55 protein-coding genes and 1 pseudogene (1 of these 56 only partly in view) are annotated in these 56,256 nt (G+C 57.7%); 25 read left to right on the top strand and 31 right to left on the bottom strand.

Annotation, left to right across the window (positions count from 1 at the left end):
* The 4 genes from F451_RS0100275 to F451_RS26980 all read left to right on the top strand — a co-directional run.
* A protein-coding gene (locus tag F451_RS0100275; protein ID WP_083928291.1) for a glycosyltransferase family 2 protein crosses the window boundary here: on the top strand, window positions 1–330 show its final stretch. Its footprint begins 582 nt before the window's first position; 330 of the gene's 912 nt are visible here — the last part of the coding sequence; its start codon lies beyond the left edge, outside the window; the stop codon is at window positions 328–330.
* A gap of 129 nt (window positions 331–459) precedes the next feature.
* On the top strand, window positions 460–1,632 hold the full coding sequence (locus tag F451_RS26985) for a TDP-N-acetylfucosamine:lipid II N-acetylfucosaminyltransferase family protein (protein ID WP_083928290.1): 1,173 nt from the start codon (window positions 460–462) through the stop codon (window positions 1,630–1,632).
* Window positions 1,629–2,738, top strand: a complete 1,110-nt coding sequence (locus F451_RS0100270) for a DegT/DnrJ/EryC1/StrS family aminotransferase (RefSeq protein ID WP_020679335.1) — start codon at window positions 1,629–1,631, stop codon at window positions 2,736–2,738. Before F451_RS26985 ends, F451_RS0100270 begins: the two co-directional genes overlap by 4 nt.
* 4 nt (window positions 2,739–2,742) lie before the next feature.
* Entirely contained in the window at window positions 2,743–3,324 is a 582-nt protein-coding gene (locus F451_RS26980) for an acyltransferase (RefSeq protein WP_083928289.1), read from the top strand.
* Window positions 3,325–3,714: 390 nt separating this feature from the next.
* Here the strand turns inward: F451_RS26980 and F451_RS0100265 are convergent, their stop codons facing one another.
* Window positions 3,715–4,617, bottom strand: a complete 903-nt coding sequence (locus F451_RS0100265) for a GT-D fold domain-containing glycosyltransferase (protein WP_020679334.1) — start codon at window positions 4,615–4,617, stop codon at window positions 3,715–3,717.
* A 625-nt stretch (window positions 4,618–5,242) separates the two neighbouring features.
* On the opposite strand from F451_RS0100265, the gene msbA reads away from it, so the two are divergent.
* The gene (gene msbA / locus F451_RS0100260; protein ID WP_020679333.1) at window positions 5,243–7,003 is read left to right on the top strand and encodes a lipid A export permease/ATP-binding protein MsbA; all 1,761 of its coding nucleotides are present in this window, start codon (window positions 5,243–5,245) and stop codon (window positions 7,001–7,003) included.
* Between the two features lie 117 nt (window positions 7,004–7,120).
* Here the strand turns inward: msbA and F451_RS0100255 are convergent, their stop codons facing one another.
* The 6 genes from F451_RS0100255 to lpxL all read right to left on the bottom strand — a co-directional run bounded on the left by F451_RS0100255 (window position 7,121) and on the right by lpxL (window position 12,999).
* Complete coding sequence (locus F451_RS0100255) at window positions 7,121–8,290, bottom strand: nucleotide sugar dehydrogenase (RefSeq protein WP_020679332.1); 1,170 nt, start codon at window positions 8,288–8,290, stop codon at window positions 7,121–7,123.
* Between the two features lie 257 nt (window positions 8,291–8,547).
* Window positions 8,548–9,429, bottom strand: coding sequence for a dTDP-4-dehydrorhamnose reductase (rfbD, locus tag F451_RS0100250; protein ID WP_020679331.1), 882 nt, complete (start codon window positions 9,427–9,429; stop codon window positions 8,548–8,550).
* Window positions 9,430–9,431: 2 nt separating this feature from the next.
* Window positions 9,432–9,974 (bottom strand): dTDP-4-dehydrorhamnose 3,5-epimerase, encoded by a 543-nt coding sequence (rfbC, locus tag F451_RS0100245; protein WP_020679330.1) that lies wholly within the window; start codon window positions 9,972–9,974, stop codon window positions 9,432–9,434.
* On the bottom strand, window positions 9,971–10,849 hold the full coding sequence (rfbA, locus tag F451_RS0100240; RefSeq protein ID WP_020679329.1) for a glucose-1-phosphate thymidylyltransferase RfbA: 879 nt from the start codon (window positions 10,847–10,849) through the stop codon (window positions 9,971–9,973). Before rfbA ends, rfbC begins: the two co-directional genes overlap by 4 nt.
* Before the next feature lie 67 nt (window positions 10,850–10,916).
* Window positions 10,917–11,987 (bottom strand): dTDP-glucose 4,6-dehydratase, encoded by a 1,071-nt coding sequence (rfbB, locus tag F451_RS0100235; RefSeq protein ID WP_026291386.1) that lies wholly within the window; start codon window positions 11,985–11,987, stop codon window positions 10,917–10,919.
* A 79-nt stretch (window positions 11,988–12,066) separates the two neighbouring features.
* Window positions 12,067–12,999 (bottom strand): LpxL/LpxP family Kdo(2)-lipid IV(A) lauroyl/palmitoleoyl acyltransferase, encoded by a 933-nt coding sequence (gene lpxL / locus F451_RS0100230; RefSeq protein WP_026291385.1) that lies wholly within the window; start codon window positions 12,997–12,999, stop codon window positions 12,067–12,069.
* Window positions 13,000–13,187: 188 nt separating this feature from the next.
* Between lpxL and F451_RS0100225 the strand changes: the two genes are divergently transcribed.
* Both F451_RS0100225 and waaA read left to right on the top strand, forming a co-directional pair.
* Window positions 13,188–13,385, top strand: a complete 198-nt coding sequence (locus tag F451_RS0100225; protein ID WP_020679326.1) for a hypothetical protein — start codon at window positions 13,188–13,190, stop codon at window positions 13,383–13,385.
* A 3-nt stretch (window positions 13,386–13,388) separates the two neighbouring features.
* On the top strand, window positions 13,389–14,648 hold the full coding sequence (gene waaA, locus F451_RS0100220; protein ID WP_020679325.1) for a lipid IV(A) 3-deoxy-D-manno-octulosonic acid transferase: 1,260 nt from the start codon (window positions 13,389–13,391) through the stop codon (window positions 14,646–14,648).
* A 64-nt stretch (window positions 14,649–14,712) separates the two neighbouring features.
* On the opposite strand, the gene cyaY is transcribed toward waaA, so the two are convergent.
* A complete protein-coding gene (cyaY, locus tag F451_RS0100215) occupies window positions 14,713–15,036 on the bottom strand; it encodes an iron donor protein CyaY (protein ID WP_020679324.1) in 324 nt (107 codons plus the stop codon).
* A gap of 6 nt (window positions 15,037–15,042) precedes the next feature.
* Between cyaY and lptM the strand changes: the two genes are divergently transcribed.
* The 6 genes from lptM to F451_RS0100190 are packed head-to-tail and all read left to right on the top strand — an operon-like array spanning window position 15,043 to window position 19,718.
* Complete coding sequence (gene lptM, locus F451_RS28730; protein WP_420835270.1) at window positions 15,043–15,297, top strand: LPS translocon maturation chaperone LptM; 255 nt, start codon at window positions 15,043–15,045, stop codon at window positions 15,295–15,297.
* A 14-nt stretch (window positions 15,298–15,311) separates the two neighbouring features.
* On the top strand, window positions 15,312–16,571 hold the full coding sequence (lysA, locus tag F451_RS0100210; RefSeq protein ID WP_020679323.1) for a diaminopimelate decarboxylase: 1,260 nt from the start codon (window positions 15,312–15,314) through the stop codon (window positions 16,569–16,571).
* Window positions 16,572–16,584: 13 nt separating this feature from the next.
* Window positions 16,585–17,415 (top strand): diaminopimelate epimerase, encoded by an 831-nt coding sequence (gene dapF / locus F451_RS0100205; RefSeq protein WP_020679322.1) that lies wholly within the window; start codon window positions 16,585–16,587, stop codon window positions 17,413–17,415.
* Complete coding sequence (locus F451_RS0100200; RefSeq protein ID WP_020679321.1) at window positions 17,412–18,098, top strand: DUF484 family protein; 687 nt, start codon at window positions 17,412–17,414, stop codon at window positions 18,096–18,098. The genes dapF and F451_RS0100200 overlap by 4 nt, the downstream gene beginning before the upstream one ends.
* Window positions 18,098–19,000 carry a tyrosine recombinase XerC gene (gene xerC, locus F451_RS0100195; RefSeq protein ID WP_020679320.1) on the top strand — a complete coding sequence of 301 codons (903 nt, stop codon included), beginning with the start codon at window positions 18,098–18,100 and terminating at the stop codon, window positions 18,998–19,000. The genes F451_RS0100200 and xerC overlap by 1 nt, the downstream gene beginning before the upstream one ends.
* Entirely contained in the window at window positions 18,993–19,718 is a 726-nt protein-coding gene (locus F451_RS0100190; protein WP_020679319.1) for an HAD family hydrolase, read from the top strand. The genes xerC and F451_RS0100190 overlap by 8 nt, the downstream gene beginning before the upstream one ends.
* Before the next feature lie 10 nt (window positions 19,719–19,728).
* On the opposite strand, the gene hemW is transcribed toward F451_RS0100190, so the two are convergent.
* The 9 genes from hemW to F451_RS0100145 all read right to left on the bottom strand — a co-directional run bounded on the left by hemW (window position 19,729) and on the right by F451_RS0100145 (window position 26,332).
* The gene (gene hemW / locus F451_RS0100185; protein ID WP_020679318.1) at window positions 19,729–20,865 is read right to left on the bottom strand and encodes a radical SAM family heme chaperone HemW; all 1,137 of its coding nucleotides are present in this window, start codon (window positions 20,863–20,865) and stop codon (window positions 19,729–19,731) included.
* Between the two features lie 65 nt (window positions 20,866–20,930).
* Window positions 20,931–21,545: an RdgB/HAM1 family non-canonical purine NTP pyrophosphatase gene (rdgB, locus tag F451_RS0100180; RefSeq protein ID WP_020679317.1), complete on the bottom strand. Its 615-nt coding sequence runs from the start codon at window positions 21,543–21,545 to the stop codon at window positions 20,931–20,933.
* A complete protein-coding gene (locus F451_RS0100175; protein ID WP_020679316.1) occupies window positions 21,542–22,003 on the bottom strand; it encodes a DUF4426 domain-containing protein in 462 nt (153 codons plus the stop codon). The genes rdgB and F451_RS0100175 overlap by 4 nt, the downstream gene beginning before the upstream one ends.
* A 13-nt stretch (window positions 22,004–22,016) precedes the next feature.
* Window positions 22,017–22,607 (bottom strand): methionine biosynthesis protein MetW, encoded by a 591-nt coding sequence (gene metW / locus F451_RS0100170; RefSeq protein WP_020679315.1) that lies wholly within the window; start codon window positions 22,605–22,607, stop codon window positions 22,017–22,019.
* A 1-nt stretch (window position 22,608) separates the two neighbouring features.
* Window positions 22,609–23,775 carry a homoserine O-succinyltransferase MetX gene (gene metX, locus F451_RS0100165; protein WP_020679314.1) on the bottom strand — a complete coding sequence of 389 codons (1,167 nt, stop codon included), beginning with the start codon at window positions 23,773–23,775 and terminating at the stop codon, window positions 22,609–22,611.
* Between the two features lie 81 nt (window positions 23,776–23,856).
* A complete protein-coding gene (locus tag F451_RS0100160) occupies window positions 23,857–24,168 on the bottom strand; it encodes a DUF167 family protein (RefSeq protein ID WP_020679313.1) in 312 nt (103 codons plus the stop codon).
* A 1-nt stretch (window position 24,169) separates the two neighbouring features.
* A complete protein-coding gene (locus F451_RS0100155; protein ID WP_020679312.1) occupies window positions 24,170–24,712 on the bottom strand; it encodes a YggT family protein in 543 nt (180 codons plus the stop codon).
* A gap of 85 nt (window positions 24,713–24,797) precedes the next feature.
* Window positions 24,798–25,622 carry a pyrroline-5-carboxylate reductase gene (proC, locus tag F451_RS0100150; RefSeq protein WP_020679311.1) on the bottom strand — a complete coding sequence of 275 codons (825 nt, stop codon included), beginning with the start codon at window positions 25,620–25,622 and terminating at the stop codon, window positions 24,798–24,800.
* Complete coding sequence (locus F451_RS0100145; protein WP_020679310.1) at window positions 25,619–26,332, bottom strand: YggS family pyridoxal phosphate-dependent enzyme; 714 nt, start codon at window positions 26,330–26,332, stop codon at window positions 25,619–25,621. Before F451_RS0100145 ends, proC begins: the two co-directional genes overlap by 4 nt.
* A gap of 93 nt (window positions 26,333–26,425) precedes the next feature.
* On the opposite strand from F451_RS0100145, the gene F451_RS0100140 reads away from it, so the two are divergent.
* The 4 genes and pseudogenes from F451_RS0100140 to F451_RS28270 form a co-directional block, all read left to right on the top strand.
* Entirely contained in the window at window positions 26,426–27,460 is a 1,035-nt protein-coding gene (locus tag F451_RS0100140) for a type IV pilus twitching motility protein PilT (protein ID WP_020679309.1), read from the top strand.
* A gap of 27 nt (window positions 27,461–27,487) precedes the next feature.
* Complete coding sequence (locus tag F451_RS0100135) at window positions 27,488–28,654, top strand: PilT/PilU family type 4a pilus ATPase (RefSeq protein ID WP_020679308.1); 1,167 nt, start codon at window positions 27,488–27,490, stop codon at window positions 28,652–28,654.
* A gap of 231 nt (window positions 28,655–28,885) precedes the next feature.
* Window positions 28,886–30,136: an MFS transporter gene (locus F451_RS0100130; RefSeq protein WP_083928288.1), complete on the top strand. Its 1,251-nt coding sequence runs from the start codon at window positions 28,886–28,888 to the stop codon at window positions 30,134–30,136.
* 329 nt (window positions 30,137–30,465) lie between these two features.
* Window positions 30,466–30,756: pseudogene (locus tag F451_RS28270) on the top strand (2-amino-4-hydroxy-6-hydroxymethyldihydropteridine diphosphokinase); the annotation flags it as partial.
* A gap of 111 nt (window positions 30,757–30,867) precedes the next feature.
* Here the strand turns inward: F451_RS28270 and F451_RS26975 are convergent.
* From F451_RS26975 to F451_RS0100060, 11 genes are all read right to left on the bottom strand, one after another.
* The gene (locus F451_RS26975; protein ID WP_169434400.1) at window positions 30,868–31,581 is read right to left on the bottom strand and encodes an SDR family NAD(P)-dependent oxidoreductase; all 714 of its coding nucleotides are present in this window, start codon (window positions 31,579–31,581) and stop codon (window positions 30,868–30,870) included.
* A gap of 57 nt (window positions 31,582–31,638) precedes the next feature.
* Window positions 31,639–33,600 carry a putative bifunctional diguanylate cyclase/phosphodiesterase gene (locus F451_RS24370; protein ID WP_020679303.1) on the bottom strand — a complete coding sequence of 654 codons (1,962 nt, stop codon included), beginning with the start codon at window positions 33,598–33,600 and terminating at the stop codon, window positions 31,639–31,641.
* 29 nt (window positions 33,601–33,629) lie between these two features.
* A complete protein-coding gene (locus F451_RS0100100) occupies window positions 33,630–34,136 on the bottom strand; it encodes a putative pterin-binding protein (RefSeq protein ID WP_020679302.1) in 507 nt (168 codons plus the stop codon).
* 303 nt (window positions 34,137–34,439) lie between these two features.
* Complete coding sequence (locus tag F451_RS0100095; protein WP_020679301.1) at window positions 34,440–35,711, bottom strand: dihydroorotase; 1,272 nt, start codon at window positions 35,709–35,711, stop codon at window positions 34,440–34,442.
* A gap of 32 nt (window positions 35,712–35,743) precedes the next feature.
* Window positions 35,744–36,742, bottom strand: coding sequence for an aspartate carbamoyltransferase catalytic subunit (locus F451_RS0100090; protein ID WP_020679300.1), 999 nt, complete (start codon window positions 36,740–36,742; stop codon window positions 35,744–35,746).
* A gap of 14 nt (window positions 36,743–36,756) precedes the next feature.
* The gene (pyrR, locus tag F451_RS0100085; protein WP_020679299.1) at window positions 36,757–37,266 is read right to left on the bottom strand and encodes a bifunctional pyr operon transcriptional regulator/uracil phosphoribosyltransferase PyrR; all 510 of its coding nucleotides are present in this window, start codon (window positions 37,264–37,266) and stop codon (window positions 36,757–36,759) included.
* Window positions 37,247–37,723, bottom strand: a complete 477-nt coding sequence (gene ruvX / locus F451_RS0100080; protein WP_020679298.1) for a Holliday junction resolvase RuvX — start codon at window positions 37,721–37,723, stop codon at window positions 37,247–37,249. Before ruvX ends, pyrR begins: the two co-directional genes overlap by 20 nt.
* Before the next feature lie 183 nt (window positions 37,724–37,906).
* Window positions 37,907–38,476, bottom strand: a complete 570-nt coding sequence (locus F451_RS0100075; RefSeq protein ID WP_020679297.1) for a YqgE/AlgH family protein — start codon at window positions 38,474–38,476, stop codon at window positions 37,907–37,909.
* A 32-nt stretch (window positions 38,477–38,508) separates the two neighbouring features.
* A complete protein-coding gene (locus F451_RS0100070; RefSeq protein WP_026291382.1) occupies window positions 38,509–39,486 on the bottom strand; it encodes an energy transducer TonB in 978 nt (325 codons plus the stop codon).
* 8 nt (window positions 39,487–39,494) lie between these two features.
* Window positions 39,495–40,445: a glutathione synthase gene (gshB, locus tag F451_RS0100065; protein WP_020679295.1), complete on the bottom strand. Its 951-nt coding sequence runs from the start codon at window positions 40,443–40,445 to the stop codon at window positions 39,495–39,497.
* Window positions 40,446–40,525: 80 nt separating this feature from the next.
* Window positions 40,526–41,260, bottom strand: a complete 735-nt coding sequence (locus tag F451_RS0100060; RefSeq protein ID WP_020679294.1) for a 16S rRNA (uracil(1498)-N(3))-methyltransferase — start codon at window positions 41,258–41,260, stop codon at window positions 40,526–40,528.
* A 402-nt stretch (window positions 41,261–41,662) separates the two neighbouring features.
* On the opposite strand from F451_RS0100060, the gene F451_RS0100055 reads away from it, so the two are divergent.
* From F451_RS0100055 to F451_RS0100040, 4 genes are all read left to right on the top strand, one after another.
* Complete coding sequence (locus F451_RS0100055) at window positions 41,663–43,219, top strand: ABC transporter ATP-binding protein (protein WP_020679293.1); 1,557 nt, start codon at window positions 41,663–41,665, stop codon at window positions 43,217–43,219.
* Window positions 43,206–44,306 carry an ABC transporter permease gene (locus F451_RS0100050; protein ID WP_026291381.1) on the top strand — a complete coding sequence of 367 codons (1,101 nt, stop codon included), beginning with the start codon at window positions 43,206–43,208 and terminating at the stop codon, window positions 44,304–44,306. Before F451_RS0100055 ends, F451_RS0100050 begins: the two co-directional genes overlap by 14 nt.
* Before the next feature lie 5 nt (window positions 44,307–44,311).
* A complete protein-coding gene (locus F451_RS0100045; protein WP_020679291.1) occupies window positions 44,312–45,238 on the top strand; it encodes an ABC transporter permease in 927 nt (308 codons plus the stop codon).
* Window positions 45,239–45,388: 150 nt separating this feature from the next.
* Window positions 45,389–46,474 carry a BMP family ABC transporter substrate-binding protein gene (locus F451_RS0100040; RefSeq protein WP_020679290.1) on the top strand — a complete coding sequence of 362 codons (1,086 nt, stop codon included), beginning with the start codon at window positions 45,389–45,391 and terminating at the stop codon, window positions 46,472–46,474.
* Between the two features lie 102 nt (window positions 46,475–46,576).
* Here F451_RS0100040 and metK read toward each other — a convergent pair whose 3' ends face one another.
* Window positions 46,577–47,767: a methionine adenosyltransferase gene (metK, locus tag F451_RS0100035; RefSeq protein WP_020679289.1), complete on the bottom strand. Its 1,191-nt coding sequence runs from the start codon at window positions 47,765–47,767 to the stop codon at window positions 46,577–46,579.
* Between the two features lie 293 nt (window positions 47,768–48,060).
* Here metK and tkt point away from each other — a divergent pair, with 293 nt between their 5' ends.
* The 4 genes from tkt to fba all read left to right on the top strand — a co-directional run bounded on the left by tkt (window position 48,061) and on the right by fba (window position 53,539).
* Complete coding sequence (tkt, locus tag F451_RS0100030) at window positions 48,061–50,055, top strand: transketolase (RefSeq protein WP_026291380.1); 1,995 nt, start codon at window positions 48,061–48,063, stop codon at window positions 50,053–50,055.
* 49 nt (window positions 50,056–50,104) lie between these two features.
* The gene (locus F451_RS0100025; RefSeq protein ID WP_020679287.1) at window positions 50,105–51,124 is read left to right on the top strand and encodes a type I glyceraldehyde-3-phosphate dehydrogenase; all 1,020 of its coding nucleotides are present in this window, start codon (window positions 50,105–50,107) and stop codon (window positions 51,122–51,124) included.
* 54 nt (window positions 51,125–51,178) lie between these two features.
* Entirely contained in the window at window positions 51,179–52,345 is a 1,167-nt protein-coding gene (locus F451_RS0100020) for a phosphoglycerate kinase (protein ID WP_026291379.1), read from the top strand.
* Between the two features lie 129 nt (window positions 52,346–52,474).
* Complete coding sequence (gene fba, locus F451_RS0100015; protein ID WP_020679285.1) at window positions 52,475–53,539, top strand: class II fructose-bisphosphate aldolase; 1,065 nt, start codon at window positions 52,475–52,477, stop codon at window positions 53,537–53,539.
* Window positions 53,540–53,623: 84 nt separating this feature from the next.
* On the opposite strand, the gene F451_RS0100010 is transcribed toward fba, so the two are convergent.
* Window positions 53,624–55,102 carry a mannitol dehydrogenase family protein gene (locus F451_RS0100010; protein WP_020679284.1) on the bottom strand — a complete coding sequence of 493 codons (1,479 nt, stop codon included), beginning with the start codon at window positions 55,100–55,102 and terminating at the stop codon, window positions 53,624–53,626.
* 152 nt (window positions 55,103–55,254) lie between these two features.
* Window positions 55,255–56,256, bottom strand: a 1,002-nt coding sequence (locus F451_RS0100005; protein ID WP_020679283.1) for an ABC transporter ATP-binding protein, incomplete at its 5' end; no start/stop codon positions are given.

Below are 56,256 nucleotides of genomic sequence, written 5' to 3'. Positions count from 1 at the left end.
CGTGGCCTGAAAATCTATCATACGAATACGGCGAAAGTTACGGAGACAGTCCCTCTCAGCAGAACCCGGCTGTCCTGGTTGTCGAAACGAAAATTTCGAGCAGGATTGACCGATGCATGGCGTAAAATTAGCAAGGGACGGTCACGTATTGGTGTCATGTCGTCGGCACTTGCTCAATCCGTTTTGTTTTTGTTTAAGACAATACTCTATTGTTTACTATTCATGCCTCTGAAAAGAAATGAAAGCTACCTGCGAGTCGCTAAGTCACTTGGGGTTTTCATGGGATGTCTTGGCGTTAAGATCGATAGTTACCAGAAAATAGATTTTTAGTATTGATATTTTTATTCTTCTGTTGTTGTGTTTTTCTCATGTTTTTTTGTTTTTTTGTTTTTTTGTTTTTTTGTTTTTTTGTTTTTTTGTTTTGTGTTGATGTGACATTTTAATGAGGTCTGGGATTTGATGATACGTATACTTCATATAATAAAAGACGAGAAATTTATTGATTCGGCTTACGCTGCTTTTGAAAGTGCTGCTCCCGGGATAAATGATTATGTTGTGTTGGGTGAGAGTCGGTCTTTAAGTTATATCAAGACGTTTCTGCCTGAATTTAGCGGGAAAAAGCCATATCTAAATAGTTTGTTTGTCGATAGAGTGAATAGATATGAGGCAGTGGTTATTCATGGTTTGACTCGTGGAGCATGTGAAATAGTTTCTAGAATAAAATCAAATACGAAAATTCTTTGGATTGGTATGGGGTTCGATTATTATGATTTGATATACAAAGATCATCGCTCAATGATCAAAAATGATACTCGTATGATATATAAAAAAGATTATAAAAATTCGGTTTTTAAAAAGGTTAAAGGTTTTATATACAAGGTTTTTTTCGATGTTGGAACTGATAAAATAGATGTTCTTAAAAGAATAAATTATTTTGCGCCGGTATTGCCTTCAGAGTTTGGAAAGGTTAAGTCCATAAATACAGATTTTAATTTTGATTACTTGGATTGGAACTATGGTGTAGTTGCTCCATTGGTAGACGGCGACGTAGGTTGTTATGACTATTGCGGAAATAATATTATTGTCGGAAATAGTGCAACACCAACTAACAATCATATCGAGGCATTTGAGTTAATAAATAATGAGTTTTTAGGTGATAGAATTGTATATTGTCCATTGAGTTATGGTGACTCAAAATATGCACAAGTTGTGCTTGAATATGGGAGGAAAATCTTTGGTGAAAGATTTGTAGGATTAACTGACTTTATGTCATTGGATAAGTACGTTGAGATTCTTGCGAATTGTTCTGTTGTTATTATGAATCATATAAGGCAACAAGCAGGAGCTAACATCCTGATGTCAGTGTATCTTGGCTCGAGAGTCATTCTTGACTCAAGGAATCCTTTTTATGACTATTTAAGGACGATGGGAGTTGTTTTAAATAGCGTGGACGATCTGAAAATCAACCCTAGATTGATAGATGTTCCGTTAACGCCTGAAGAAAAATATAAAAATAAGAAATTGATAAAGAGTGACAGAAGTTGGGAGGCTGTAATGTTCCGAACTAGATGTGTATTGAACGTTCTGTCAGGTCAAAAGACTTATGGTTGTAAACATGGATCCGAGTTATGACGACTAAGAAAATTTACGTTACACAGCCTTACCTTCCTCCGTTGGAAGAGTTTATCCCTTATCTGGAAGATATCTGGAGTAGTAAATTATTGACTAATGGTGGTCCCATGCACGCTCGACTGGAACGCGAGTTGTGTGACTATCTAGACGTGCCCGAAATTGCTTTATTCAATAATGGTACTATTGCACTTCTGACAGCTTTACAAGCTTTACGTATTACTGGGGAGGTGATAACGACTCCATACTCCTTCGTCGCTACTGCTCACTCGCTTTTATGGAATGGTATAAAACCAGTTTTTGTCGATATAGATCCACAAACTCTTAATCTTGATCCAAGCAAGATCGAAGCGGCGATTACACCACAGACGACCGCCATAATGCCCGTACACTGTTATGGATATCCATGCGATATTGAGTTGATACAAAAGATTGCGGATAATTATAATTTGCGAGTTATTTACGATGCAGCTCATGCGTTTGGTGTTCGCGACAGTAATGGAAGCATTCTACGGCATGGTGATTTGAGCGCGATTAGCTTCCACGCAACGAAAGTTTTCAATACATTCGAAGGTGGAGCAATAATCTGTCCAGACCCCAAAACTAAACAGAGAATCAATAATCTAAAAAACTTTGGTATTGTTGACGAAGTCACTGTCGTCGCGCCAGGTATTAATGGAAAAATGAGCGAAGTCAACGCTGCATTTGGCTTGCTACAGCTTCAGCATATCGATACTGTAATTAAGCTTCGCAGTAAGGTTGATAAAACATATCGCGAAAAGCTAAAGGGTGTTTCTGGTATTTCTTTAATTCATAATGCTAGTCAGGAAATTTCAAACCACGCCTACTTTCCAATTTTGGTCGAGTCAAACTATCCTCTCAGTAGGGATGAGTTATATGATAAATTAAAACGCAGTGATATCTATGCACGACGCTATTTTTACCCTTTGATTAGCGATTTACCCATGTATAGAGGTTTGGCTTCTGCTAAGCCAGCCAACCTACCTGTAGCGACGTTAGTTTCGAAAAAAATTCTTTGTCTTCCTATATACCCGACTTTATCGATTGAAGACGTTGAAATTATAGTAGATATAATTAGTAGAGGTTGAAAGAATGGGGTTTTTGACATGTAAGCAAATAAAATGCTTGGGCTTTAAAAGAATAGGCAGGAACGTCAAGCTTTCTGAAAAAGCTTCTTTTTATAATTGTTCAAATATTACTATTGGGGATAATGTAAGGATAGATGACTATTGTGTGCTATCAGCGGGAGCTGGCGGTATTGATATCGGGAGTTATGTTCATATAGCCGTTTATAGTCTTTTGATAGGCGGCAGTAAAATATCTTTAGAAGATTTTAGTGGTTTGTCTTCCAGGGTTTCCGTATATAGTAGTAGTGATGACTATAGTGGTGGCTATATGACAAATCCAACTATTTCTGAGGATTATACCAATGTTTATAGCGAAGATGTATATATCGGAAAACATGTGATTATTGGATCTGGAACAGTTGTTTTGCCTGGTGTTACTCTTGAGGATGGGGTAGCGGTTGGTGCAATTAGTCTAGTAAATAAAAATTGTAAAGAATTTGGAATATACAGTGGTGTTCCGGCTAAAAGAATAAAAGAAAGAAAGCGAGATCTACTATTGTTAGAGAAGGGTATGAAGTGTAAATATCGACATAAAAATGATATTTGATAATAGAGAGGTTACTTTATTTTGAGAGCTGTATGATCTGCGGCGAATTGCTAGGAGAATATATGTCGGTAGGAGATTTTTTCAGGTGCTGTCTGCTGATAGTTATTTGTAAGGCCTAGGAAAAGGGAAGCGGAACGTGCAGAGAGGCCTTAAAAATCGCTACTGAAAACCTCTCAACCTATTAACGTGTAGCTTTTTATAATATGTTTGCACAGTTACCCTTCCTTAACTCTCATTGTCATGACGGACGGCTCGAAGAAACGAGAAATATTCGAATTATGAAACCTAAAAAGAAGATCTAAGAGCTGCATAGGTACATGTTCAAGCCAGTTAGAAACTGGTGGCAATTAAGTTGCCATTTTACACCGATAGTCTGCACTCCGTAATACCCTAACCCACACTTTTTGTTGTATCGATCAACTCTTTAATGACGAAGTCCTCGCTGCCAAAAAGAGTCCACTTGGCACGCCGGAACGTGCCGGGCATCTGACCGAAGTCAATTGCCTGATACCCCATTCGAGCTAGATCGTAGGCCAGAATGGTCGCGGTCGGACCGAGCACCGGCATGATGAGGTACTCATCCTTGTCATACTGCGTGATGCGTTTGACGATGTCGTCATATTCGTTGAAGGCGTTTTTGGCCGGCGCATACAGGAAATCGACGGACTGTGCGTTATTGAATAGCTCCGGCTCGAACGTGAAGCGGCTGTTGGTACCGACTACCATCAGGATCTTGCGTCCATCCCAGATCTGCTTGATCAGCTTAATGCGTGCAACGAACTCTTCCCTGTTTCGGCGGGGCAAAGTACGAAAGGCGCCCATTGAGGGGTAGTCCCGGTCCCGTTCAAGCAACTCCAGCACTTCACGGCCAATGCGGATAATGAATTTTTGCCAGATCCGTCCAAGCCCGTCGAAATCCCTGACTGGATGAATTGCTATCAGGGTATTGGGGTCATTGCTGTGCAGTACCTCCAGCATGCGGCTATTCAGGGCAGGGTTGACGTCCTGAAAGGATTTGTGGCGCTCGCCCACCATGAGCTTGAACTCGCCATCGCCAAAACGGCAGATGCTTGAACGGTGTTCGATCAGGTGGCGGATCGTCTCCTCTTCGCTCCAGACTTTGGGGTACTGGGCGACAAATTCCTCGATATCGTCGTGATGCAACGCAATGATGCGACTATCAAAGTATTCGCGAAAGCGGGTGCGGCGACTGGCGCCGAGTATGAAGGGAGCGCCGAGGATAGCGACCTGTCGCAGCAGCGCTCGCAGTACTTTCTTTTTAAGCTTAGACATTCGTCGCTGGTGTCCTACAGACATGATGTTAATGGGCCAAGGGGCAATAGTAGTCGTTTTTTATCAGCGAACGAAGTGCTCGATTCCCGGTTTTATCGTAATGCGCAGGGTATAGTCGGGTGTGCGAATCAGTGCGTCGCTGTAGGCATCGAGCCCATCCGGTTGCCTGCACGCGGCAAAGAGGCTGATCGGGTTGTTGCCGCTGCTTACACTTATGCCATTCGCCTGGTGAAGTGATTCGAACCGGTAAGGCCCCCACAGGTACCGGATTACCGACTCTGCTGGTCAAGGGCTCGAATTCTTCACGGGATCATGCAATGTCGTCAGCGTTATACACCCGTCGGAAAAGCCCCATGACCGAAAACAGCGTACTGCATAGTGGCTATCTTACCGTGGGAGCGCGGTGATTTTCAGCATAGGATAGTTGACGAACTTTTCCAGACGATGACACCGATCTTGCGCTTCAGCGGCGCTGAGCCTCGGTTTCAAACTCGGGAAAGCAGGGATGATGTCGATCCGGTTCAGGTGTCTGCGCACCGAGCAGGCTCCTTAATCAAACGGCAGGGCAGGTCGTCGCGGTCCATGTATAATGGGCGCCTACTTCATGGATTAGTCATGGTCATCGATGAATAAGCAACAGCAACCGGCAACCAAGTTGGGCAGCTGGCAGGTGTACAAGCGTCTGCTGGTTTACGTGAAGCCATACTGGTTTTTCTTCGTTGTCAGTTTCCTGGCATTTGCGCTGTATGGCGCATCTGAGGCACTGTCGGCAAAATGGCTCCAGCACGTGGTCGATGCCATTGAGCAGGGCGCGCTGGAACAGCGAACATGGCTGGCGCTGGCGGTGCTCGGCATTTTCCTGCTGCGTGGTGTCGGGACTTTCGTTGGCAATTACGCTATCAGTCATGTCGGTCGTCAGGTGGTACACCGCCTGAGGACCGAGCTGTTCGATCGCATGCTGACGCTGCCCAGCAGCTATTATCACCAGCGCTCCAGCGGTGAGCTGTTGTCGAAACTGACCTACAATGTCGATCAGGTGACAGGAGCGGTCACCAACGCGATCAAGACCGTTCTGCGTGAAGGCCTGACGGTCGTCGGGCTGTTCGGGTATCTGTTCTACCTCAACTGGAAGCTGACACTGATTTTCGTCGTCGCGGCGCCCTTCATCGCCGTCGTCGTGACCATAGCGTCGAAGCGGATGCGCATGTTGAGTCGCCGCCTGCAGAAGTCGGTCGGCGATATTACCAATGCGGCATCTGAAACCATCAAGGGCTACCAGATCGTCCGCATATTCGGCGGTACCGAGTTTGAGCGCAACCGCTTCCATGCCGCCAGCGACCGTAACCGCCGCCAGTTCATGAAGATGGTGGTAACCCAGTCTCTTAATACACCGGCAGTGCAGTTGCTTATCGCCATGGCGCTGGCCGGTTTGCTTTATATAGCCATGCACCCGGCGGTGATGGGCGGCATGAGCACTGGCGAGTTCGTCGCTTTTTTGACGGCCGCGGGTCTGGTCACCAAGCCCCTGCGAGCGCTGACCAATCTCAGCACCATTATTCAGAAGGGACTTGCAGCGTCCGAGTCGGTGTTTGAGGTTATGGATGAAGTGGCGGAACCGGACAGCGGGCACCATCGTGTCGAGCGTGTACGTGGTGAACTCGAGTTCGACAAGGTCACTTTCCGTTACCGGGAAGACCGCGATGCAGTGCTGCACGAGCTTGATCTGCATATTCCGGAAGGGAAAACCGTCGCGCTGGTCGGACGTTCCGGCAGCGGCAAGTCGACCCTTGCCTCCTTGCTGCCACGCTTCAATGCGGGTTGGTCTGGCCGCATTCTGCTCGATGGCGTACCGCTGGAGGATTATCAGCTCCACAATCTGCGCGAACAAATAGCCCTGGTCAATCAGCAAGTCGTGCTCTTTAACGGCACTATCGCGGAAAACATTGCCTACGGCGCCATGGCCGGTTGCGACGTGGAAAAAGTTCATGCCGCTGCCGAGGCGGCACACGTGATGGAATTTGCAGACCGCCTGCCCCTGGGGCTGCAGACCGAGGTCGGCGAAAGTGGCGTCCTGCTATCGGGTGGGCAGCGGCAGCGTATCGCCATTGCACGCGCCATTCTCAAGGATGCACCAGTTCTGATTCTCGATGAGGCAACTTCGGCGCTTGATACCGAGTCCGAGCGACATATTCAGGAGGCGTTGGAACAGGTGATGAAAGGGCGCACAACCCTGGTCATCGCCCACCGGCTATCGACGGTTGAGAAGGCTGATATGATTGTGGTGCTGGATCAGGGCCGCATCGTTGAGCAGGGGACTCACCAGACACTGCTTGAACAGGGGGGGGCCTATGCCGCTCTCTATCGCCTGCAGTTTGCGGATCTTTGAGTGAGTACTGTTACCGCGGCTTAAACCTGAGCTAGGCGCCGGGAGTTGCGGCGCCTGATAGCGATGTCGATAAGCCTCTCACTCAGGTTTATGCAGGATACGCCCGTTCAGTTTGTATCAGGCATCGCCGCCGAACAGATCGCGTGTATACACCTTGGCATCCACATCGCGAATTTCGTCGGTCATCCTGTTCGCGACGATGAGGTCGGAGCGGGCCTTGAACTCGTCCAGGTCGCTAACCACTTTGGAATGGAAGAATTCGCCTTCCTCCAGAACGGGTTCATAGATGATGACATCGACCCCCTTGGACTTGATTCGCTTCATTACACCTTGAATGGCGGAAGCGCGGAAATTGTCAGAATCGGATTTCATCACCAGGCGATACAGGCCCACGGTCTTGGGTTCGCGCTTAAGAATCGACTCGGCGATGAAGTCCTTGCGTGTGGTGTTGGAGTCGACGATGGCGCGAATCAGGTTGCTCGGAACATCGGCGTAGTTAGCCAGCAGCTGCTTGGTGTCTTTTGGCAGGCAGTAACCACCGTAGCCGAACGACGGATTATTGTAGTGGCTGCCTATTCGAGGGTCCAGGCCGACCCCTTCGATTATATGGCGGCTGTCCAGACCGTGGGTTTCAGCGTACGTATCCAGCTCGTTGAAGTAGGCGACGCGCATCGCCAGGTAGGTATTGGCGAACAGCTTAATGGCCTCGGCCTCGGTACTGTCGGTGAACAGCGTTGCGATATCTGTCTTGATCGCGCCCTCTTGCAGCAGGGACGCAAATGTACGAGCACGTTCACTGCATTCGCCGACGATGATGCGTGACGGGTAGAGGTTGTCGTGTAGCGCCTTGCCTTCGCGCAGGAATTCCGGCGAAAAGATCAGGTTGTCTGTGCCATAGGTCTGTTTCAGTTCCCTGGTATAGCCGACCGGGATAGTTGACTTGATCACCATCACCACGTTCGGGTTGATGGCCATCACGTCGCGAATTACGGCTTCAACGCTGGTGGTGTTGAAATAGTTGGTTTCCGGGTCGTAATCAGTGGGGGTGGCGATAATAACGAAGTCTGCATCCCGGTACGCATCTTCCTTGTTTAGTGTTGCACGCAGGTTCAGCGGTTTATCCTGCAGGTAGGATTCAATTTCGGCGTCGACAATCGGCGAGTGGCGCGCGTTGATGAGTTTGACCTTCTCTTCAATGATGTCGATGGCGACCACTTCGTTGTGCTGCGCCAGCAGTACAGCATTGGACATGCCGACATAGCCGGTTCCGGCAACTGCAATTTTCATAGGGTCTTTATACCTGGTTGCAATTTTGTTCGTCTGAATAATACCACCCGAAGCCGCTGTCGTGCCGCCAATAGATCGCTTTTGATAACGGCCTGAACGGCGAATGCACTACTGGTGCGCCGCCGCTGTCCCCCATCCGATACCGGTGTCTTTGCCAAGTACTTGGACAGGCAGGTCAGCACCTGGATATTTGCCAGCAAAAGTGACAGTCGCGTTGCGCAGCGGTTTCATCTCTTTGGTTCGATACCTGGTTTAGTTTAGGTGCTGCGCAGGGCGTTAAGCAGGGCGTGCAGGTCAAGGCGCCAGTCCGGCTGCGGGATGCCGAAGGCATGCTGTAGCTTGCTGCAATCCAGCACGGAGTTCGCAGGACGCCTGGCCGGGGTGGGATAGTCGGCGGTGGTGATGGCGCTGATTTGCGGGCGGGTCGCCAGAAGCCCGAGCTGTTGCGCCTGCTCGAAGATGGCAACCGCAAAATCGTGCCAGCTGCAGGCGGGGGCGCCGCTGTAATGATAGATCCCCCAGGGAAGGTCGCCGTCGACGGTATATCGCTGCGCCATGTGCCACAGGGCCCGGGCGATGCTGGCCGACGCCGTGGGACCGCCGCGCTGGTCGGCGACGACACCCAGGGTCGGGCGCTCGGTGCCCAGGCGTAACATGGTTTTGACAAAGTTGTTGCCCGTAGCGCCAAACACCCAGCTGGTGCGCAGTGTTATGTAACGGCTGCAGTGTTCGGCCAGGGCCTGCTCGCCCGCCAGTTTGCTGGCGCCATAGACCCCGCTGGGAGCGGTGGCATCATCTTCGGTGTAGGGCGCGCGGGAATCACCGCGAAAGACATAATCGGTGGATATATGCAGCAGCGGAATGCCGGACTGCTCGGCGGCGCGGGCCAGCAGGCCGACGCCGTCACGGTTGACGGCATAGGCGCGCCCGCTGTCATTTTCAGCCTTGTCCACAGCCGTGTACGCAGCGGCATTGATGATCAGCTGCGGCTGCAGCTCGTGCATCGTGCGGGCAACCTGAACGGCATCGCTGATATCCAGCTGCGCCGATCCCAGGCCCCTGACATCGAATCCGGCCGGGGCCAGGCGCATCAGCTCGGCGCCGACCTGGCCGTGAGCGCCGGTAATCAAGACGCGCATGCTCAAGCTCCCTGTGCCAGTAGTTCGCGCAGGGTTGGATTGCCCTGGTCCTTGGCCGAGAGCTGTGGGTCTGTTATTGGCCAGGGAATATTGATTTCCGGATCGCTCCACAGCAACCCGCCTTCATCTTCGGGAACGTACAGATCGGTGCACTTGTACTGGAAGTCGGCCACCTCGCTGAGCACGCAGAATCCATGGGCGTAGCCGGGCGGCACCCAGAGCTGCCGGTGGTTCTCGTCGGTCAGCTCGACGCCGACAAACTGGCCGCAGCTGGGGGATTGGGGATCAATATCCACGGTCACATCATATACGGCCCCGCGACTTACGCTGACCAGCTTGCCCTGCGGCCGGGTGCGCTGAAAGTGCAGGCCGCGCAGCACGCCGCGTGTTGAGCGCGAGTGGTTATCCTGAACAAAGGGCAGTTCGATGCCCGCCTCGCGGTAGCGTTCAACCTGGAAGGTTTCGATAAAGAAGCCGCGGTGATCGCCAAATACCTTTGGTTCTATGATCAGCACCCCCGGCAGTGTCGTTTCGATGACGTTCATCGGTGGGTCTCCTGGCTCAGCAAGCCTTGCAGATACTGGCCGTAACCGGTCTTGCTCAGGGCCTCTGCCTGCCGCGCCAGATGTTCGGAGGAGAGCCAGCCCTGGTGGTAGGCGATCTCCTCCAGGCAGGCGACCTTGAGCCCCTGGCGGGCTTCGATCGTCTGCACGAAGTGGCTGGCTTCCATCAGGGAGTCATGGGTGCCGGTATCCAGCCACGCAAAGCCGCGGCCGAACATGCTGACATGCAGATCGCCACGCTGCAGGTAGGCATTGTTCACATCGGTGATTTCCAGCTCGCCCCGCTTCGAAGGCTTCACCTGGCGGGCAATGTCCACAACCGAGTTGTCGTAGAAATACAGGCCGGTGACGGCATAGTTGGACTTGGGTGACGCGGGTTTTTCTTCAATGGAAATAGCCTTGCCGCTGGCATCGAACTCGACCACGCCAAAGCGTTCGGGATCCGACACGTGGTAGCCGAAGACTGTTGCGCCGGATTCACGGCTCGCCGCTTCGCGCAGCATCGCGCTGAAACCGTAGCCATAGAAGATATTGTCGCCCAGGATCAGGCACACATTGCTGTCACCAATGAAGTCTTCCCCGATCAGGAATGCCTGGGCCAGGCCGTCGGGTGAAGGCTGCTCCGCATAGCTCAGTTCAATGCCGAAATCGACACCGTTGCCCAGCAGTTTCTCAAAGTTGGGCAGGTCTTGCGGTGTTGATATGATGAGTACCTCGCGAATACCGGCCAGCATCAAGACCGACAGGGGATAATAGATCATCGGCTTGTCGTAGATGGGCAGCAGCTGCTTGGAGACGCCACGGGTAATCGGATGCAGTCGCGTACCGGAGCCACCGGCAAGGATGATGCCTTTCATTGATAACTCCTTGAGCTAGATTGTTGATTCCACGAACGTTGAGGCGGGGCAGGTCAAGCTTTCACTGTTAGACCTGTTCACCCAGACGGCCCAGGCGGTAGTCGCCATTCAGCACCCGTCGCCACCAGTCACTGTTCTCGAGATACCACAGCACCGTCTTGCGGATGCCCGATTCAAAGGTTTCCTGCGGCGTCCAGCCCAGCTCGCGTTCAATCTTCGACGCATCGATCGCATAACGCAAATCATGTCCCGGGCGATCGGTGACGAAGGTGATCAGATCACGGTAGTGCCCGATGCCATCAGGTTTGTCGGGAGCCAGTTCTTCCAGCAGATCACACAGTGTCTGCACGACTTCAAGATTGCGTTTCTCGTTGTGGCCGCCAATATTGTAGGTCTCGCCTACCGTGCCCCTGGTCACCACCTCGACCAGCGCCCGGGCATGGTCTTCGACATACAGCCAGTCCCGAACCTGTGCGCCGTCGCCGTAGACGGGCAGCGGTTTGCCATGAATGGCATTGAGGATCATGTGCGGGATCAGCTTTTCGGGGAAGTGATAGGGGCCGTAGTTGTTTGAGCAGTTGGTCACCAGTACCGGCAGGCCGTAAGTACGCAGCCAGGCGCGTACCAGGTGATCCGAACTGGCCTTGGAGGCAGAGTATGGCGAACTGGGGGCATAGGGTGTGGTTTCGGTAAACAGGTCGTTGTCGCTTTCCAGGTCGCCGAACACCTCATCGGTGGAGATATGATGAAAGCGGAATGCCCCCTTTTCCGCTGCAGGCAGGGCATTCCAGTAACGCCGGGTGGCTTCGAGCAGGCTGTAGGTGCCGACGATATTGGTCTGGATAAAGTCGGATGGTCCGTCAATGGAGCGATCCACATGGGACTCGGCCGCCAGGTGCATCACCGCCGTGGGCTTGAACTCGGCAAACACCGCATCCAGCGCGGTACCGTTGCAGATATCGACCTGATAGAAATGGTAGCGTGGTGAGTCGGCCACAGACGCCAGCGATTCCAGGTTGCCGGCGTAGGTGAGGCTGTCGAGGTTGGCGGCCTCGTACGCGGTATGCTGAATCAGGTGGCGGATTACTGCAGAGCCAATAAAGCCGGCACCGCCGGTCACTAATATCTTTTCAGTCACGTATAAACCTCAGATCGTGGTCGTGCAGCGGGCGTGGTGTATGCCGACGATTGTAACGCGTACTGCATGTTTGATGTTGCTACCCTTCAGGCGTCCGCTGATACAGGAAATTTTTGCCTTTGGGGTGCGTCTTGAAGCGCCGGTGCACCCACATGTACTGCGCCGGATCCTTGCGGATAGCACGTTCCAGCTCGGCGTTGATGCGCGCGGCATCGGCTTCGTCATTGCCGGTAGGGAAGGGCTCGATCACCGGCATGAGCTCCAGTTCGTATTGACCGTCGGGCAGGCGGTGCTGAGCCAGCATCAGGATCGGTGAGCCGTTGAGCTTCACCAGCCGGCTGGTGGCCGTAATGGTCGCCGCCGGTACCCCAAAAAAAGGTGCATAAACTGACTGCTTGCGGCCAAAATCCTGATCCGGCGCATACCAGATGATATGGTTTTTGCGCAGTGCGCGGATCACCGAGCGGATGTCGGAGCGTTCGATCGACTGACCGAAATAACGGCTGCGGCCCCGGGTGATAATCTTTTCCATCAGCGGATTGTTGTGGCGTCGATACATCGCATCTACCGGATAAAATTGGGCGAACAGCAGCCCTCCCAGGTCCAGGGTGGAAAAGTGGGCCCCCAGTAACAACACGCCATTACCCTGCGCCAGGGCTGCCTCCAGGTGTTCGCGTCCCTTGAGGACGGTGCGCGTATCGAACCAGGGTTTCGGCGACCACCACGCCATGGCGGATTCAAATACGCCGATGCCATTGTTGATGAAGATGCGCCGGCACAGGTTGCGCTGTTCCGAGGCGGACAGCTCGGGAAAGCAAAGCTTTACATTGACGCTAACGACATGGCGGCGGTCACGCGCCATCCGGTAAAGTATCTTGCCGAAAGTACTACCCAACATCATCTGAGCCCTGTAGGGCAGGCGATTGAGCAGCCACAGCAAGCCCATGGAGAGCCAAGTCAGCCAGAAGCGGGGATGCCAAAAAACAGGCTGAGGTCGTTCTTTACGTGCCATGTTCGTCGTCCAGCCGTGATTGTCATGTTGAGAGTGGCTGCATTTTACGGCGGCATGGTCGTATCGGCAAACGCCGGTGGCCCGGCAGGTCTGGATCGGGTGGCGAACCACGGCCGTTAACGACCGCTGCACCACGCTGCATCCATGTATAATGTGCCTCGTCTTCAACGGAGTCGATGCGAACATTGATGAGTAAACAACGGGCACCATCCGCCGGGCTGAGCAGCAGAACGGCCTATCAGCGTCTGCTGCTGTTTGTGAAGCCCTGTGGGTGCGCAGGTGTTATCGGCGTCGACCTGTTCGGCATGTCCCGGGTCCTGCTGGCGACATGGCTCGCGCCTGGCGCCCGTGCGCGTCTGGCCCGTCTGCCGTTCGTGGGGCGCTGACCCATGGCGCTCTGGCTCTACACTCTGCTGCTGTACCTGGCGCTGCCATTTATCCTGCTGCGACTCTGGTGGCGCGGGCGCCGGGCGCCTGCCTATCGGAATCGCTGGCGCGAGCGGCTGGGCTTTGTGACGCCCGATGGCCGGCGCCCGCTCTGGATTCATGCCGTGTCCGTGGGCGAGACCGTAGCCATTGCACCGCTGGTGGAGCTGCTGCTGGCGCGCCGGCCCGATCTGCCTCTGCTGCTGACCACAACGACGCCGACCGGCTCAGAGCGTGTCAACGCCCTGTTTGGCGACCGGGTAGCGCATGTCTATTGCCCCTGGGACCTGCCCGATGCCCTGGGCCGTTTCCTGCATCGCATGCAGCCGCGTGCCTGCATCATCGTGGAAACCGAACTCTGGCCCAATCTGGTGCATGGCTGCCGTCGCCATGGGGTGCCGGTGATGCTGGCCAATGCACGGCTGTCAGCGCGTTCGGCCCGGGGGTATCAGCGATTTGCGGCACTGACGCGGCCGATGCTGCAGCGTCTGAGTCAGGTCGTGGCCCAGCATGATAATGATGGTGCACGCTTTGTGGCGTTGGGCCTGCCGGCCCAGAAGCTAAGTGTCAGCGGCAGCATCAAGTTTGATATTGAAGCCCGGTTAGAGTGGCTTGAGGCCGGTGCTCACTTGCGCCGCCGCTGGGGCGAACGACCGGTGCTGGTGGCGGGCAGTACGCATGAAGGGGAAGATGCGGCGCTGTTAAGAATGCTCAAATCGCTGCGTACCGAGTTTCCGAGCCTGATGCTGGTGCTGGTACCGCGCCATCCGGAACGTTTTGAATCCGTATACCGACAGTGCCTGGATGCCGGCTGGCAGGTTGAACGCCACAGTAAGCCGGCGGTGCAGCCCGGTGCGGTGGATGTTTATCTTGGCGATACCATGGGCGAACTGATGGGATTCTATGCCGCAGCGGATATCGCCTTTGTTGGCGGCAGCCTGGTTCCGCGGGGAGGGCACAATCCGCTGGAGCCCGCAGCGCTGGGCAAACCGGTACTGATGGGAGCGCATGTGTTTAACTTTCAGGCCATCTGCGATGCGCTGGAACACGCCGGGGGGCTGACACTGGTGGCCGATGAGGCGGCGCTGGCCGGTGCAGCGCAGAAACTGCTTGCTGATGCAGCGCTGCGCCAGCGCCAGGGAGCGGCGGCCAGCGCTTTTGTGGCCAAAAATAGAGGCGCGCTGGAGCGGCTGTACCACGAGGTTGAGGGCATGCTGTCCTAACCCGCTGGCTCTCTGTGCTCCGCTAGCCTGGACTGTTCAGAGCACTCTGTTCAGAAGGGGCTGTTCAAAGCGGAAAGGTCAGGTCCTCATCCGCCTGGATGCGGAAAATCTCGTTAAGTACCTCGGCCAGGGGTGCCTTGTCGGTATCGCGCAGCCAGCGTTGCGCCTGGGCATCAAAGTCGAAATGATGGCCGCCGTTGCGTGCGGCCACCCAGAGCTGCTTGACGGGCGGCTGACGGGTAAAAATCACCTGGCTGCCGTTTTCGCAGACGATGGTCAGCATGCCGCCATGGCTCTCGACGTCCAGGTCGCTGTCGGCCTCTTCCAGCAGGTCTTCGAGGGTGATGAGGGTTTCATCGACCCGGTCGTTGAATTCTGATTCGGTCATCGGTCTGTGGTTCCGCTGTGCTTGGAGCCCGGCAGTATATCCGAGTTTCTGCCGCTACTCATCCCGGGTATAATCGCTGCTTTGGAATCGTCGGTGATAGGGGCTGCAATCGTGAAACGCTGGAACTGGATACTATTCGTAACCTTCGCGCTGCTATCGGGCTGTGGTAACAAAGGTGCGCTGTACATGCCGGATCAGCCTGATCCTGCTGCTCCCGTACCACAGACATCGGCCCAGCCGCCGGCTCCCGCACAGAACTGATAACGGAAAGACTGATGGATAACTTTGAATACCGCGATGGGCGCCTGCACTGCGAGGACATGAACCTCGAACGCATCGCCGAACAATACGGCACGCCGCTGTATGTATACTCCCGTGATGCACTGGAACGCGCTTACCTTGATTATGCCCAGGCGCTGGAAGGGCGTGATGCGCTGGTGTGCTATGCGGTCAAGGCCAACAGCAATATTGCGGTTCTTAATGTGCTGGCGCGCCTGGGCGCGGGCTTTGATATCGTGTCCCTCGGCGAGCTGGAGCGCGTCATCAAGGCCGGTGGCGACCCCGCCAAGGTTGTATTCTCCGGTGTCGGCAAGCAGGCGCACGAAATTCGCCGCGCGCTGGAGCTGGGTATTCACTGCTTCAATATCGAATCTGAACCTGAGCTGGAACGCGTCAACGATGTTGCTGCGGCCGTCGGTATACCGGCAAAGGTCTCCTTTCGCGTCAATCCGGACGTGGATGCCGGTACCCATCCTTATATCTCCACCGGTCTGAAAGAGAACAAGTTCGGTATCGCCATCGAGCGTGCCCGCGGGGTTTATGCCCGCGCGGCCGAACTGTCCCATATCGAGATCGTGGGCATGGACTGCCATATCGGCAGCCAGCTGACCGAGCTGCGTCCATTTCTGGATGCGCTGGATCGTCTGCTGGTACTGGTGGACGAACTGGCCGAAGACGGCATTCAGATTCGCCACCTGGATCTGGGTGGTGGTCTGGGCGTGTGCTATACAGACGAGCATCCCCCGACGGCGGGCGAGTACATCGCCGCCGTGATCGAGAAGCTGGGTGATCGTCCGCTGAGTCTTATTTTCGAGCCTGGCCGTTCCATTGCCGCGAATGCCGGTGTCATGCTGACCCGGGTCGAGTTCCTCAAAAGCAATGGCGACAAGAATTTCGCGATCGTCGACGGGGCCATGAACGACCTGATCCGTCCGGCCCTGTACAGTGCCTATCAGGAGATCGTGCCACTGACGTTGCGTGACGAAGGTGAAAGCAAAATCTATGACCTGGTGGGGCCGGTGTGCGAAACGGGCGACTTTCTCGGCAAGGACCGCGAGCTGAATCTTCAGCCCGGTGACCTGCTGGCAGTGTGCTCGGCGGGTGCCTATGGCTTCGTCATGAGCTCCAACTACAACACCCGGCCTCGCCCGGCCGAAGTCATGGTGAGCGATAACCAGGCATACCTGGTGCGCAAGCGCGAAAGCATCGGTGACCTGCTGCACGGCGAACAGTTACTGCCTAAAGACCACTATTGAGAAGCGAAAAGCTATGTTGGTACGTTTTACCAAGATGCACGGCCTGGGCAACGACTTCATGGTGGTCGATCTCGTCACGCAGCGTGCCAAGATCACTCCGGCGCTGGTGAGCCGTCTGGCGGACCGGCATTTCGGCGTCGGTTTTGACCAGATGCTGCTGGTGGAGCCGCCCACGGACCCGCAGATGGATTTCCGCTACCGCATCTACAATGCAGATGGGTCCGAGGTGGAGCATTGTGGCAATGGCGCGCGCTGCTTTGCCAAGTTCGTGCGTGACAAGCGCCTGACCATCAAGCCGGTCATCAGCGTTGAAACGGCCAAGGGGAAGGCCGTACTGCGGATACTGGAAGATCGCCAGGTCGAAGTCGACATGGGCGCCCCGGAACTGCTGCCGGCCGAAATCCCCTTTGTGGCGGATGCGGTTGCCATCAGCTATCCCATTGAGGTGGCCGGTCAGGTTCTGGATATCAGCGCGGTTTCCATGGGCAACCCACACGGCGTTCTGCTGGTGGATGACGTCAGCACCGCCCCGGTGGAAACCCTGGGGCCGCTGCTCGAGCGGCACGAGCGTTTCCCGGCGCGGGCCAACATCGGTTTCATGCAGGTCCTGTCTGAGCGTGAAATTCGCCTGCGGGTCTATGAGCGCGGCGCTGGCGAAACCCGCGCCTGCGGTACCGGTGCCTGTGCCGCGGTGGTTGCCGGACGCTTGCGCGGCCTGCTGGGCGATGATGTGACCGTGCATCTGCCCGGTGGCGAACTGCGTATTCGCTGGGTGGGCGAGGGGCACTCCGTCCTGATGACAGGCCCTGCGACAACCGTTTACGAAGGGCAGATTTTTATATGACCGATCAGGCCAAGCGACAGCACGCCGGACTCGATGAGCAGCAGGTAGCGGAGTTTCTGGCGCAGAATCCGGATTACTTCAGCCGCCACACGGGGCTGCTGGAGAAGCTCTACGTGCCCCATGAAACCGGTACCGCTGTGTCGTTGGTGGCACGCCAGACGGGCGTGTTGCGCGAAAAAAACCAGCAGTTGCGCACCCATCTGTCTGACCTGATCGACGTGGCGCGTCACAACGATGTGCAGTTTGAGAAGACCAAGCGCATGGTGCTGGCGCTGCTGGGCTGCGAAACTTTGGATGATGTCGCCGTTGCCATAGACGAAAGCCTGTGCCGCGATTTTCAGGGCGATGTCACGACGCTGATGCTGCTTGGCGAGGGTGAGGATAGCGGTGCCGCACGCTGGTTGAGCCTGGCCGACGCCCAGGTACTTGAACCACTGCTGGGAACCAACCTGCCGAGCTGCGGGCGTTTGCCGGAGCCACAGCATCTGTTTGTTTTCCAGGAGCAGGCGTTCCGTATCCAGTCCGCGGCGGTGATCCCGCTGGTTCAGGGTGAAACCCTGGGCCTGCTGGCCATCGGCAGCTACGATGCGCACTACTTCCAGAGCAGTCAGGGCACCCTGTTCCTCTGCTACGTCGGCGAAGTCTTGAGCCGGGTGCTGTCCCGTATCCTGAGCCGGGGCTGATGTCTTCAGACTCGGCGGTGCTGGATGCCTTTGTGGGCTATCTGCGCGCCGAACGCCAGTACTCCGTGCACACCCTGGACAACTACCAGCGTGATATTAAGCGCCTGCAGCGCTATGCCCATGCCAACGGCCTGAGTGGCTGGGACAGTATCAGACCACGGGATCTGCGCGCCTTCATTGCTGAAACCCACCGCGAGGGCCTGGCTGGGAAAAGCATTCAGCGGCTGCTGTCGGCTGTTCGTTCGTTCTATCGTTACCTGAATCGCGAAGGCTTGTGCGAGCACAATCCGGCGCTGGGGTTAAGCGCACCCCGTTCGGCCCGGCGCCTGCCCAAAACCCTGGACACCGATCAGGCCGGCCACCTGATGCAAATTCCGGTAACCGATGCGGTATCTGCCCGTGATTGTGCCATGATGGAATTGATCTATTCCTCTGGTTTGCGTCTGGCGGAGCTTGTCAGCCTGGATCTGGGGGATATCGATTTTCGCGATGCCAGTCTGGTCGTGACCGGCAAGGGCCGCAAGGCACGCATGCTGCCCGTCGGCAGCAAGGCGCTGGCGGCGCTCGACGTATGGCTCGGTCAACGCACCAGCCTGTTACGCGGCGAGCAGCCGGCACTTTTTGTCAGCAAGCGCGGTAACCGTATCAGTACCCGTGCCGTGCAGCAGCGACTCGAGCACTGGGGGTTGCATCAGGCGACCGATGGCAAGGTTCACCCGCACAGGTTGCGCCACAGTTTTGCCAGTCACCTGCTGGAGTCCAGCGGTGATTTGCGGGCGGTGCAGGAGTTGCTGGGGCACGCCGATATCGCTACAACCCAGATCTACACGCATCTGGATTTTCAGCATCTGGCTGATGTCTATGACAAGGCCCACCCGAGAGCACGCAAGAAAAATGATTAAATGTGTCACCTTCGATCTGGACGATACCCTCTGGGCGATTGATCCGGTGATTGAGATAGCAAACAATTCGCTGTTTGACTGGCTGAACCGTAACGCCGAGCTATTTACGCGCCAGTTCAGTATCGATGATCTGCCGCGCCTGCGCGATGAGGTACTGTCACGGTATCCTGAGATCTCCCACAGCGTTACCCAGATCCGCCTGCGTCTGCTGCAGGAGGGCATGCGTACGGCCGGCTACACGCCTGAGGAGGCCGAGGCGCTGGCCTTGCAGGCCTTCGAGGTCTATCTGGAGGCGCGGCATCAGGTGGAGTTTTTTGAGCATGCGCTGACCATGCTGAAAATTTTGCGCGAACGTAACCTGCTGATCGGTGCGCTGAGCAATGGCAACGCCGATGTGAAGCGGGTTGGACTGGCCGATTACTTCGACTTCCAGTTCAATGCAGAGGGGACCGGGCAGGAAAAGCCGCATCCGCTGATGTTCGAGCATGCCCTGGCACACGCGGGGCTGCGACCTGAACAGGTGGTGCATGTGGGAGACCACCCGGTGCACGATATCGAGGGTGCTCACAACGCGGGCTTCTGGACCATCTGGGTCAACCAGAACGGTCAGGAATGGCCTGGAGGTCCGGCGCCTACGCAAACCGTGCGCACGCTGAGTGACATTCCCCAGGCGCTGATTGAAATCGCAGAACTGGCCGCCTTGCGCGTGACGCTCTGACGGGCTTAGCCTACAAAAACAATTCCAGCAGGTTGTTCAGGAACAGCCGCCCCTGGCGGGTGGGTCTGATGTGGGCGGGGTCGTCCTCCAGCAGCCCCTGCTGCACGGCCCGGTCCAGTTTTGGACGAATACTGTCCGGGCTGATGCCGGCCCGGGAGAGCAGCATGTTCAGCGGTACTCCATCCACCAGTCGCAATGCATTGAGCATGAACTCAAATGCCAACTCGTCGCGGGCAATCGGGTTCTCGCCCCCAAAGCGTCTGACCGGGTCCATATAGGCCGTTGGCTGGCGCTGCTTCCAGCGCCGCATGATCAGGTTGTCCGCCGGTCGTGTCAGCTTGCCATGAGCGCCGGCACCAATGCCGATATAGTCACCAAAGGCCCAGTAATTCAGGTTATGGGCTGCCTGTCGGCCCGCGCGGGCATAGGCCGATACCTCGTACTGGGCAAATCCTGCGGCGGCGAGTTTGTCCTGCCCCTGTTCCTGGATATCCCACAGTATTTCATCCACCGGCAGGCTTGGCGGGCGTGAGTTGAACTCGGTGTTGGGCTCGATGGTGAGCTGGTACCAGGACAGGTGATCAGGTTGCAGTGACAGGGCGGTATCCAGATCCTGCATGGCGCCGGCAAGATCCTGCTGCGGCAGGCCGTGCATCAGGTCCAGGTTGATATTGTCAAACCCGATGGCCCGGGCGCTGGCAACGGCGCGGTAAGCTTCATCCGCGTTATGAATGCGTCCCAACGCCTTGAGCTGGGTATCGCTGAAACTCTGGATACCGATGGACAGGCGATTGACGCCGGCATTGCGAAAACCGGCGAAACGTTCCTGCTCAAAGGTGCCGGGGTTGGCTTCCATGGTGATCTCGGCCTGGGCAGCGATAGGTGTGCGTGCCGCTACGCCCTGCAGAATTTCATGGATGGCCGCAGCGGAAAACAGGCTCGGCGTGCCACCGCCGATAAAGATGGTTTCTATGCTCCTGCCCTGCACATCGGCCAGTTCTGCCTCCAGGTCCGCCATCAGGGCTGCGACATAGGCTGCTTCCGGTAACTCGCCCCGGGCGGCATGGGAGTTGAAGTCGCAGTAGGGGCACTTGCGTACGCACCAGGGAATATGGATATAAAGCGACAGCGGCGGCAATTGGATCATGGTACTTCCAGTAACGGCGTAGCGGGGGCTGTTGGGACCGGCGTTTGTGCTGGCCGGCGCCGGTCTCAGCGCAGGTAAGCGTGAATCTGTTGGTTTAACAGCGCCACGGCCTTGCCGCGATGGCTGAGGCTGTTTTTCTGCTCTCGCGGCAGTTCAGCCGAACTCAGTCCCAGTTCCGGCACCAGAAACAGCGGATCATAGCCGAATCCCTGTTCACCCCGCGGCGCATGCAGGATATGGCCCTCCCAGGTTCCGACGCTGATCAGCGGGGTCGGGTCTTCAGCGTGGCGCATGAAGGCCAGTACGCAGCGAAAGCGTGCGCTGCGACGGGCGTCCGGCACATCCCGCATTTGATGCAACAGGCGACTGTTGTTCTCGGCATCGGTGGCACCGGGGCCCGCAAAGCGCGCCGAGTAAATGCCGGGCGCGCCATCGAGCGCGTCAACTTCGAGCCCCGAGTCATCGGCCAGCGCCGGCAGGCCTGTGCAACGACAGGCATGACGGGCCTTGAGGATCGCATTTTCGATAAAGCTGAGGCCGGTTTCCTCGGCCTCGCTGACGTTAAAGGCGGATTGCGGCAGAACCTCGACATTCAGCGGTGCGAGCACCTGGCTGAATTCACGGAGTTTGCCCTGATTGCCGCTGGCAAGAACGATGCGTGAATACTTGAGTGTGGTCATTCGGCGTAGAAGGTCTGCTCAAACTGGATACTGTAGGCCGGCTGATTCGGATCAGGCTGGACGTCGAGCGCAATGCGCATCAGTTGGTCATTCGCAAAGGGCAGGCCGCCTATGTAATAGAGTGCGCCTGTTTCCTCAATTTTCTTAAAACTGATGTTGCTGATCTGCCCCAGCAGATTGCTGGCGCTGCCCTTGACGATGGCGGTAACCGGTGTTTTGCTGCCGTCGCTGGCTTTTTGCAATACCGATACATTGACCAGGGCCAGGGTTTTGCTGCGCGTCAGACCATAGCTCTGTGCCACCTCGGGCTCGACGAAGGTGCTGTTGAAGGCGTTGTAATGTACCTCGTAGTCTCCATAGGAAACAAACTGGTCAGCCTGGACCATGCCTGCGCTGAGGATCAGGCCTGTCAGCACGCCTTGCAGGGCACGGCGTACCGGGGGGAATGACACGTTCATAGCGACTCCTGTTTTATCGAGTGATGCGGTAGATGGCGATTTCGCCCAGCATGTTGGGCCACAGGCGCAGCCACCAGCGATCACGGTGTTCATTGTCCACGACGGTGCGATCCAGGATATGAATGTTGCGCTCAACACACAGGCGCTCAAAATCCTTGAAGGTACAAAAGTGGATATTCGGTGTGTTGTACCAAGTATAGGGCAGGAATTTTGACACTGGCATCTTGCCACGCAACGCCAGATAGCTGCGCGCGCGCCAGTGACCAAAGTTCGGGAATGTAACGATGCATTCCTTGCCGATGCGCAGCATTTCGTCGACGATCAGGTCGGGACGGTGCATGACCTGAAGGGCCTGGGTCATGATGACGGCATCAAAACTGGCGCTACGCAGCGTCGCCAGACCCTCGTCGATGTCTTTTTCTATCACATTGACGCCGGCTTCCAGGCAGGCGGTGATGTTGTCATGGTTGATCTCCAGGCCGTAGCCCTCGACCTGCTTGTGCGTGCCGAGGTAGCTCAGCAGCTCGCCATCGCCGCACCCCAGGTCGAGCACCCGGGTGCCGGGCTTGATCCAGTTCTGAATGATATCCAGGTCTACACGCATCTCAGCGGCCCTCCGGCTTGGATCGGGGGATATCGGCGCCCACCTGTTTCATGCAGGCCCCGAACACTTCCATGTAACGCGGTATGGGGATCAGGAAGGCGTCGTGGCCCTGCGGGGAGTCTATCTCGGCGTAGCTGACGGGCTTGCGGGCATCGATCAGGGCATCGACGATCTCCCGTGAGCGTTCGGGTGAGAAGCGCCAGTCCGTTGTAAACGAAATGACCTTGAACTTGCATTGCGCCCCGTGCAACGCCTCCGTCAGGTTGTCACCGTAGCTGGCTGCCGGGTCAAAGTAGTCCAGTGCCTTGGTCATCAGCAGGTATGTATTGGCATCAAAGGTGGTTGAAAAGCGTTCGCCCTGATATTGCAGGTAGGACTCGATTTCAAACTGCGGGCTGAGATCGAAGTTCAGCGTGCCGCTCTTCATGTCGCGGCCGAATTTCTCCCGCATGCCGTCATCCGACAGGTAGGTAATGTGGCCCACCATGCGTGCCAGCATCAGGCCGGTCTTGGGGATGGCGTTTTCGCCGTAATAGTGGCCATCATAGAACTGCGGGTCCCGTCTGATGGCCTGGCGCGCCACCTCATTAAAGGCAATGTTCTGCGCCGAGAGCTTGGCCGCGGCGGCGATAACAATGCAGTGGCGCAAACGCTGGGGATAGTCGATGGCCCACTGCAGGGCCTGCATGCCGCCGAGGCTGCCACCGATCACCGCTGCCCATTGCTGAATACCGAAACGGTCCGCAAGTCGTGCCTGGCTTTCGACCCAGTCGGGCACGGTGACGATGGGGAAATCCGGGCCATAGGGCATGCCGGTGTCCGGGTTTGGCTGGTTGGGTCCGGTGGAGCCGTGACAGCCGCCCAGGTTGTTCAGGCCAACCACAAAAAACAGGTTGGTATCGATGACCTTGCCGGGGCCGATGGCTGAGTCCCACCAGCCGGGCTTGGGGTCATCCATGCTGTGGTAACCGGCCAGGTGATGATTGCCCGAGAGTGCATGGCAGATCAGGATCGCATTGGAATGATCGGCGTTCAGCGTGCCGTACGTTTCGACAGTCAATGTATAGCTGTCCAGCCGGCGTCCGCTGGCGAGCGCCAGCGGCTGGTCAAAGTGAAGTTGCTGTGGCTGGACGAGGCCAACCGAATCTGCGGGAATGGACGTTGGCATCTGCTGTTATCCGGGAGCTGTAATCATCTGGGGCAGGCCAAGCAAGCGGAGCTTACCCTGGGAAAAGCCCGTATGGGCCGCTTAGCGTACTGCTGACGAAGGCGTTGATTCGATTGGCAAGCTTTCCGGTATTTTAACCGGCTCGCGGATGCACACGCGTTTTTGTCGCCCAAGCCCACCGCTGAGTATCGTTACCGCTTTTTTGGCAACACCAAATTGCTTCGCAAGGAAGGAGATCAGCTGGCTGTTGGCCCTGCCTTCAATTGGCGGAGCCTTGATGCGTATTTTCAGACTGTCACCATGCTGGCCGCAAAACTCGTCCCGCGATGCCTTGGGTTGCAAGTGACAGCTTAGTATCAGGTCATCGCCTTGCCACTGATAGTAGCTCGCCATCCTACATTACCAGGCGGCTGACCTGGGACTGAATGATCTGAATAACCAGAAAAATCAGGATCGGCGACAGGTCCAGCCCGCCGATGGGCGGGATAACCTTGCGCGCCAGGGCGAACAGTGGCTCGGTCAGTTGCAGGATAAGCTGAGGCGCCGGATGGTAATTGTTGGGGGCGATCCAGCTGATGATAACCGCAGCGATCACGGCCCAAAACGCGATCGTCAGCAAGGTATTCAGCAGGCCGGCGAGCGCAAACAGCAGCAGGCTGGTGATGGGTATGGATTGCCCTGCGACCAGGAGTAACAGGAACAGCGTGAGCAGTTTGACACCATACGCCAGCACCAGGGCGGACAGGTCGACAGAACCCGCCCGGGGAATGACCCGCTGCAGTGGCCGCAGTGGAGCGCTGGTCAGTCGTGCGACCGCCTGGCTGATGGGATTATAAAAATCCACCTTGGCCAGCTGCAGTAAGAAACGCAGGACGACGATAAATGCATAGAGTTCGCCGATTGTGCGGATGATCAGAAGGATCGGATCCTGTCCCATGGCTGTTTCGCCGCCTCAGTTTCAAGCTGTTGATTTGCTGGCAAGTATAGAGCTTTTCAGGCGCTGAATGAACCGCGTGCGGGGGTTAGTCCCGCAGAAGCTGTGCGAGTTCCTTCGAACGGTTGACGCAGGCCTGCATGGCATGTTCCACCAGCGCTTCCAGGTGGGCGTCCTGGAATGTCAGGATGGCCTGTTCGGTGGTGCCCTTGGGAGATGTCACCGCCTGGCGTAATTGGGTCGGGCTCAGCTCGCTGTTGCTGGCCATGCGGGCGGCACCCAGCGCTGTCTGCAGGGTCAGCGAGGTGGCGGTGGCGCGGTCAAGGCCCAATTTTTCACCGGCGCTGATCATGGCTTCCATAAACAGGAAATAGTAGGCCGGCCCCGAGCCCGATACGGCTGTCACGGCATGAATCAGCTCTTCACTGTCAACCCAGAGCGCCAGTCCGACATTGCCAAGTAGTTGTGCTGTCTGTTGTTTTTGGAGTTCGCTGACCTTTGTGTTGGCAAACAGGCCGCTGGCACCGGTCTGTACCTGTGAGGGTGTGTTAGGCATGCACCGAACAACGGCATTACCGCCGCCAAGCCAGGTGTCGAGGCTGTCGCAGCTGATTCCGGCGGCGACCGAGACAACGAGCGGGCGGTGCTGCATGACCGTATCGCGCAGCGGTTCGCACACCTGCTTCATCATCTGGGGTTTGACCGCCATGATCAGGATGTCTGCTGTTGCGGCGGCAGCGATATTGTCTGTACCTGTGTGCAGCCCCTGCGCGGCAAGGTCGGCCAGCTTTTCCGGCCGGGTGCCGGTGGCCCAGATTTTCGTGGCCGGGTAGCCGTTGTCCAGCAGCCCCCCGATGATGGCGCGGGCCATGTTGCCGGCGCCGATAAAAGCAACAGTCGGTTGCGTGCTCATAATGGGGTTTCCTGGGTGTTTGAGTTGGAGTTTCGAGTACCGAAAATAGCGGTGCCTATACGCACTATGCTGGCGCCTTCGGCGATGGCGGCGTCCATGTCACCTGACATGCCCATCGACAGGGTGTCCAGCAGCGGGAACTCGGTCTGCAATTGTTGCAGTAGCGTACGCATGGCAGCAAAGGCACGTTGCTGGTGTTGCGGATCCTGCGAGGCCGCGGGAATGGCCATCAGGCCCCGTAGCTTCAGGCGAGGCAGCTGGGCGACGTCACGGGCCAGTGCAAGCACGTCATCGGGCATGCACCCCGACTTGCTCTCCTCAGCGCTGATATTGACCTGCAGGCAGACGTTCAGCGGTGCCATGTCCGGCGGTCGCTGTTCCGACAAGCGGCGCGCGATCTTGGCTCGATCGACGCTGTGTACCCACTGAAAGTGCTCGGCTATCGGGCGGGTTTTGTTGGACTGGATCGGGCCGATAAAATGCCACTCGATGGCCAGGTCCGCCAGCGCCTCGATCTTGTCCAGGCCTTCCTGCAGGTAGTTCTCGCCAAAAGCGTGCTGGCCGGCGGCAAACGCCTGGCGCAGCTCATCTGCCTGCCGAGTTTTGCTCACGGCCAGCAATTGTATGCCCTGGGGTTTGCGTCCGGTAACCTTTGCCGCCCGTGCAATTTGTGCACGCACGGTGCAAATATTGTCTGCTATATTTTTCATACCCTGCTTTTAGTGTGGCCCGCCATTGGATTGACTGGGCTATTCTGCTAGAAATAGGGGTTCTAATGGAAGTAGTACCGGGTGCTGAGCGCTATGGATATAACCGAACTATTATCGTTTGCGGTGCAGCAAGGGGCTTCCGACCTGCATATTACGGCCGGCATGCCACCGGTGATTCGAGTTGACGGTGATGTCCGTCGCATTAAATTGCCTGCCCTTGATCACAAGTCTGTTCAGTCGCTGATTTACGACATAATGAACGACAAGGTGCGCAAGGAGTATGAGGATAACTACGAGGTCGATTTCTCGATCGAGGTGCCGTCCCTGGCGCGTTTTCGAGTCAACGCATTTAACCAGAATCGCGGTGCGGCCGCAGTATTTCGAACCATCCCAAGCCGCGTATTGACACTGGAAGATCTCGGGATGGGCAAGGTGTTTCAGGATATGGCGTCACAGCCCCGTGGGCTGGTGCTGGTGACGGGGCCAACGGGTTCCGGCAAAAGTACCTCGCTGGCGGCGATGGTGGACTACATCAACGATAATCGTTCAGATCACATCCTGACCATCGAGGACCCGATCGAGTTTGTGCATGAAAGCAAGAAGTGTCTGATCAATCAGCGTGAGGTGCACCGCGACACACACAGCTTTGCCAATGCTTTGCGTTCGGCGTTGCGTGAAGACCCCGACGTTATACTGGTCGGCGAGATGCGAGATCTTGAAACCATCCGTCTGGCGCTGACGGCGGCGGAAACCGGTCACCTGGTTTTTGGCACGCTGCATACCACGTCGGCGGCCAAGACCATCGACCGCGTAATTGACGTTTTCCCGGCGGCGGAAAAGTCCATGGTGCGCTCAATGCTCTCTGAGTCGCTGCAAGGGGTTATTTCACAGACGCTGCTCAAAAAGACCAATGGTGGCCGAGTGGCCGCGCATGAGATCATGATCGGTACACCCGCAATACGTAACCTGATCCGTGAGGACAAGATTGCTCAGATGTATTCATCCATCCAGACCGGTGCGGCCTTCGGTATGAAAACGCTGGATCAGGCATTGCTGGAATTGTTGAAAAAAGGACTGATTTCGCGCGAACTTGCGCGGGAAAAAGCAAAGAATCCGCAGAGTTTCTGACGGGTACAAGGGTCGGGGTAGCAGGCAGTGGACTTTACACAACTTTTAAAAGTAGTCATCGATCGCGATGCATCGGATTTGTTCGTCACCGCGGGCGCCCGTCCGAGTATCAAGGTGGACGGTACCATCAAGCCACTCACCAAGGAGCCCCTGACCCAATCTCAGGTACGCTCGCTGGTGTACAGCACAATGAACGACAAGCAGCTGGCCGAGTTCGAGGGCACCAACGAATGTAACTTCGCTATCAGTGCGCGTGGAATGGGGCGCTTTCGTGTCAGCGCCTTTATGCAGCGCAACTCGCCGGGCATGGTGCTACGGCGTATCGCGACGCGGATTCCCTCCATGGAGGAGCTGAACCTGCCCGGTGTGCTTAAAGATCTGTCCATGACCAAGCGCGGGCTTATCCTGTTCGTAGGGGGAACCTCGACGGGTAAATCCACCTCGCTGGCGTCGATGATTGACTATCGCAACATGCACAGCCGGGGTCATATCATTACCATCGAGGATCCGATCGAGTACATTCATGACCACAAGGAATGCATCATTACCCAGCGCGAAGTGGGTATCGATACCGAATCCTTTGATACTGCACTGAAAAACACTCTGCGCCAGGCGCCGGATGTGATCCTGATGGGTGAAATTCGCTCCAAGGAAACCATGCAGTATGGTCTGGCGTTTGCGGAAACCGGCCATCTTTGCATGGCAACGCTGCACGCCAACAACGCCAACCAGGCGCTGGACCGCATTATCAGCTTCTTCCCGCCGGAGCATCACAATCAGATCTGGATGGACATGTCGCTGAACCTCAAGGCGATCGTGGCGCAGCAACTGCTGCCAACCACCGACGGCAAGGGGCGACGCGCTGCGATCGAAGTCTTGATCAATACGCCGCTGATTCAGGACCTGATTCGCAAGGCTGAAGTCCACGAGATCAAGGAAGTCATCAAGAAGTCCACCAACCTCGGCATGCAGACCTTCGACCAGGCGCTGTTCGAGTTGTACAAGGAAGGCACCATTACCTACGACGTGGCGCTTGCTCATGCCGACTCTGCCAACGATCTGCGCCTGATGATCAAGCTCAGTGCCGATACCAACCCGGACCTGGCGGCACCGCCGGAAGACAGCTCTTTCCTTTTGCAGGATGAGGATGACTATCTGAACGAGAAAGGCGGTATCGATATCAAGAGCATGTAGGCCGCGCTGAGGGCGCCTGTACGGGTCGTGTTGATACTCTCGCAATGGAGCCTCAGGGCTCCATTTGTTTTTTGCAGCCGGTGAAGTGCCCACAGGGCGATTCAATATCGTGGTGTTGGCGTAAAAAAGTCACAAGAACAGTGAGTTGCGTGTGGATGGGGTGCTGTCCTGATAGATACCGGCACAGTAAATGAAGTACAGTAGCACTATAATAATAAACCTTGGATTCGTATGGTTTTTCAACGACGCCCTGAGAGCCCGTCGTCCGGTCGGTCGGCGTTTTCATCCCGTATTTTCTGTCTCTATTTTGCCGGCAGCGTCTTCCTGACGCTGGCGACATGGGTGACCCGTTTTCTGATTGGCTGGAGCACCTGGGCACTGACAGAGTCACCGCTGTGGGTTGGTGCGGTCAGTGCGACCATGCTGCTGCCGACATTCTTTCTGTCGCCCGTCTTTGGGGTGTTGGCGGATCGTCTCGATCCGCGCAAGGGTATGTTGGTAGCCTATCTGAGCGAGGCCGTGATCAGCGTGAGTGCGGCGGTTGCCAATTTCCAGGGGGTTTTTACGCTTAACTGGATACTGGTTCTGGCCTTTCTCCTGGGCGTAGTCTCCGCGGCCCAGCACCCTATGCGCCTGGTACTGTTACCGCACCTGATAGCGCGGCCGTCCCTGCCCAGCGCCGTGGGGCTTGCATCGATTACTTACAACCTTTCTCGCATTATCGGGCCTGCACTGGGGGCCTGGCTGCTTGTATCGGTTTCTACCGGGGCGGCATTCCTGCTGGTATCCGCCCTGTTTGGTATTGGATCGCTGTTTTTGCTCCGTATCAGGGTCGAGGTATCGCGCTCCCAGCATCATGCGGAATCCATCTTTTCTGCCATGTCGCAGGGGTTGCTGGTTATCCGTAACTCACCGCTGATCCGCCTGGTGCTGATTCTGACCATGGTTGATGGCATGATCGGGCGCAGTATCATGGAGCTGTTGCCGGCGATTTCTGGACGGCTGATTAATGGTGACGCTGGCACGCTGGCAAGTCTGAGTGCGCTTGCCGGGATCGGGTCGATTCTGGGGGGGCTAATTGTTTCTCGCATGCGCGGGCGTGAGCGGGCCCTGCTTCAGCTTGTCTTTGGCTCACTGCTGCTCTGTTCGGTGGTGGTGCTGCTGGTGGCTTGGGCCAGTGACCTGACCGGACTGGGACTCATGATCATGCTTGTGAGCATGGCGGTGACCATGATTGGCACCGGGTGCCAGGCGCTGATTCAGGTTTGTGTGGTGGATGCCTACCGTGGTCGAGTATTGAGTATCTGGACCGTGGTGAGTCTGGGCGTACCTGCGCTTGGTGCCTTTATCATGGGGTCGGCCGCTGAAGTGGTGGGTTTTGTGGCCGTGCTGATCGCCTGCGCTCTGGCCACGGCGGCCCTGGTGGTGATCTTGTGGCAGCGTTATCAGGTTGCGCTCGTACTGAAAAAAGTGCCTGCGTGAGGCTGTCTGTTGCCGCGAATATTAGTGTGTATCCAATTTTTAGGTGTGGTGGTTATTCTGCATATAAAGGGCGTTTGTACGGGGCTTGTTGCGCTGCAGTTACCTTCATCGGTGGACTGGAGTGCCTGCCGTCGATTTGTTGAACATCAATATTACCCCGGCGGCTTGATGCACGATTCATTGGCCGCAGGCCATCGCAAACGTCACAAGCGCCAGCATGTCGCCACAGGTGTGCCGGTTTTTGTAGCGTGACTGGAACATTAGCGGGGGAGCCATTGGCCCGCCAGGCTAGTAACAAGCACCACTCAAGGGCAGGGAGCTGAGGTCATATGTACTATTATTTGTCAGTCGGATCCAATATCGATCCAGAAATTAACATCGCGAAGTGCCTTGAAATATTACTGGAGCACTTCTCCACAGCATTTGTGTACCCCTGCACCTATACCCAGCCTGAGTGCATCGTAACCGACAAGGTATTTATCAATACGCTGCTGGTGATTGAAAGTGATCTGGATCAGGTGTCACTCAAGGCCTTTTTTTGCTCTGTGGAAGAGTCGATGGGGCGGGACCGAGCTGACCGCGACCGCAGCCGCAAGGACCGCACCTGCGATATCGATATTATTCTGTGCAGCAGCCTGTTCTCGCTGGGCTACTTTAAAGAGTGTGACGAAAGTTATTTGAAGCAGGTGCTGTGCGAGACATCAGACAAAGCCAGCGTCGCACTCTTTGGGTCATATTTTTCCGATCGACCGGCCGCCATCTATTTTGATACTGCTGCCAGTAACAAACTGGTTATCGAGTATAAATCTTATGCCCTGGAGAATGGGCTCAAAACCGGACTCTCCTGGCAGTAGGGTTTGTTCGAGTACCGCCTTCTTTTCATCTTCCTTGTGGCTTGGCAGGAACATCAGGGGTCCCGGGGCGATACTGTTTACTCGAATACCGGGTGCATATTTTTTGGCAAAGGTTTTTGTCAGGTTATCCAGTGCCGCCTTTGTGCTGCAATAGAGTCCAAATTCCCGGTTGGGGTTATCGGCGTAGATATCCGTGATATGGACAATGCACCCGGGATGCGCCTCGTTGTATAAAAGTGGCTGGAGCGCTTCATTGAGATAGGCGGGGAGGCGCATATGTACCCGGTACAGTTCGTCGTAGAAGGCGCACAGGTCATCTTTATGGGCGGCGTCTTTCTCGAACAGGGATGCATTGTGTACCACCAGTGAGAGCGTCTCGTACTGTTTGCGAATGCAGTCGGCCGCTGCAGCCAGGGATGTTTCGCAACGGTAGTCGGTCAGTAAAATCTGCAGGTTTTCGCAGGCCAGTGCGTCAAGTTCGGCGCTGGCCTTGCGGGTGAGGGCAATCACCTTGCATCCCTGTTCCAAGAAAGCCTGGGTAAGATACAGGCCGAGCCTGCGGCTTGCGCCGGTAATTACTACGGTGTTCACTCGGATGGCCTCTGTGTCTTGTGTGTTAGTAGGCAGTTATACGCAGTGTTGCGCAAGTCAGCTCAGGTTTGGCACGGTCAGGGGACTGGATTGGGATTCGAGCAGCGTTTCGAAGCTAGCTGCCGATACCGGATGCGAAAACAGATACCCCTGTCCGTAATTGCACCCCATGGCGTTGAGCATGGCCTGCTGATTTTTCGTTTCGATACCTTCAGCGACCACCATAATACCCAGTTTGTGAGCCATTACGATGACGGCTTCACAGATGGCCAGATCGCTTGATCCCTGTTGCAGATTACCGACAAAGGATTTGTCTATCTTGAGGTAATCGATATCGAATTTCTTCAGGTAGGACATGGATGAATAACCCGTTCCGAAGTCGTCCAGCGATACTTCAATGCCCATCCCGCGAATAGCGACGAGGCGCTCGGCGCAGCTGGTATCAATGAGCAGGCTTTCTGTAATTTCGATGGCGAGGGCGTTGCCGGGAATCGCTGCAGACTTGAGGCTCCTGCGCCAGTGTTCCAGGTTGCCGGGATCGGCGCGCAGCTGCAGTGGGGAGGTGTTGATACTCAGCTGGAAGTCGGGCTGGTGCAGTGCTCGCCAGTGCTGTACCTGGTGGGCGGCCTCATGAAAGATCCAGTTTCCTATATCAACGATCAGGCCTGTTTCCTCCGCGGCCGGAATAAACTCCAGTGGGGTGATCAGGCCACGCTGCGGGTGCATCCAGCGGATGAGTGCTTCTGCTTTTTTAATTTTGCCGGTAGCAAGGTCAATAATGGGCTGGTAGTGCAGCTGAAACTGGTTGTTGGCCAAGGCGCTACGCAGGTCATTAATCAGGTGCATTTTGGCCTGGGCCAGTTCCTGCATGGAGGCGGTGAAGTAGTGATAGCGGTTGCGACCCTGTTCTTTGGCAACGTACATGGCCTGATCGGCGTTTTTGAGCAGCGCGTTTACGTCGCCGGCGTCGTCCGGGTAGAATGTAATGCCGATACTGGCTGACACAAAGGCTTCCCGTCCATCGAGCTCGAACGGGTTGCTGAGCGTTTTCAAGATCGCCTGACTGATGCCGGCGATGTTTGCGCTGCCGTCCAGATCGCTCAGGATAATGATGAACTCATCGCCACCCAGGCGGGCCACCGTATCAGAGTCGCGTACACAGTCACCGAGTCGCCGGGCGGCTTCCTGCAGCAGCTGGTCGCCGACTTCGTGCCCAAGGGTGTCATTGATATCCTTGAAATTGTCGAGGTCGAGAAAGAGCAACGCCAGGCGACCCTTGGCCCGGTGCGCCTTGCGGATTTCCTGCTCCAGCCGGTCATGGAACAGGCGCCGGTTGGGCAGGTTCGTCAGGGGATCGAAATTGGCCAGATCACTGAATTGTGTCCGGCTGGTCTGAAGCTGACTGATCTGGCGAATGACGATAAAAAAGAACAGCAATGTCAACGCCAGTTGAAACACTATCAGTCCGGTGCTGATGATGATCTGCTGTTGTACTTCGGTCGCGCGGTATTCTGCATGCAGTCCTGACTGGTGTACGGAAGCCAGCGACAGGTCATTGAGACGTGCCTGGATGGGTTCAAGTTGCTGCAGGATGCCGAGTATGGCGGTCCGATCAAGTGATGTTGGGGCCGTCGCGCCAAAGTAGGGGTCGACACTTGCCAGAAAATCATACAGGCGCTGCTGGGTTGTATCGTATTCGGTATGCTCGAGCAGCCGTTCTGCTGCCGGATTGAGCGCGAGGGTGTTGACGCGGCTGTAAAAAATGTCAAAGCGCAAGCGCAGTTGATCCATATCCATGGCGGATGGCCCAAAGGCCGCCGTGTAGAGTGCATTATTGAAGCGCAGCGCTTCGGATTGCAGTTGAAACACGTTCCAGCTGACAGTGCTCTCGCTGTATTGAACCGTACTGCTGAGTTGCCGACTATGGTGAAACTGCAGATACAGCACACTGGTAAACACCACCAGTAATGCGGCGCTGATCAGGATGAGCCCGTAGGTAACGCGCTTAGAGGACTGCATGCGTTATTGTCATTTTGGCGTTGGGCGGATTATTCGACATGGATGGCCTTTAGCTGCCATATAGACCGGTCATAGTACAGCTGTGACTGGGTTTCGCTATCAATATCAAAGGGATAGATAACGAAGAGCGGCCCCTTGTCGCGCACCGGCATGCTTTTGTCGTCCTTGTGGATAGCCACGATCAGGTTGAAGCGCGTGCTGTCCTCCACCGGGATAGTGACCTTGTAGTCATTGAGTGCGATCGCCGTGAGGGTTTCGCCGTCGGCGCCGACCCTGGCCAGGATGTCCCGCATCAGCGGGCCGGAAAACTTGTGCGGCTCCGGGAACCAGGGGGTGTCGGTGGTAAAGCTGTATTGTGGCAGGTGCTCAAGCATCGCCATGTTAAATACGTAAGTGTTGTCGCTGTTGGTATGGCTGATGGCGCCACTCAGGGTGAGTACCGCCTTGGCCGGTTGGGGCGTGTCATCGGCATGGCTCACAAACGAAGCCAACAGCAGCAGGCTGAGTGAAAGTACCAATCGACGGGCAGAATGCATATCAGTGCTCCTTAGCTGCAGGTCGTGAATCGAGCGCAACCTGCCGCGGCTGGTTGCGCGGGCAGGTTAGTGCCGACGGCCTGAGCTGGCAGATTAGGGGACGGTGACTAAAGTCTGAAAGGGCCTTGCCCGGGCGGGGCGTCAACCCATTTTGATGCGTTCAGCCTTGATCGTCCCTGAGTTAGGCAAGCCGTTTAAGACTAGAGCATTAAAGGGAAAAATCAATTCGCCGCTGTCGCGGTACAGGCCCCCCTTTTGACCCTGTGTCAGGGGCGGTACTGCGAGTCGCGGCGGCGCCTGGGGCTAGCGTTGAAACACGGTGTTGCCGCCCAGTAGCGTATGGGTTACCTGGCCATGGAGTTCGATCCCGTTGAAGGGAGTGTTGGTACCGCCGGAGCGGGTTGTTGTTGCCGATGGCGTCCAGCGCGCTGCCGGGTCGAATACGCAGATGTCCGCTGCGACACCCGGTTCGAGTGTGCCGGCCTGAATGCCGAGAATCCGGGCCGGCTCGCAGGTCAGTTTGGATATGAGTTGTGGTAGCTCCAGCAGGCCCTGCTCAACCAGCATCAGGCTCAATGACAGCAGTGTCTCCAATCCGGCCATCCCCGGCTCCGTGGCGGCAAAGGGGGCCTGTTTGGCGATAGGGTCATGGGGCTGATGGTCGGAACAGATTGCCTGAATACCATCGGCGAGCAGCGCCTGGCGCAGTCCGGCGCGGTCTAGCTGGCTGCGCAGTGGCGGGATGACATGGAAGTTGCTGTCAAATCCGTTCACATTGCTGTCACTGAGCAGCAGGTGGTGAATGGCGATATCGGCGCTCACGTTGAGACCCCGTTCGCGCGCCTCCATGATCATGCGCGCTGAACGCTCGCACGATATCTGGCCGAAATGCGCCCGGGCACCGGTTTGCTCAACCAGCATGAGGCAACGCGCAACTTCCACGGTTTCGGCGGCTTCCGGTATGCCTGCGAGGCCGAGCCGGGTGCTGGTCGTGTCGTCGTGCATGCAGCCAGTGGCCAGTTCCGCATCCTGGGCCTGGAACAGGACCAGCAGGTCGTGGGTAGCTGCATATTCAAGGCAGCGCATCAGCACCAGGCTGCTGCGAATGGGACGGCGGCTGTTGGTGAAGGCGATGCAGCCGGAGCTTGCCAGGGCGTGCATCGGTGAGAGCTGCTCGCCGGCGAGGCTCTGGGTCAGGGCGCCCATGGGCAGTATGCGTGTCTTGCCGGTCGCGCGGGCCTTGTCCTGAATCAGCTGTGCCACGGCGGGCGTGTCGACAATGGGGCTGGTGGTCGGCATCGCCACGAGGGTGGTGATGCCGCCTGCGGCCGCAGCGCTGCTTTCCTGGGCGATGCTTCCCTTATGGGTCGCTCCGGGTTCGCGTACGTGGGCACAGAGGTCGATCAGCCCGGCGCACACGACCTGTCCGGTTGCATCCAGCGTGCTGTCCGGCGCAAAACCTGCGGGTGCCTCGCCAAGGGCAGCAATAGTGCCATTACTGATATACAGGTCGCAGACCTTGTCCAGTGACTGGCTCGGGTCGATCACACGGCCACCGGCTATCTTGATGTTCATCGAGTGTGTTCCTGTTGCGGTCAGTGGGCGGGCTAGGCCGGTTGCTGGGTCTGTTTCTCGACCACCTGGCCGCTCATGGCCATGGACATTACCGCCATGCGCACGGCGATGCCATTGGTCACCTGGTCGAGTATCAGGGAGCGCGGGCCGTCGGCAATGGCGGATTCTATTTCGACACCGCGGTTGATCGGGCCTGGATGCATGACAACGGCATCGGGATGGGCGTAGGCCAGCTTCTCGGTGGTCATGCCATACAGTTTGTAGAATTCGGACTCGCTGGGCAGCAGGGCGCTGTTCATTCGCTCCTTCTGCAGGCGCAGCATCATGATGACATCAACATCCTTCAGCCCCTGGCGCATATCGGTGAACACCTTGACGCCCATGGCCTCGATATGGCGTGGCAACAAGGTCTTGGGCGCAATTACGCGGATTTCGCTGGCGCCCAGGGTGCGCAGTGCATGGATCTGCGAGCGGGCCACGCGAGAATGAAGAATGTCTCCGACAATGGCAAATGTCAGCGGCTCGAAGTTGCCCTTGTGGCGGCGGATGGTCAGCATGTCGAGCATGGCCTGGGTCGGATGTGCATGGCGCCCGTCACCGGCGTTGATAACGGCCACATGGGGCGTCACCTGGCTGGCGATAAAGTGGGCGGCGCCGCTGTCAGCATGGCGTACCACAAACATGTCGGAATGCATGGCTTCCAGTGTCATCAGGGTATCTTTAAGGGTTTCGCCCTTGGATGTGGAAGACGTGCTGATATTGAGGTTGAGTACATCGGCAGACAGGCGCTTGGCAGCCAGTTCAAAGGTGCTCAGCGTGCGGGTGCTGGCTTCGAAGAACAGGTTGACCACGGTGCGACCGCGCAGCAGGGGCATTTTTTTGATCTGCTTGGCGCCCATGTCGACGAAGGAATCTGCGGTGTCGAGAATTTCGGTCAGCAGTTCACGGGACAGGCCCTCGGTCGTGAGAAAATGCCGCAACTGACCGCTGCTGTTGAGCTGAATCCGGTTGGGATCGATTTGTTCAAACATGATGTCGGCCCGAATCAGGTACGTTGACGAATGGTGAGTTCCAGTGGCTGCGGGCCACTGAGCTTGACGACCTGGTTGGGGCCCAGTACAAGGGTGCCGCCCACGACGTCAGCCTGCACCGGCAGTTCACGGCGCTGCAGGTCCAGCAGGGTCACCAGGATGACCGAGGCCGGCCGGCCGTAGTCGAACAGCTCGTTGAGGGCGGCACGCACGGTGCGCCCAGACATAATCACGTCATCCACCAGGACAATGTGGCGGCCTTCGGTATCGCCCTGTAGCTGGGAAGGCTGCACGCTGGGGTTGAGGCCCTTCTTGGTGAAATCGTCACGGTAGAACGAAATATCCAGGATGCCGATCGGTTCCTCCAGGGCCAGCTGCTGCTGCAGGCGCTCGGCCAGCCACACTCCGCCGGTACGAATACCCACGATAAGCGGGTTGTTGATCTGGCGCTGTTCCAGCATGGATTTTAGTTGCTTGCCCATGTTGTCGAGCAGGGCGTCGACACTAAGGTTGTCCGATGTCATAGAGGTCCTCCAGTCGTGACTGGCTGGGAATACGTTGCTCGCTGGCAAACCAGCTTTCGAGAATCAGTTGTGCGGCTATACCGTCCACCGATTCCTTTTTGTAGTTGTTACCGCCGCCGGCAGCGTGATGAATGGCCTTGGCTTCGCGCGTACTCAGGCGTTCATCCATCAAATAGCTGGGCAGCCGGTAGCGCTCATGCAGCCGGTTGGCGAACTTGCGGGCCCGGCGTGCCATATCGCTGATCGAGCCATCCATGTTCAACGGAATGCCGACCACCAGGGCGTCCGGGGACCACTCCTGTACGACCCGGTCTATCTGGCTCCAGTCGGGAATGCCGTCACGTGCGCTGACCGGTGCGATGGCAGTGGCGGTACCGGTTAGAGTCTGACCCACGGCGACCCCTATACGGGTGGTTCCGAAGTCAAAGGCTAGTGCCTGAAGGCAGTCTGGGCTCATTCAATTCGCAGTCTGTGCTGGCCCGCAGGGGCGGTGAGAAGGTCCGGCGGATACGCTGCATGCGGGGCCGGAATCGCGCCCCATTATAGCCAAGTTGACGCAACAACTTAACAGCCCGTTGGGAGAGTCGCCGGGATCGGATTGGAACGTTGGCTGCGTGGCGCGTTGATTCGACTGAGCCGCTCAGGCGTGGCCGGCTTGGGCGGTGAGCAGATCGAGGTTGATACCCAGCGTGGATGCCGCGGCATGCAGGCGCTGCTCGGCGGGAAGTTTGAACAGAATATCCAGGCTGGCCGGGCAGCTAAGCCAGGCATTTTCACTGATTTCGCGTTCCAGCTGCCCGGCGCCCCAGCCGGCATAGCCCAGTGCGATCAGTGCATCCGGTGTACCCTTGCCGCTGGCAATGTCTTCGAGAATATCAATGGAGGTCGTGAGGCAGACGTTATCGGTTACCTGGTAGGTGGCCAGCCAGGGGCTGTCCTGGGCGCGGTGCAGCACGAAACCGCGCTCGCCCTGGACCGGGCCGCCGGCGTACACCTGGCGATTATCCACAACCTGCAGGTCGTCGTCGGTCTCCAGATGATTGAGCAGAGCATCCAGGCGCAGATCGAGCGGGCGGTTAATGACGATGCCCATGGCGCCATATTCGCTGTGGTCACAGATGTACGTCACGGTATGCTCGAAATGGGCATCGTGCATGTGCGGCATCGAGATCAGAAAATGGTCGCGCAGACTGCTGGGCTTAATAGACATCGGCGTGCATCGCTAGGAGGTTCACCTAAGGCTTAGTACAGCCGGGTCTGATTCTCAAACTTCCAGGTTCGAATTATTTCAAGTTCGTCGGTGGTTTTGCGCATTTCCACCGGGAAAGCCTGAAAAGGTGCGGCCAGCTCTACGATGTGCACAGCGGCATCATCAAGCACCTTGTAGCCAGAAGACTGCAGTACTTCTATTTTTTTGACACTGCCATCTGGCCGGATGGCGACCAGCAGGCGAAGGCTGCCATAGATACCCTGTCTGCGGGCTTCGGTGGGATAGTGGTCATTGCCGTAGCGTTCGATTTCGCGGCGCCAGTTATCCAGATAGGCCGCATCGCTCCCCTTGAGTGTGGCGGCGGAGGTAAGGCGCCGTATTCTGGGCTTTTTGGCAAACTGTTCCTGCTGCAGGTCTAGTCGTGCCTGCAGGCTCGCTATTTCAAGGCTGCGAGCCAGCAGGGACGTCGACACGCCGGGGGTTGGGGGCGGCGATGCGGCTTTGGCCGCGGCGGGCTGACTGCTCTGCTTCTGTTTGGCTGGCGCCTGGGTGGTAACGACTTGCTGTGGTTTGGGTGTGGCCTTAACGGGCTGGGGTTGGGCTATTTCCGTTACCGGCGCGGGCGTTGGTACAGGCTCGGGTGCAACATCCTGGACGGTTGGCAGCGGCAGACTTTGCTGTCTGGCCTGCTGTTGCTGCTCGTTGCTGTGGAAAGGGGCATCTTCGAGTGTCGACGGCGCGCGCTTTGTCTCGGCCGTGCCGCTGCCCAGCTGGTTGGCCTGGGCGATGAAGTCGGCCTCCTTGGGGGCTTGCGCCGATTCGAAGCGCGCCAGGGTGATATCCAGCGTCTTGCGGGGCGGCTTGTACTCCGCGGTTGAGAAACTGATGCCCAGTAACAAAATGGCGTGGACGGCGATGGCCATGAACAGGGTAAAGCCAAACCGATCCATAATGCCCACCGCCGGCGCAGGGCCGGTGGCGGTTGGGATCGGGGTGGTGAGTCTGTTCAAGGTGCGACTCAGGCCTTGAGCTTGCGCTCAATGGCATCCATCAGTTGCATGCCGATGTCGAGCCCGAACTGGTTATCGAGCTCGCGAATGCAGGTTGGGCTGGTGACATTTATCTCGGTGAGGTAGTCACCGATGACATCCAGGCCGACAAACAGCAAGCCCTGGGCACGCAGTGTCGGACCGACCTGTTCACAGATCCAGCGATCGCGGGCGGTCAGCTCGCGACCCTCTCCGGAACCGCCAGCGGCCAGGTTGCCGCGGGTTTCGCCCGCCATGGGAATGCGCGCCAGGGCATAGGGTACCGGCTCGCCGTCGACCATCAGGATGCGCTTGTCGCCGTTGACGATCTCGGGAATGTATTTCTGCGCCATGATGGTCTCACGGCCATCCTTGGTCAGGGTTTCGATGATGACGCCGAGGTTCACGCCGTCGTCCTGGATGCGGAATATCTGGCTGCCACCCATGCCGTCGAGCGGCTTGAAGATCACGTCCCGGTGTTCGGCGTGGAACTGGCGCAGCAGGTCGTCGCGGCGTGTCACCAGTACCGGCGGGCAGCACTGGGGGAAATGGGTGGCAAACAGCTTCTCGTTGAAGTCGCGGAGCTGCTGTGGCGGGTTGACCACCAGAACACCCAGCTTTTCGGCCTGCTCCAGCAGATGGCTGCTGTAGACGTACTCGTTGTTGAACGGTGGGTCCTTGCGCATCAGGATAACGTCCAGCTCCGCCAGTGGCGTGTTGCTGTATTCGCCCCGGGTAAACCAGTTGTCCGGATCCATGGCGACACTCAGCGGTGCCATGGCGGCCAGCACCTGGCCGTCGCGGGAGTACAGGTGCTGCTGTTCCATGTAGTACAGCTCCCAGCCTTTTTGCTGGGCGGCCCAGAGCATGGCCAGGGAACTGTCTTTCTTGAAATTGATGGACTCGATGGGGTCCATGACGATGCCAACCTTGATGGACATGCGGTGGTGCATCCTGTGTAAACCGATTGATAGGGCAAGTGTACCGATGGATGACGGTGGCAGCCAGCCTTGCGACGGATTCAGCTGGCGCTCAAATCCCCCCAGTGACTTTGCAGAATGGCCTGGGCGACCACCGGTGCGGTTTCCGTGCGCAGTACCCTTGGCCCCAGTGCAACGGGCTGAAAACCGGAGGCAATGGCGAGCTCTACTTCGGCTTCGGTCAGGCCGCCCTCCGGGCCGATCAGCAGGGCGATGGAGGCGGGCCTGGGCAGGTCGCCCAGGGGCCGGGCGCTGTGATGATGCAGGACCAGCTTAAGGTCCGCTTCGACGCTGCCAACCCAGTGCGCCAGCGCTTCTGGCGCATCCAGCTGCGGAATGGTACAGCGCAGGCTTTGCTCGCAGGCGCTGATGGCCACCTGCTGCCAGTGCCGCAGGCGCTTGTCCTGGCGTTCGCTGTTGAGTTTGACCTCGCAGCGTTCTGAAAACAGTGGTGTCATGCGTGCCATGCCCAGCTCGGTGGCTTTTTGCACCGCATAGTCCATGCGTTCACCCCGCGACAGGGTCTGTCCCACATGAATCTGCAGTGGGCTGTCCCGGCCGGGTGTTTCGCTGCTGTCGATGCGCACCTGCAGGCTGCGCTTGTCGACCTCAAGCACTGTGGCGAGAAATTCCCGGCCATCACCATTAAACAGCATGACCTGATCGCCCGCACGCATGCGCAGGGTACGGGCCAGGTGTTGCACGTTGTTGTCACCCAGCTGCACAGTGTCGCCGGGGTTCATGGGCTGGGGTTCATAGCAGCGCGGAATACGCATCCGGCAGGGCTCCGTGGGAATTTTAAAACGGGCATTATGCCACAAGGTGGCCATTGTGCTGCCTTGATCTGGCGTCCACCGCGAAGCGGTTGACTGGCACGCCATGCCCGTTTGTGAGCACCGGGCAGAGTCTGTGTGCATTTTTGTCGCGCAGCGCCCGTGGCGGTCAATGCGGGGCCATCGGTGGGTGGCTAATCTGAAGTTGACTATAGGGTCAGAAAGCAGCAGGCTTCCAGCATCGACCCTGATGCAGGGTCGAGTGTTGCAGTTGATTTTATGCCGAGACTGGCACGGCGGTTGCTGAACATGGGGGAAGCCTGCTGCGCCAAGAGACGGCATGACGGCACGAGATGATCTATTCTCAGTGCGCGCAACCTGATAGCGCCATGACGGAACAACCTTATGACGACAGCACAACCGCAGCCCAGGCTGTCCCTGCGCAATATAAGCAAGCGTTTTCCCGGCGTGCTCGCTAATGATCGCGTCTGCCTGAATCTGTATCCGGGCGAGATACACGCCATGCTGGGTGAAAATGGCGCCGGCAAAAGCACGCTGATGAAAATGATTTATGGCGTTATGAAGCCCGATGAAGGCGAGATTCTCTGGCAGGGACTACCGGTTGATATCGCTGAGCCTGCCCAGGCCCGTGCGCTGGGTATTGGCATGGTATTCCAGCACTTTGCGCTGTTCGAGACCCTGAGTGTGACGGAGAACATTGCCCTCAGCCTGCCGGCCCGCGAGGCCCGTGACCTGAAAGCGCTGGGCCGGCGTATTCGCGAGGTGTCCGAGCGCTACGGAATGGCGCTTGAGCCTGACCGGCTGGTGCACTCGCTGTCCATCGGGGCGCGCCAGCGGGTCGAGATCGTGCGCTGTCTTATACAGGACATCAAGCTGCTCATTCTGGATGAACCCACCTCTGTACTGACGCCGCAGGAAGTCGAGGGGCTGTTTCAAACGCTGAAGCAGTTGGCGGCAGAAGGCTGCTGTATTCTGTTTATCAGTCACAAGCTCAATGAAGTGCGGGCCTTATGCCATAACGCCACCATCCTGCGCGGCGGCCGGGTAACCGGCGAGTGCAAACCGGCCGAGGAAAGCGCGCAGAGCATTGCACGCATGATGGTGGGGGAAGACACGCCCATCAGTACCACCTATGAAAAACGCCAGGGGGGCGACGACTTTCTGGTGGTCAGGAACCTGTCGCTGGATAGCCCGGATCCGTTTGGCACGCGGTTGAAGAACATCAACCTGCGGGTGCGCAAGGGGGAGATTGTCGGCATTGCCGGTGTTGCCGGTAATGGTCAGGATGAGTTGCTGGCCGCGCTCAGCGGCGAACGCCTGGCGGAGGAGGCCGGCCAGATTAGCATGCCCGCGGGGCGCATCGCGCTGTTACCGCCGTTGCAGCGGCGCAACCAGGGGTTGGCCTTCGTGCCGGAGGAACGGCTGGGACGCGGTGCCGTGCCGGACATGAGCCTGGAGGAAAACGGCCTGCTCACGGCCTTTGGTGCCGGGCTGGTTAAAAACGGCTTTGTTAACTGGGGTAAAACGCGGGCCTTTGCGCGCAGCATCGTTGATGACTTCAGGGTCAAGTGTGCTGGCATAGGTGCCACTGCACAGAGCCTTTCCGGCGGCAATCTGCAGAAGTTCATTATCGGGCGTGAAATCCGCCAGAACCCCTCCTTGCTGCTGGCTGCGCATCCGACCTGGGGCGTGGACATCGGCGCGGCCGTGGCGATTCACAAGGCGCTCATCGAGCTGCGGGATGCCGGAACGGCGATCCTTATCGTGTCGGAGGATATCGACGAACTTTTTCAAATATCCGATCGCATTTGTGCCATCTGCCATGGCGAGTTGTCGCCATTAAAGGCGGTGCGCGATACCAGTATTGATGAGGTAGGACAGTGGATGGCCGGACACTTTGACGATGGCGCCGAGCGGGAGAATGCGCATGCTCAGGATTGAAAAGCGGCCGGTCGAATCCCGCCTGATGGGATACCTCTCGCCGGTTCTGGCGGCCGTGCTGACACTGGTGTCAGGGGCCCTGCTGTTCCTGCTGCTGGGGCAGAGTCCGGCTGAGGGGCTGCATGCCTTTTTTATCATGCCGGTGAGTGACTTGTACGGCCTGTCGGAACTGGGTGTCAAGGCCGCGCCGATTCTGCTTTGCGCCATGGGGCTGGCGGTCTGTTATCGCGCCAAGGTATGGAATATCGGCGCCGAAGGGCAGCTGCTGTTTGGCGCCCTGATTGGCAGCTGGGCCGCGCTGCAGTTTTTGCACACCGAGAGCGCCTGGGCCTTGCCACTGGTGCTGCTGGCGGGGGCGCTGGGAGGCATGTTCTGGGGGCTGATACCGGCGCTGCTGCGCACCCATTTCAATACCAATGAGATTCTCACCACCATTATGCTCAACTACATCGCACTCAATGTGCTGCTGTACGGTGTGCATGGGCCGCTGAAGGATCCGGAGGGTTATAATTTTCCCGAGTCGGCGCTGTTTTCGGATTCGACGTTGCTGCCGACCCTGCTGGAGGGCACGCGGGTGCATATCGGTGTGCTGTTTGCGCTGCTGGCGGTGGCGGTGGTCTGGGTACTGCTGAGTCGCACTTTCATCGGTTTCCAGATTCGCGTGCTGGGTCTCGATGCGCGGGCAGCCCATTATGCGGGCTATCACGAGAAACGGCTGGTGATTTTTGTGCTGCTGCTGTGCGGCGGTCTGGCAGGTCTTGCCGGTGTGCTGGAGGTGACGGGCCCCATTGGTCAGCTGGTGCCACAGGTATCACCCGGTTATGGCTATGCTGCGATTATCGTGGCTTTTCTGGGGCGTCTGCACCCGCTGGGCATCTTGCTGGCCAGCCTGCTAATGGCGCTGGTCTACATGGGCGGAGAAATGGTGCAGATCGAACTGGGGCTTCCCCAGGCGCTGACCGGGCTGTTCCAGGGCATGTTGCTACTTTATCTGCTGGCTTGCGATTTCCTGATTCACTATAGAGTCCGCTGGGGTGACCGCGCCGCGGTTACGAAGTCTGCCGCCACTGCATCCCAGGGAGCCTGACCGATATGGATATGGATTTTGTGATTAACGTGCTCTACGCCATGATCCGCACCGGCACGCCGCTGCTTATCGTGGCGCTGGGTGAACTGATATGCGAGCGCTCCGGTGTGCTGAATTTGGGGCAGGAAGGCATGATGCTGGTGGGCGCGGTGTGCGGCTTTATGGTTGCGCTGACCACGGGCAGCCTGGTACTGGGGGTACTGGCCGCGATGTTGGCCGGTTGCCTGATGTCGCTGCTGTTCGCTGTGGTGGCGCTGGGTCTGAGTGCAACCCAGGTGGCGACCGGGCTGGCCCTGACGATTCTGGGTGCGGGGCTCAGTGCCTTTGTCGGCGAAAGCTTTGTCGGTCAGACGCTGCAGGGCTTCAAGGCGCTGCCCGTTCCCTTTCTAAGCGATATACCGCTGCTCGGGCCTTTGCTGTTCAACCATGATGTGCTGGTATACCTGTCCTTCGGACTCTTTGCCGGCGTGATCTGGTTCCTGCGCAGCACCCGGGCGGGTCTTATACTCAAGGCCATCGGCGAAACGCCGGAGTCGGCCACCGCGGTGGGCCTGCCGGTGATGCGGGTGCGCTACCTGGCGGTGCTGTTTGGCGGAGCCATGGCGGGGCTGGCCGGCGGCTATCTGTCGCTGGCCTATACGCCGCTCTGGGCCGAGGGCATGACCGCTGGTCGAGGCTGGATTGCGCTGGCACTGGTGGTTTTCGCCAGCTGGCGCGCAGAAAGGGTGATGTTCGGTGCCTACCTGTTTGGCCTGGCCAGTATTCTGCATCTGATTGTGCAGGGCATGGGAGTCAGCATTTCGTCAAATCTGCTGGCCATGCTGCCCTATGTGGTGACCATCCTGGTGCTGGTGCTGCTGTCGAGCAACAGTGCCAGGGTTCGGCTGTACGCGCCGATGTCTTTGGGTAAGCCTTTTCATCGCACCCAGTAACGGGGTGAAGGGGTTTGTTACGAGTCGGTATGAGAGTACCGAGCAGTTAAGCTGAGGCGCAAAATTACGCCCGATTTTCAGCGGCCATAATCAAGCAGGCAGGAACACCTGCTTGATTGCCAGGTAAATAACGACAGGAGAGTGGGATCTATGGCAATGCAATTGGGAACTCTGGTTCGCACGGTCTCGGCGCTGGTACTGGCCGCTATGGTATCCGGTGCGGCACTGGCCAAGGAGCCGCTGAAGGTGGGCTTCGTTTATATTGGGCCGACCGGCGATGCGGGTTACACCTATGCCCATGACAAGGGCCGCAAGTACATGGAGGAAAAGCTGGGCGACCAGGTGACATCAACCTACGTCGAAAACGTCGCCGAGGGCGCGGACTCCGAGCGTGTGATTCGTCAGTTGGCCAAGAGCGGTCACGAGCTGATTTTCACAACGTCCTTCGGTTACATGAATCCGACCCTGAAGGTGGCCAAGCAGTTTCCCAAAGTGGCCTTCGAACACGCCACCGGCTACAAGCGCGCTGCCAACGTGGGCACTTACATGGGGCGCATCTATGAGTCGCGCTACCTGACAGGGGTGATAGCCGGCAAGATGACCAAGAGCAATGTGGTGGGCTACGTGGGTTCCTTCCCGATTCCGGAAGTGGTGCGTGGCATCAATGCCTTCACTCGGGGGCTGCGCAGTGTCAATCCCGAAGCCACCGTTAAAGTGGTCTGGGTCAGCTCCTGGTATGACCCGGCGAAAGAGCTCGAGGCCGCCGAGAGTCTGATTCTGCAGGGTGCCGATGTGATTAGCCAGCATACCGATTCCGCGGGCCCGATTCAGGCGGCCGAAGCCAAGGGTGTCTATGCCTTTGGCCACAACTCCGACATGTCGCTGTACGGCAAGAAAGCGCACCTGAGTGCGTCAGTGTTCAACTGGGGCCCGTTGTACGAGGCCAAGGCGCGGGCTGTGATTGATGGCAGCTGGAAGGCGGAGGACGTCTGGCTGGGTCTGTCGGCGGGGTACGTGGATATCGCGCCCATGAGTGATGCGGTCCCGGCTGATGTGCAGAGCCTGGTCATAGATCTCAAGCAGCAGATCGTCGATGGCACGCTACACCCCTTTGCAGGGCCTGTGAAAAATCAGGCCGGTGATCTGGTGGCGGCAGAGGGCGAGGTGCTGTCCGACAAGGAGCTGCTGTCGATGGGCTACTACGTTGAGGGTGTCGAAGGCGAGTTACCGAAATAACCGCCACCGCCGTCGGGCCCGCAGTTTAAATACGCCATGCATAAAAAAGGGGCTGCCAATGGCAGCCCCTTTTTTGTGCCGACGCTTGTCGGCGATTCCGTATCAGAGACCGGCGTCGGCGCGCAGTGCGTCAGCCTTGTCGGTGCGCTCCCACGTGAACGCGGTGAACGTGTCGTTGCCGACCGTCATCTCGTAAGGGTCGCGGCCGAAGTGCCCGTAGGCCGCGGTGGCCTGGTACATCGGGTGCAGCAGGTCGAGCATGCGGGTAATGGCGAACGGACGCAGGTCGAAGTGTGCACCGACCAGCTGGATGATCTTTTCATCGGAGATCTTGCCGGTGCCAAAGGTGTTGATGGACACCGAAGTGGGCTCGGCCACGCCGATGGCGTAGGACACCTGGATCTCGCAGCGATCAGCGAGGCCCGCGGCGACGATGTTCTTGGCAACGTAACGGCCGGCGTAAGCGGCGGAACGGTCGACCTTGGACGGGTCCTTGCCGGAGAATGCGCCACCACCGTGACGGGCCATACCGCCGTAGGTATCAACGATGATCTTGCGACCGGTGAGGCCACAGTCGCCAACCGGACCGCCGATAACGAATTTGCCGGTCGGGTTGATGTGGAATTTGGTGTCGCGGCTGATCCATTCGGCCGGCAGGACGTGCTTGATGATCAGCTCCATCACCGCTTCGCGCAGGTCTTCCTGGTGAACTTCCGGGTTGTGCTGAGTGGACAGTACGACCGCGTCAATGCCACAGGGCTTGCCGTTTTCGTAACGGAAGGTGACCTGGGACTTGGCATCCGGACGCAACCAGGGCAGCAGACCTGAACGGCGTGCTTCGGCCTGGCGTTCAACCAGACGGTGGGCATAGGTAATCGGCGCCGGCATCAGTACGTCGGTGTCATTGGAGGCGTAGCCGAACATCAGGCCCTGGTCGCCAGCGCCCTGATCTTCGGGGCGGGAGCGGTCAACGCCCTGGGCGATATCAATGGACTGCTTGCCAATGATGTTGATGACGCCGCAGGTTTCGCCGTCGTAGCCCACATCGGAAGAGGTGTAGCCGATCTTGCAAATGACGTCACGGACGAGGTTCTCCAGATCGATCCAGGCACTGGTGCTGATTTCGCCGGACACGATGGCGACACCGGTCTTGACCATGGTCTCGCAGGCCACGCGGGCGTATTTGTCTTCAGCAATGATGGAATCAAGTACTGCGTCGGAAATCTGGTCCGCAATCTTGTCCGGATGACCTTCAGACACGGATTCGGAAGTGAACAAGCCGTATTCGCTCATCTCAGCTATGCATCCTCTTTTTCAGGGGTAAAACAAACAGGAAACCGTGCCAGACTGGCCAGGCAATTTCATAATTGCGCGCATTTTACCGGCGATGGATGCAAAAAGCATGACGGATGCCGGCGTTTTTAATGAAATTTTCCTGGATTCAGATGAAATTACCTCATTCAGAGCTAAAAAAGATCGATTCCCATTTGATGCTGACGAGCAACTAAGCGAAAATTACGCCTTTCAAAATTTCAGTCCTCCACACTCTCTTACTTGTTCGGGTCTAAATCCCAGGAGTTGTTTTAATGTCCTCTCGCAGAGAACTTGCCAACGCCATTCGTGCGCTGAGTATGGACGCTGTCCAGAAAGCGAAATCCGGTCACCCCGGAGCGCCCATGGGCATGGCGGATATCGCCGAAGTGCTTTGGAACGATTTTCTGAAACATAGCCCGACTAACCCGCAGTGGTTCGATCGTGACCGTTTCGTACTGTCCAACGGTCATGGCTCCATGCTGGTTTACTCGCTGCTGCACCTGACCGGTTACGACGTCAGCATCGAGGACATCAAAAACTTCCGTCAGCTGCACTCCAAAACGGCAGGCCATCCCGAGTATGGCTACTGCCCGGGCGTTGAAACCACGACCGGCCCGCTGGGCCAGGGCGTCTCCAACGCCGTCGGTTTTGCCATCGCCGAGAAAACACTGGCGGCGCAGTTTAACCGTGACGGCCACGACATCATTGATCACTTCACCTATGCCTTCATGGGCGATGGCTGCATGATGGAAGGTATCTCCCATGAGTCCTGCGCCCTGGCAGGTACCCTGGGTCTTGGCAAGCTGATCGCGTTCTGGGATGACAACGGCATCTCCATCGATGGCGAAGTGGAAGGCTGGTTCACCGACGACACGCCCAAGCGTTTTGAAGCCTACGGCTGGCAGGTCATCGCCGGTGTCGATGGGCATGACCCGGATCAGATCCGTGCCGCCATCGAACAGGCCCAGGCCAACACCGAACAGCCGACCCTGATCTGCTGCAAGACCATCATCGGTTTTGGTTCCCCCAACAAGGAAGGCAAGGAAGACTGCCACGGTGCGCCGCTGGGCGAAGATGAGATTGCCCTGACCCGTGCACGTCTGGGCTGGTCCCATGGCCCGTTCGAAGTACCGCAGGACATTTACGACGACTGGGATGCCCGCGAGGCAGGCAGCCTTGCCGAAAACGAGTGGAACAGCCGTTTTGCCGCCTACCGTGCCGAGTTCCCGGAACTGGCCGACCAGCTGCTGCGTCGCATCAGCGGCGATCTGCCGGCGGACTTTGCCGAGAAAGCCGACGCCTGGATTCAGGAAGTGGCTGACAAGGGCGATACCATTGCTTCGCGCAAGGCGTCCCAGAATGCCCTTAATGCGTTTGGTCCCATGCTGCCTGAGCTGCTCGGCGGCTCGGCGGATCTGGCCGGCTCCAACCTGACTATCTGGTCCGGTGCCAAGGGTGTCAGCAAGAACGACGCCAACGGCAACTATCTGTTCTACGGCGTGCGCGAATTTGGCATGTCGGCCATCATGAACGGCATTGCGCTGCACGGCGGCTTCATTCCCTATGGCGCCACCTTCCTGGTGTTCATGGAATATGCCCGCAACGCCCTGCGTATGGCGGCGCTGATGAAGCAGCGTGCGATCCACGTCTATACCCACGACTCCATCGGTCTGGGTGAAGATGGTCCGACGCATCAGCCGGTCGAGCAGATCTCCAACCTGCGCCACACACCGAACATGAGCCTGTGGCGTCCGTGTGATGCGGTGGAATCCGCAGTGGCCTGGAAGTCTGCGCTGGAGCGCACCGATGGCCCGAGCGCGCTTATTTTCTCGCGTCAGAACCTGCCGCACCAGGCCCGTAGCGCCGAGCAGCTCGCCAATGTTGCCAAGGGTGGCTACATTCTGCGTGACTGTGCCGCTCAGCCCGACGTTATCCTGATCGCTACCGGGTCCGAAGTGGGTCTGGTCATGGATGCCGCTGAAGTGCTGAGTGCTGAAGGCAAGCAGGTACGGGTCGTTTCCATGCCGTCCACTGATCGCTTTGAAGCCCAGGATGCGGCCTACCGCGAGTCGGTTCTGCCGGCCCAGGTCAGCGCCCGTGTGGCGGTGGAAGCGGCCCAGGCAGACTACTGGTACAAGTATGTTGGCCTTAACGGCGCGATCGTCGGCATGCGCAGCTTCGGCGAATCGGCCCCGGCTGGCGAACTGTTCAAGTACTTCGGCTTTACCGTCGAAAATGTCGTCGATACCGTGAAATCGATACTTTAACTGCTCCAGGGCCGGCTTTTGCCGGCCTTGCCTTTGGCATCGGATGTCGATGAAATATCGCGTTGCAATCAACGGTTATGGCCGTATCGGGCAGTGTGTACTGCGTGCCATCTACGAGTGCGGCTTTCGCCGTGACTTCGAGGTGGTGGCGCTGAATGAGCTGTCGGATATCGAGACGGTCAGCTATCTGACACGCTATGACACCACCCACGGGCGTTTTCCGTTGCCGGTGTCCCATGATGGTCAGAATCTGCTGATTGATGGCGACCGGATTCGAGTGCTCAATGAGCCGGACCCGCGCAACCTGCCCTGGCGCGAACTGCAGGTGGATCTGGTGCTGGAGTGTTCCGGCGCCTTCAAGGACCGGCACAATGCCGAACTGCACCTGGCCAAGGGCGCGCGCAGGCTGCTGTTTTCACAGCCTGCCACGGCGGATGTGGATGCCACCATCGTTTACGGGCTGAATCAGCAGTTGCTGCAGGCCTCTCAGACAGTGGTATCGGCGGCGTCCTGCACAACCAACTGCGTGGTGCCGGTGCTGGACTTGCTGGATCGTGAATTTGGCATTGTGAGTGGCGTGACCACCACCATTCACTCGGCGATGAACGACCAGCCGGTCATCGACAGCTATCACCAGACAGATCTGCGCCTGACCCGCAGTGCACTGCAGTCGATCATTCCGGTCGATACCGGGCTTGATCGCGGCATCGACAGATTGCTGCCACACTTGGCCGGGCGTTTTGAGTGTCTGCATCTGCGCGTGCCGACCATCAATGTGTCGGCCATGGATCTGTCGATCAACGTGCGGCGCGAAACCTCTGCCGAGGAGGTTAATGCCTTGATGCGTGCCGGTGCCAATGGCGCTTTGCAGGGATTGCTCGGCTATACCGAGGAGCCGCATGCGTCGGTGGACTTCAACCGTGATCCGCGTTCCGGCGTGTTTGACGGTACCCAGACCCGGGTTGTTGGCGGCACCCTGCTGAAGATGTTGTGCTGGTTCGACAATGAATGGGGCTTTGCCAACCGAATGATGGATGTCGCACGGCACTGGCTCAACTGCCGTGACTGAGCGCCTGATACGATTTACAGCTTTTTAATTACTCAAGCATAGGTAGGACAATCAATGAGCGTACTGAAAATGACGGATCTTGATCTGGCCGGAAAACGCGTCCTGATCAGGGAAGATCTCAACGTGCCCGTCAAGGACGGCCAGGTCACATCGGATGCGCGCATTCGAGCGGCACTGCCGACTCTGGAGCTTGCGCTCAAAGCCGGTGCCAAGGTCATGGTGATGTCCCACCTGGGGCGGCCGACCGAAGGCGAGTACAACGAAGAGTATTCGCTGGCACCGGTAGCGGCCCATGTCGGCAAGCTGCTGGGTCGCAGCGTACCGCTGATCAAGGACTGGGTCGACGGTGGCTTTGAGGTGGCTGAAGGCGAGCTGGTCCTGCTTGAAAACGTGCGTTTCAATGCCGGTGAAAAGAAGGACGATGAAGCCCTGTCACGCAAGATGGCAGCGCTGTGCGATGTTTATGTGATGGATGCCTTCGGTACCGCGCACCGGGCCCAGGCGTCGACCCATGGTGTCGCCCGCTTTGCGCCAGAAGCCTGCGCCGGTCCGCTGTTGGCCGGTGAGCTGGAAGCGCTGGGCAAGGCGCTGCAAAGCCCGGCCCGTCCGCTGGCAGCGATCGTCGGTGGCTCCAAAGTCTCCACCAAGCTGGAAGTGCTGAATTCGCTGTCTGACAAGGTCGATCAGCTGATCGTCGGCGGTGGCATCGCCAATACCTTCCTGGCGGCTGCTGGCAAGCCGGTGGGCAAGTCGCTGTGTGAGCACGACCTGATTCCGGTGGCCAAGGCGCTGATGGAGCGGGTCTCCATTCCGCTGCCGGTGGATGTCGTAGTGGCAACCGAGTTTGCTGAAACTGCCACCGCGACCGTCAAGCTGGTGGATGATGTTGCCGCCGATGACATGATTCTGGACATTGGCCCGCAGTCCGCTGCGGCCCTGGCCGAATTGCTCAAAAGCGCGGGCACCATTATCTGGAACGGCCCGGTAGGGGTGTTTGAGTTCGACCAGTTTGGCGAAGGCACCAAGACCCTGTCGCTGGCGATCGCCCAGAGTCAGGGCTTCTCCATTGCGGGCGGTGGCGACACCCTTGCGGCAGTGGACAAATATGGTATCGCCGATCAGGTCTCCTACATCTCCACCGGTGGTGGCGCTTTCCTTGAGTTCGTCGAAGGGAAAGTACTGCCGGCCGTCGCGATGCTGGAATCGCGCAGCGGCGTCTGAATTATCCGCGCCCGCGGACGGGCCGATACACTGGTGTGTCGGTCACTGATCCGTGCGGCTGGGAATTGAATTGAATCCGAGTTGCCGCCTGAGGCGGCAACTCCATGAACTGAAATGAAGGGTAACCTAATGGCTCTCATCTCCATGCGTCAGCTGCTGGACCATGCCGCCGAATTCGGCTATGGCATTCCAGCCTTTAACGTCAACAACCTGGAACAGATGCGCGCCATCATGGAAGCGGCTGCCAAGACCGACTCTCCGGTGATCGTGCAGGCGTCTGCCGGTGCTCGCAAATACGCCGGCTCCAACTTCCTGCGCCACATGATTCTGGCTGCGATCGAAGAATTTCCGCATGTTCCGGTGTGCATGCACCAGGATCACGGCACTTCTCCCGCGGTCTGCCAGCGTTCCATCGCCATGGGCTTTTCGTCCGTGATGATGGACGGCTCCCTGGGTGAAGACGGCAAGACGCCGACCAGCTACGAATACAACGTCGACGTGACCCGTCGTACCGTCGAGATGGCCCACGCCTGCGGCGTGTCGGTGGAAGGTGAGCTCGGCTGCCTGGGTTCGCTCGAAACCGGTCAGGCCGGTGAAGAAGACGGCATCGGTGCCGAAGGCATCCTGACCCATGACCAGATGCTGACCGACCCGGATGAAGCCGCGGACTTTGTGAGCAAGACCAACGTGGACGCCCTGGCCATTGCCTGCGGGACTTCCCACGGTGCCTACAAGTTCAGCCGCCCGCCCACTGGGGATATCCTGGCCATTGACCGCATCAGGGCGATCCATGAGCGTATTCCGGGCACTCACCTGGTCATGCACGGTTCGTCCTCGGTTCCCCAGGAATGGCTGGCGGTGATCAACGAATTCGGTGGCGAGATTCCGGAAACCTACGGTGTGCCGGTAGAGCAGATCGTTGAAGGCATCAAGTACGGCGTGCGCAAGGTCAATATCGATACCGACCTGCGTCTGGCCTCCACCGGTGCAGTGCGTCGCTTCCTGGCGCAGAACCCGTCCGAGTTTGATCCGCGCAAATTCCTCAAGGCCACCATGACGGCCATGAGCGATATCTGTGTGGCCCGCTACGAAGCCTTCGGCACCGCCGGCAATGCGAGCAAGCTGCGCGCAGTGTCGCTGGAAGACATGGCTACGCGCTACGAGCGTGGCGAGCTGAATGCCAAGGTGAACTAAACCCTCATCGGGTGATGAAAAAGGCGACCTTCGGGTCGCCTTTTTGCGTTGTGCGCTCCCTTGGAGCGTCTTTGCAGGCGGGACTCAGGCCGCCTGGCTGATCTGCTCCAGCGTTGCGGCAACGCCCTGTTCCTGCAGTTGCTGCAAGGCTGTATCAACGGCGGCAGCAAGGTTTGGTGCATGCTGCAGTTGCTGGCCGAAGATCTCCTCCAGTGCCAGAAAGCGACCGCCAAGCCCGCTGGGTTGGGCGGTGGCGACCCGCAGCAGGTCGGCTAACGGATCTTCCACCGGGTAGCCGGTTTCAGGTTGTTGTGCCCGATGCAGATAGAGCGCCCAGCTCGCCAGGATCAGGCCAAAGCGCTCGATGGGGGCACCAGCTCCGAGGCGTTGTTCCAGCGTCGCCAGGATGAACTTGGGAATCTTGCTGGAACCGTCCATGCACAAGCGGCTCAGCTGGTCGCCAATGCGCGGATTGGAGAAGCGCTCGATCAGGGTATCCTTGTACTGCTCCAGGTTAATGCCCTCGACGGGGCTCAGGGTCGGAGTGACATCAAGATCCATAAAGCGGCGGATAAAGCTGTTCAACCCCGCGTCCTGCATGACTTCGTGGCTGTAGCGATAGCCCGCCAGGTAGCCCAGGTAGCTCATGGCCGAATGGCTGGCATTCAGCAGCCGCATCTTCATCTCTTCGTAGGGCGCCACGTCCCGGGTGAACTGCACGCCGACCTTTTCCCAGGCTGGGCGGCCGTTGCAGAAATCATCTTCCATGACCCACTGAATGAACGGTTCGCATACCACCGGCCAGGCATCGTCAATGGCGGCAGTTTGCTGCAGCAGTTGTTTGTGTGCAGCGGTGGTGATGGGCGTAATGCGATCGACCATGCTGTTGGGGAAGCTGGCGTGGGCGGCAATCCAGTCGGCCAATGACTGATCATGTTGGCTGGCAAAGGCGAGCAGGGCGCTGCGGGCCTTGTTGCCGTTGTGGGGCAGATTGTCACAGGACATCAGCGTAAAAGCGGACAGGCCCTGATCGCGTCGTGCTGCCAGAGCGGCGGTGAGGTAACCGAAGACGCTGCGCGGTGACTGCGGGTTTGCCAGGTCATGTACGATATCAGGGTGGTCAAAATTGAACGCACCGCTGTGATCGTCCAGCAGGTAGCCGCCTTCTGTAATGGTCAGGGAGACGATGCGCGTTTCGGGCGAAGCCAGCTTTTCCAGCACGGCGGCGGGGTTGTCAGGTGCAAACAGGAAGTTGCAGATGGCGCCAATGACCTCTACGCGAGGCTGTTCAGCCTGTCCCAGTTCCATAAGGCTGTAAAGGTAATCCTGCCCGCTAAGTGCAGTCTGCATCGCACGGTCGCTTTCGCGCAAACCGATGCCGCAGATGCCCCAGTCCGGATCTTCCGTCAGGCGCAGCAGGCGCTCGGTATAGACGGCCTCATGCGCGCGGTGAAAGCCCCCGACGCCGATGTGCACGAGGCCATGGCGCAATGCCTGGCGAGGGTAGGTGGGGTGGGTTATGTGTTCGCCCAGCTGAGCGATCGTGTCATTGTTAAGTTTCACAAGGATCACCAGGGATGTACCAGATCGTCAGGAACCTGCGCAGAACAGGCGGCGGCTAACGAGTCTGGATTGGGTGCGATAAAAAGCCGCTGTGCCTGGCGTACCAGGCGCAGCGGGTGGCTGACGCCAAAACTTTTGCTGTGACGCTTGTCTCAGGCAGCCTGGGCCGGCGTGCGCGGACGCGGGATGGTCTTGCCGTTGGCATCGAACAGGTGCGCCTGCGACAGGTCTGGAATCAGTCCGGCCTCCTGACCGTAATCGCCAGCAAAGTCACCCGGTGCCCGTACGGTCAGGCTTTCACCGTTGCGCAGGGTGATATAGCAGTAGGTGTCGGCGCCCAGGTGCTCGGTGACATCCAGCGTAACCTTGAACGGACTGGCATCGCTGCCGACCACGTCGATGTTTTCCGGCCGAATACCGAAGGTGACCTCGTCACCCGCCTTGAGGCCGGTGGCCTGGTGGGGCAGCTGATATTCCGGGCCGCAGTCCAGCGCCACGGTGACACCGGCGTTGCCGACATCCTTGACGCGGCCTTTGAGGAAGGCCATTTTCGGCGTACCGATAAAGCCCGCCACGAACTGGTTCACCGGGTGGTGATACAGCTCCAGCGGAGAGCCCACCTGTTCGACACGGCCGGCGTTGAGCACCACCACCTTGTCGGCCAGGGTCATGGCCTCGACCTGATCGTGGGTCACGTAGATCATGGTGGCGTTGAGCTCCTTGTGCAGCCGCGCCAGTTCGAGGCGCATCAGCACGCGCAGCGCGGCATCGAGGTTGGACAGCGGCTCGTCGAACAGGAACACCTTGGGGTTGCGCACGATGGCGCGGCCGATGGCCACGCGCTGGCGCTGGCCGCCGGACAGGGCCTTGGGCTTGCGCTCCAGCAAGGGGCCGAGTTCCAGTACCTTGGCGGCGTCCTCGACCTTGCGCTGGACTTCGGCCTTGTCGATGCCGGCCAGATCGAGGGCGAAGGACATGTTCTTGCGCACGCTCATGTGCGGATAGAGGGCGTAGGACTGGAACACCATGGCCAGGTCGCGCTTGGCCGGTGCCACGTCGGTGATGTCACGGTCATCCAGAAAGATATGACCGCTGGTGACTTCCTCGAGTCCGGCGATCAGGCGCAGCAGGGTCGATTTGCCGCAGCCCGAGGG

Source organism: Marinobacterium rhizophilum DSM 18822, assembly GCF_000378045.1.
Lineage (GTDB): Bacteria > Pseudomonadota > Gammaproteobacteria > Pseudomonadales > Balneatricaceae > Marinobacterium_A > Marinobacterium_A rhizophilum.
This window is presented reverse-complemented; position numbering and strand designations above follow the sequence as displayed.

Bases quoted from the DNA above. Each gene is read 5' to 3' on its own strand.
- F451_RS26985 (WP_083928290.1), top strand. From the start codon at position 460: ATGATACGTATACTTCATATAATAAAAGACGAGAAATTTATTGATTCG.
- F451_RS0100270 (WP_020679335.1), top strand. From the start codon at position 1,629: ATGACGACTAAGAAAATTTACGTTACACAGCCTTACCTTCCTCCGTTG.
- F451_RS26980 (WP_083928289.1), top strand. From the start codon at position 2,743: ATGGGGTTTTTGACATGTAAGCAAATAAAATGCTTGGGCTTTAAAAGA.
- F451_RS0100265 (WP_020679334.1), bottom strand. From the start codon at position 4,617: ATGTCTAAGCTTAAAAAGAAAGTACTGCGAGCGCTGCTGCGACAGGTC.
- msbA (WP_020679333.1), top strand. From the start codon at position 5,243: ATGAATAAGCAACAGCAACCGGCAACCAAGTTGGGCAGCTGGCAGGTG.
- F451_RS0100255 (WP_020679332.1), bottom strand. From the start codon at position 8,290: ATGAAAATTGCAGTTGCCGGAACCGGCTATGTCGGCATGTCCAATGCT.
- rfbD (WP_020679331.1), bottom strand. From the start codon at position 9,429: ATGCGCGTCTTGATTACCGGCGCTCACGGCCAGGTCGGCGCCGAGCTG.
- rfbC (WP_020679330.1), bottom strand. From the start codon at position 9,974: ATGAACGTCATCGAAACGACACTGCCGGGGGTGCTGATCATAGAACCA.
- rfbA (WP_020679329.1), bottom strand. From the start codon at position 10,849: ATGAAAGGCATCATCCTTGCCGGTGGCTCCGGTACGCGACTGCATCCG.
- lpxL (WP_026291385.1), bottom strand. From the start codon at position 12,999: ATGGCACGTAAAGAACGACCTCAGCCTGTTTTTTGGCATCCCCGCTTC.
- F451_RS0100225 (WP_020679326.1), top strand. From the start codon at position 13,188: ATGAGTAAACAACGGGCACCATCCGCCGGGCTGAGCAGCAGAACGGCC.
- waaA (WP_020679325.1), top strand. From the start codon at position 13,389: ATGGCGCTCTGGCTCTACACTCTGCTGCTGTACCTGGCGCTGCCATTT.
- cyaY (WP_020679324.1), bottom strand. From the start codon at position 15,036: ATGACCGAATCAGAATTCAACGACCGGGTCGATGAAACCCTCATCACC.
- lysA (WP_020679323.1), top strand. From the start codon at position 15,312: ATGGATAACTTTGAATACCGCGATGGGCGCCTGCACTGCGAGGACATG.
- dapF (WP_020679322.1), top strand. From the start codon at position 16,585: ATGTTGGTACGTTTTACCAAGATGCACGGCCTGGGCAACGACTTCATG.
- F451_RS0100200 (WP_020679321.1), top strand. From the start codon at position 17,412: ATGACCGATCAGGCCAAGCGACAGCACGCCGGACTCGATGAGCAGCAG.
- xerC (WP_020679320.1), top strand. From the start codon at position 18,098: ATGTCTTCAGACTCGGCGGTGCTGGATGCCTTTGTGGGCTATCTGCGC.
- F451_RS0100190 (WP_020679319.1), top strand. From the start codon at position 18,993: ATGATTAAATGTGTCACCTTCGATCTGGACGATACCCTCTGGGCGATT.
- hemW (WP_020679318.1), bottom strand. From the start codon at position 20,865: ATGATCCAATTGCCGCCGCTGTCGCTTTATATCCATATTCCCTGGTGC.
- rdgB (WP_020679317.1), bottom strand. From the start codon at position 21,545: ATGACCACACTCAAGTATTCACGCATCGTTCTTGCCAGCGGCAATCAG.
- F451_RS0100175 (WP_020679316.1), bottom strand. From the start codon at position 22,003: ATGAACGTGTCATTCCCCCCGGTACGCCGTGCCCTGCAAGGCGTGCTG.
- metW (WP_020679315.1), bottom strand. From the start codon at position 22,607: ATGCGTGTAGACCTGGATATCATTCAGAACTGGATCAAGCCCGGCACC.
- metX (WP_020679314.1), bottom strand. From the start codon at position 23,775: ATGCCAACGTCCATTCCCGCAGATTCGGTTGGCCTCGTCCAGCCACAG.
- F451_RS0100160 (WP_020679313.1), bottom strand. From the start codon at position 24,168: ATGGCGAGCTACTATCAGTGGCAAGGCGATGACCTGATACTAAGCTGT.
- F451_RS0100155 (WP_020679312.1), bottom strand. From the start codon at position 24,712: ATGGGACAGGATCCGATCCTTCTGATCATCCGCACAATCGGCGAACTC.
- proC (WP_020679311.1), bottom strand. From the start codon at position 25,622: ATGAGCACGCAACCGACTGTTGCTTTTATCGGCGCCGGCAACATGGCC.
- F451_RS0100145 (WP_020679310.1), bottom strand. From the start codon at position 26,332: ATGAAAAATATAGCAGACAATATTTGCACCGTGCGTGCACAAATTGCA.
- F451_RS0100140 (WP_020679309.1), top strand. From the start codon at position 26,426: ATGGATATAACCGAACTATTATCGTTTGCGGTGCAGCAAGGGGCTTCC.
- F451_RS0100130 (WP_083928288.1), top strand. From the start codon at position 28,886: ATGGTTTTTCAACGACGCCCTGAGAGCCCGTCGTCCGGTCGGTCGGCG.
- F451_RS24370 (WP_020679303.1), bottom strand. From the start codon at position 33,600: ATGCAGTCCTCTAAGCGCGTTACCTACGGGCTCATCCTGATCAGCGCC.
- F451_RS0100100 (WP_020679302.1), bottom strand. From the start codon at position 34,136: ATGCATTCTGCCCGTCGATTGGTACTTTCACTCAGCCTGCTGCTGTTG.
- F451_RS0100095 (WP_020679301.1), bottom strand. From the start codon at position 35,711: ATGAACATCAAGATAGCCGGTGGCCGTGTGATCGACCCGAGCCAGTCA.
- F451_RS0100090 (WP_020679300.1), bottom strand. From the start codon at position 36,742: ATGTTTGAACAAATCGATCCCAACCGGATTCAGCTCAACAGCAGCGGT.
- pyrR (WP_020679299.1), bottom strand. From the start codon at position 37,266: ATGACATCGGACAACCTTAGTGTCGACGCCCTGCTCGACAACATGGGC.
- ruvX (WP_020679298.1), bottom strand. From the start codon at position 37,723: ATGAGCCCAGACTGCCTTCAGGCACTAGCCTTTGACTTCGGAACCACC.
- F451_RS0100075 (WP_020679297.1), bottom strand. From the start codon at position 38,476: ATGTCTATTAAGCCCAGCAGTCTGCGCGACCATTTTCTGATCTCGATG.
- gshB (WP_020679295.1), bottom strand. From the start codon at position 40,445: ATGTCCATCAAGGTTGGCATCGTCATGGACCCCATCGAGTCCATCAAT.
- F451_RS0100060 (WP_020679294.1), bottom strand. From the start codon at position 41,260: ATGCGTATTCCGCGCTGCTATGAACCCCAGCCCATGAACCCCGGCGAC.
- F451_RS0100055 (WP_020679293.1), top strand. From the start codon at position 41,663: ATGACGACAGCACAACCGCAGCCCAGGCTGTCCCTGCGCAATATAAGC.
- F451_RS0100050 (WP_026291381.1), top strand. From the start codon at position 43,206: ATGCTCAGGATTGAAAAGCGGCCGGTCGAATCCCGCCTGATGGGATAC.
- F451_RS0100045 (WP_020679291.1), top strand. From the start codon at position 44,312: ATGGATATGGATTTTGTGATTAACGTGCTCTACGCCATGATCCGCACC.
- F451_RS0100040 (WP_020679290.1), top strand. From the start codon at position 45,389: ATGGCAATGCAATTGGGAACTCTGGTTCGCACGGTCTCGGCGCTGGTA.
- metK (WP_020679289.1), bottom strand. From the start codon at position 47,767: ATGAGCGAATACGGCTTGTTCACTTCCGAATCCGTGTCTGAAGGTCAT.
- tkt (WP_026291380.1), top strand. From the start codon at position 48,061: ATGTCCTCTCGCAGAGAACTTGCCAACGCCATTCGTGCGCTGAGTATG.
- F451_RS0100025 (WP_020679287.1), top strand. From the start codon at position 50,105: ATGAAATATCGCGTTGCAATCAACGGTTATGGCCGTATCGGGCAGTGT.
- F451_RS0100020 (WP_026291379.1), top strand. From the start codon at position 51,179: ATGAGCGTACTGAAAATGACGGATCTTGATCTGGCCGGAAAACGCGTC.
- fba (WP_020679285.1), top strand. From the start codon at position 52,475: ATGGCTCTCATCTCCATGCGTCAGCTGCTGGACCATGCCGCCGAATTC.